This window comes from Collinsella aerofaciens, from assembly GCF_015548375.1.
Taxonomy (GTDB): domain Bacteria; phylum Actinomycetota; class Coriobacteriia; order Coriobacteriales; family Coriobacteriaceae; genus Collinsella; species Collinsella aerofaciens_AB.
In genome coordinates this window covers 57,672-98,366 of record NZ_JADMWW010000007.1, presented here as the reverse complement: position 1 = coordinate 98,366, position 40,695 = coordinate 57,672, and the positions used below count along the sequence as shown (strand labels likewise).

Annotated in this window: 43 protein-coding genes and 2 tRNA genes (1 of these 45 cut by a window edge); 6 read left to right on the top strand and 39 right to left on the bottom strand. The window is 52.6% G+C overall.

Annotated elements, in window-relative coordinates; translation table 11 throughout:
* Positions 1-128: 128 nt before the first annotated feature.
* Together I1969_RS04725 and I1969_RS04720 are read right to left on the bottom strand one after the other, a co-directional pair.
* Positions 129-1,286, bottom strand: a complete 1,158-nt coding sequence (locus tag I1969_RS04725) for a PDDEXK family nuclease (protein ID WP_195233303.1) — start codon at positions 1,284-1,286, stop codon at positions 129-131.
* 445 nt (positions 1,287-1,731) lie between these two features.
* A tRNA-Val gene (locus I1969_RS04720) sits at positions 1,732-1,806 on the bottom strand.
* A gap of 288 nt (positions 1,807-2,094) precedes the next feature.
* Between I1969_RS04720 and I1969_RS04715 the strand changes: the two genes are divergently transcribed.
* Complete coding sequence (locus I1969_RS04715) at positions 2,095-2,742, top strand: hypothetical protein (RefSeq protein ID WP_195233301.1); 648 nt, start codon at positions 2,095-2,097, stop codon at positions 2,740-2,742.
* A 77-nt stretch (positions 2,743-2,819) separates the two neighbouring features.
* Here I1969_RS04715 and I1969_RS11010 read toward each other — a convergent pair whose 3' ends face one another.
* The 12 genes from I1969_RS11010 to I1969_RS04655 all read right to left on the bottom strand — a co-directional run bounded on the left by I1969_RS11010 (position 2,820) and on the right by I1969_RS04655 (position 10,271).
* Positions 2,820-3,002, bottom strand: coding sequence for a hypothetical protein (locus I1969_RS11010; RefSeq protein WP_229028257.1), 183 nt, complete (start codon positions 3,000-3,002; stop codon positions 2,820-2,822).
* 333 nt (positions 3,003-3,335) lie between these two features.
* Entirely contained in the window at positions 3,336-3,614 is a 279-nt protein-coding gene (locus I1969_RS11300; protein WP_195233299.1) for a DUF4160 domain-containing protein, read from the bottom strand.
* Complete coding sequence (locus I1969_RS04700; RefSeq protein WP_195233297.1) at positions 3,614-3,880, bottom strand: hypothetical protein; 267 nt, start codon at positions 3,878-3,880, stop codon at positions 3,614-3,616. The genes I1969_RS11300 and I1969_RS04700 overlap by 1 nt, the downstream gene beginning before the upstream one ends.
* 124 nt (positions 3,881-4,004) lie before the next feature.
* Entirely contained in the window at positions 4,005-4,193 is a 189-nt protein-coding gene (locus tag I1969_RS04695) for a hypothetical protein (RefSeq protein WP_195233295.1), read from the bottom strand.
* Between the two features lie 183 nt (positions 4,194-4,376).
* Complete coding sequence (locus I1969_RS04690) at positions 4,377-4,874, bottom strand: Fic family protein (protein ID WP_195233293.1); 498 nt, start codon at positions 4,872-4,874, stop codon at positions 4,377-4,379.
* Entirely contained in the window at positions 4,874-5,383 is a 510-nt protein-coding gene (locus I1969_RS04685; RefSeq protein ID WP_195233291.1) for a Panacea domain-containing protein, read from the bottom strand. Before I1969_RS04685 ends, I1969_RS04690 begins: the two co-directional genes overlap by 1 nt.
* A 267-nt stretch (positions 5,384-5,650) precedes the next feature.
* Entirely contained in the window at positions 5,651-6,751 is a 1,101-nt protein-coding gene (locus I1969_RS04680) for a hypothetical protein (protein WP_195233289.1), read from the bottom strand.
* A 246-nt stretch (positions 6,752-6,997) separates the two neighbouring features.
* Complete coding sequence (locus tag I1969_RS04675; RefSeq protein WP_195233287.1) at positions 6,998-7,606, bottom strand: hypothetical protein; 609 nt, start codon at positions 7,604-7,606, stop codon at positions 6,998-7,000.
* 554 nt (positions 7,607-8,160) lie between these two features.
* Entirely contained in the window at positions 8,161-8,418 is a 258-nt protein-coding gene (locus tag I1969_RS04670) for a hypothetical protein (RefSeq protein ID WP_055157184.1), read from the bottom strand.
* A gap of 99 nt (positions 8,419-8,517) precedes the next feature.
* Positions 8,518-8,721 carry a helix-turn-helix transcriptional regulator gene (locus tag I1969_RS04665; protein WP_015527881.1) on the bottom strand — a complete coding sequence of 68 codons (204 nt, stop codon included), beginning with the start codon at positions 8,719-8,721 and terminating at the stop codon, positions 8,518-8,520.
* A 3-nt stretch (positions 8,722-8,724) separates the two neighbouring features.
* Positions 8,725-9,366 (bottom strand): DUF3796 domain-containing protein, encoded by a 642-nt coding sequence (locus I1969_RS04660; protein ID WP_015527882.1) that lies wholly within the window; start codon positions 9,364-9,366, stop codon positions 8,725-8,727.
* 269 nt (positions 9,367-9,635) lie between these two features.
* Positions 9,636-10,271: a helix-turn-helix domain-containing protein gene (locus I1969_RS04655; protein ID WP_195233285.1), complete on the bottom strand. Its 636-nt coding sequence runs from the start codon at positions 10,269-10,271 to the stop codon at positions 9,636-9,638.
* A gap of 464 nt (positions 10,272-10,735) precedes the next feature.
* On the opposite strand from I1969_RS04655, the gene I1969_RS04650 reads away from it, so the two are divergent.
* The 3 genes from I1969_RS04650 to I1969_RS04640 all read left to right on the top strand — a co-directional run bounded on the left by I1969_RS04650 (position 10,736) and on the right by I1969_RS04640 (position 13,302).
* On the top strand, positions 10,736-11,827 hold the full coding sequence (locus I1969_RS04650; protein WP_162776433.1) for a replication initiation factor domain-containing protein: 1,092 nt from the start codon (positions 10,736-10,738) through the stop codon (positions 11,825-11,827).
* Entirely contained in the window at positions 11,827-12,030 is a 204-nt protein-coding gene (locus I1969_RS04645) for an excisionase (RefSeq protein WP_002607397.1), read from the top strand. Before I1969_RS04650 ends, I1969_RS04645 begins: the two co-directional genes overlap by 1 nt.
* Positions 12,031-12,108: 78 nt before the next feature.
* Positions 12,109-13,302: a site-specific integrase gene (locus tag I1969_RS04640; protein ID WP_009243728.1), complete on the top strand. Its 1,194-nt coding sequence runs from the start codon at positions 12,109-12,111 to the stop codon at positions 13,300-13,302.
* A 146-nt stretch (positions 13,303-13,448) separates the two neighbouring features.
* Here I1969_RS04640 and I1969_RS11005 read toward each other — a convergent pair whose 3' ends face one another.
* The 25 genes from I1969_RS11005 to I1969_RS04515 all read right to left on the bottom strand — a co-directional run bounded on the left by I1969_RS11005 (position 13,449) and on the right by I1969_RS04515 (position 37,801).
* Positions 13,449-14,126 (bottom strand): hypothetical protein, encoded by a 678-nt coding sequence (locus I1969_RS11005; protein ID WP_229028256.1) that lies wholly within the window; start codon positions 14,124-14,126, stop codon positions 13,449-13,451.
* A gap of 160 nt (positions 14,127-14,286) precedes the next feature.
* Positions 14,287-14,853, bottom strand: coding sequence for a hypothetical protein (locus I1969_RS04630; protein ID WP_195233283.1), 567 nt, complete (start codon positions 14,851-14,853; stop codon positions 14,287-14,289).
* An 11-nt stretch (positions 14,854-14,864) separates the two neighbouring features.
* Positions 14,865-15,650: an exonuclease/endonuclease/phosphatase family protein gene (locus I1969_RS04625; protein WP_195233281.1), complete on the bottom strand. Its 786-nt coding sequence runs from the start codon at positions 15,648-15,650 to the stop codon at positions 14,865-14,867.
* An 18-nt stretch (positions 15,651-15,668) separates the two neighbouring features.
* Positions 15,669-15,899 (bottom strand): hypothetical protein, encoded by a 231-nt coding sequence (locus I1969_RS04620; RefSeq protein ID WP_195233279.1) that lies wholly within the window; start codon positions 15,897-15,899, stop codon positions 15,669-15,671.
* A 71-nt stretch (positions 15,900-15,970) separates the two neighbouring features.
* On the bottom strand, positions 15,971-17,428 hold the full coding sequence (locus tag I1969_RS04615) for a sugar nucleotide-binding protein (RefSeq protein WP_195233277.1): 1,458 nt from the start codon (positions 17,426-17,428) through the stop codon (positions 15,971-15,973).
* A 13-nt stretch (positions 17,429-17,441) separates the two neighbouring features.
* Positions 17,442-18,464: a dTDP-glucose 4,6-dehydratase gene (gene rfbB / locus I1969_RS04610; protein ID WP_195233268.1), complete on the bottom strand. Its 1,023-nt coding sequence runs from the start codon at positions 18,462-18,464 to the stop codon at positions 17,442-17,444.
* 23 nt (positions 18,465-18,487) lie between these two features.
* Positions 18,488-19,387: a glucose-1-phosphate thymidylyltransferase RfbA gene (gene rfbA / locus I1969_RS04605; RefSeq protein WP_195233266.1), complete on the bottom strand. Its 900-nt coding sequence runs from the start codon at positions 19,385-19,387 to the stop codon at positions 18,488-18,490.
* 341 nt (positions 19,388-19,728) lie between these two features.
* A complete protein-coding gene (locus I1969_RS04600; RefSeq protein WP_324248645.1) occupies positions 19,729-20,457 on the bottom strand; it encodes an acyltransferase family protein in 729 nt (242 codons plus the stop codon).
* A gap of 24 nt (positions 20,458-20,481) precedes the next feature.
* On the bottom strand, positions 20,482-20,685 hold the full coding sequence (locus I1969_RS04595; protein ID WP_117797931.1) for a hypothetical protein: 204 nt from the start codon (positions 20,683-20,685) through the stop codon (positions 20,482-20,484).
* Complete coding sequence (locus I1969_RS04590) at positions 20,686-21,903, bottom strand: Coenzyme F420 hydrogenase/dehydrogenase, beta subunit C-terminal domain (RefSeq protein WP_118225747.1); 1,218 nt, start codon at positions 21,901-21,903, stop codon at positions 20,686-20,688. It abuts the gene before it with no gap.
* Positions 21,904-21,911: 8 nt separating this feature from the next.
* On the bottom strand, positions 21,912-23,417 hold the full coding sequence (locus tag I1969_RS04585) for a lipopolysaccharide biosynthesis protein (RefSeq protein ID WP_195233262.1): 1,506 nt from the start codon (positions 23,415-23,417) through the stop codon (positions 21,912-21,914).
* Positions 23,410-24,483: a polysaccharide pyruvyl transferase family protein gene (locus I1969_RS04580; RefSeq protein WP_195233259.1), complete on the bottom strand. Its 1,074-nt coding sequence runs from the start codon at positions 24,481-24,483 to the stop codon at positions 23,410-23,412. The genes I1969_RS04585 and I1969_RS04580 overlap by 8 nt, the downstream gene beginning before the upstream one ends.
* Before the next feature lie 2 nt (positions 24,484-24,485).
* A complete protein-coding gene (locus I1969_RS04575) occupies positions 24,486-25,760 on the bottom strand; it encodes a hypothetical protein (RefSeq protein WP_195233257.1) in 1,275 nt (424 codons plus the stop codon).
* A 94-nt stretch (positions 25,761-25,854) separates the two neighbouring features.
* Positions 25,855-27,132: a glycosyltransferase family protein gene (locus tag I1969_RS04570; protein WP_055287332.1), complete on the bottom strand. Its 1,278-nt coding sequence runs from the start codon at positions 27,130-27,132 to the stop codon at positions 25,855-25,857.
* A gap of 1 nt (position 27,133) precedes the next feature.
* The gene (locus I1969_RS04565; RefSeq protein WP_082421944.1) at positions 27,134-28,072 is read right to left on the bottom strand and encodes a glycosyltransferase; all 939 of its coding nucleotides are present in this window, start codon (positions 28,070-28,072) and stop codon (positions 27,134-27,136) included.
* A gap of 46 nt (positions 28,073-28,118) precedes the next feature.
* The gene (locus I1969_RS04560) at positions 28,119-29,192 is read right to left on the bottom strand and encodes a Coenzyme F420 hydrogenase/dehydrogenase, beta subunit C-terminal domain (protein WP_229028264.1); all 1,074 of its coding nucleotides are present in this window, start codon (positions 29,190-29,192) and stop codon (positions 28,119-28,121) included.
* Positions 29,193-29,250: 58 nt separating this feature from the next.
* Positions 29,251-30,354, bottom strand: a complete 1,104-nt coding sequence (locus I1969_RS04555) for a polysaccharide pyruvyl transferase family protein (protein WP_035138275.1) — start codon at positions 30,352-30,354, stop codon at positions 29,251-29,253.
* A 72-nt stretch (positions 30,355-30,426) separates the two neighbouring features.
* Entirely contained in the window at positions 30,427-31,563 is a 1,137-nt protein-coding gene (locus I1969_RS04550; protein ID WP_195233247.1) for a radical SAM protein, read from the bottom strand.
* A 3-nt stretch (positions 31,564-31,566) separates the two neighbouring features.
* Entirely contained in the window at positions 31,567-32,850 is a 1,284-nt protein-coding gene (locus tag I1969_RS04545) for a glycosyltransferase family 4 protein (RefSeq protein ID WP_195233245.1), read from the bottom strand.
* Positions 32,850-33,953: a glycosyltransferase family 4 protein gene (locus I1969_RS04540; protein WP_195233243.1), complete on the bottom strand. Its 1,104-nt coding sequence runs from the start codon at positions 33,951-33,953 to the stop codon at positions 32,850-32,852. The genes I1969_RS04545 and I1969_RS04540 overlap by 1 nt, the downstream gene beginning before the upstream one ends.
* A 1-nt stretch (position 33,954) precedes the next feature.
* Positions 33,955-34,749, bottom strand: a complete 795-nt coding sequence (locus I1969_RS04535; protein WP_197032255.1) for a sugar transferase — start codon at positions 34,747-34,749, stop codon at positions 33,955-33,957.
* Positions 34,750-34,802: 53 nt separating this feature from the next.
* Positions 34,803-35,354 (bottom strand): antiterminator LoaP, encoded by a 552-nt coding sequence (loaP, locus tag I1969_RS04530; RefSeq protein WP_271747940.1) that lies wholly within the window; start codon positions 35,352-35,354, stop codon positions 34,803-34,805.
* 960 nt (positions 35,355-36,314) lie between these two features.
* Positions 36,315-36,390: transfer RNA gene (locus I1969_RS04525), tRNA-Ala, on the bottom strand.
* A gap of 70 nt (positions 36,391-36,460) precedes the next feature.
* Positions 36,461-37,102, bottom strand: a complete 642-nt coding sequence (locus I1969_RS04520) for a thiamine diphosphokinase (RefSeq protein ID WP_195233239.1) — start codon at positions 37,100-37,102, stop codon at positions 36,461-36,463.
* Positions 37,103-37,111: 9 nt separating this feature from the next.
* Positions 37,112-37,801, bottom strand: a complete 690-nt coding sequence (locus I1969_RS04515) for an HAD family hydrolase (RefSeq protein ID WP_195233237.1) — start codon at positions 37,799-37,801, stop codon at positions 37,112-37,114.
* A 331-nt stretch (positions 37,802-38,132) separates the two neighbouring features.
* On the opposite strand from I1969_RS04515, the gene glgB reads away from it, so the two are divergent.
* Together glgB and I1969_RS04505 are read left to right on the top strand one after the other, a co-directional pair.
* Positions 38,133-40,394, top strand: a complete 2,262-nt coding sequence (glgB, locus tag I1969_RS04510) for a 1,4-alpha-glucan branching protein GlgB (protein WP_195233327.1) — start codon at positions 38,133-38,135, stop codon at positions 40,392-40,394.
* A gap of 92 nt (positions 40,395-40,486) precedes the next feature.
* Positions 40,487-40,695, top strand: the beginning of a protein-coding gene (locus I1969_RS04505; RefSeq protein WP_195233235.1) for a glycogen/starch/alpha-glucan phosphorylase. The gene runs 2,218 nt beyond the window's last position; 209 of the gene's 2,427 nt are visible here — the first part of the coding sequence; its start codon is at positions 40,487-40,489; its stop codon lies beyond the right edge, outside the window.

Genomic DNA, 40,695 nt, shown 5'->3' with positions numbered 1-40,695 from the left:
CTTGCGCATTCCGTGAAATGCAGGGTACGGACGGCCGGCCCGGGTCCGGCCCCGTAATCCGGCATAGTTTTGAAATGAAACTAATTCACTGGCAGGCAAACTAGGTCGTTCTAGCGCCATGTCGCCGGCTAATTTCCAATTTCCAACCAGTTGCACAAAACATTTGCTCGCAGTCGCGTCTCGGCGCACTTCATTGCCTCGGATTTGGCTTTATATCGAATCCCCAAGCGACTGCAGACGCTTTTGACTATGGTGTCTAACTGCTTTTTGTCGTTAAGCATATCGTGGGTTACCAGGAACACGTCAAAACCCATGCTCTGGAGCGCCGTCATGCGCTCCGCATCGTGCTCAAGCACCGCGCCTGATCCATGGATGACTTCACCTTGGATCTCGATAATTACCGCCTTCATTAGGACTGGGTTTACAATCATGATGTCTCCGTAGCAAACCTTTTGACCTGCGATGTTTTGGGCTGCCAAGGATAGAGGGGTTAAATCGTTGAGGTACACGTAGCTGAATCCCGCACCACCTAGACGTCGAGAACGACTTAGAAGCAGGACTCCCGCGACCTCGAGCGGAGACGCAGCAATGCCGATAACCTGCTGGGCGGCATCATAAAACTGCTTTCCCCACATTTGACCTTTGACCTTGTCGGCGAATCGATGCAGGTCGCTCAGTTCGATGAGCGGCTTTCTCATCCAAAGAGAAGTACCTTTGAGTTTCGTAACCTCTCTTCCATCCTTACGCTTGTTCGTTTGGCCTTCGTTATCTGGGACCTTTACCGTTGCGCGGGCATAAACTCGTTTCCAAGGAACATCGTCTTCGCCTTCTCCAAGTTCGAACAGATCCCGCGTGTTGGAATTGCGATTCACCTCTACCGCCATTTTTAACTGCATTTCGACAGCGGGAGTCGGCTCGAAAACAGAAAACCAGCCGCATAGTTCGTACATAGCCAGTACGAGATTTATTTGAGACACAAAACGTGTCATAGTGAATAAGGTGTTAAGCGGATTGGTGACACTAAAGCCTAAATGAGTGTCGATTGTTGTGCCGGCATCCGATGCCCCTTCCCAGCGAATAGTGGAGCGCAATCCCGAGTGGTGATTACAACAACCTGGCGATGCAACGGCGATAATCGGGGTCTTGAGGACGTCGGTTACGAAAGGGGTTTGGGATAGGGCTCGCCAGCCGTCATCGGAACTCGGCAGTCGCGGGTAGAGGTCGCGTACTTGGGGCGGGCATCGCCAGTAGCGAAATGCGGTGTTTGCGCAGACGATCTCGTCCATGTGGGCCTCCCCTGGTTTCGGCCGCGGGCCGTGTGGATTATGGGCGAGCTCGATTATCTATGGGGTCATCATGCGGGTAAGTACCGGAAGCTGACCAAACACTGGCCAGAAGATGGACGGGTTGTGTTGAAAGCTTGTCACGAGGCAAGAATGTGCTGGTACGAGCCGTGGGCCAGTGGTCTCCATTTCCATAATTGCGCGTAGATTACGCAGAGAATTCAGCGAATGAACGCAGACGCATTTTCCAAAACGCTCGATGACGTCACCTATCGTGAGCCGGAACGGATATTTTTATACGTTTGCTGGGATTGTGAAAGCTGTTTCGGATAGCCAAAAGTGCGCCGACTTTTCGATTCGAATCATTATTTGATGTCACTTTTGGTGTCACCCTTGGTGTCATAAAGAAAAAGGTCAGAGGCTTAACACCTCTGACCTGCGCTTTTGATGGTGGGCGATACAAGATTCGAACTTGTGACCCCATCCGTGTGAAGGATATGCTCTACCCCTGAGCCAATCGCCCGTCGCCTTTCGGCAAAAGAGATACTAACATAGCCGCGCGTGGTTTACCAAGAACTTTTTGCCCCCGATTTTAAATTCGCAGGAGCATGCCGTGCGAACGCAACCAAACAAACAGGCAAACTTGCAGCTAAACCACCATTTATCGGTTGATCCACGAGGTCTCGGGGCGGCAGATAAGCCGCGCGTTGTTGTCCGTTCGCTATGCGACAATTTGATATGTAATAAATTTGGACGACCGCAGGTCTTGCCCTGCTGTATCTGCGGAGTCTAATCGAGAAAGGACGCAACCATGAGTTCTGATGAGAAAACGGTCAGCAAGAATGGTCGCAAACGCTATTTTGATAGTCGCAAAGAGGAAATGAAGAAGGTCAAACCCCTGCTCGATCTTGACCTTTGGGCTTGTGAATTTGGAGCAGAGGCGCTAGATGATCTATTAAATAAGCTGACTAAGGAGAGTGAGGAAGACAATGATACCTACAAGCTCGCGGATTGCTTTATTGACTGCATCAAAAATGATGGCATTCCCAAAGACAAATCCGTAATCAAATCCGATAACTATGCCTTCTTCAGGGCTCTTATCGAAGAGCTGGGCATTGAACCACAAGCTGTTAAAGACGTAAAAGATCAATCCTTTGACATTACGTTACCAATGAGCGACGGGCCGTTTACCGTTAGCGTGAAACCATTTGACCCTTATGTGCCAGAGCCGTGGCGGAGCGAAATCGCTAAGAAGGCCGAGGATCTGGAGGACGACGGCAAGAGGGTCGACCCTCGCTGGCACTACTTTGTTTCCTGGGCGAAATACTGGGATGTCATTCTTAATTCCAATAGTGAATACGCAGCGAAGTTAAGAGAGCGCGATCCCAAGCGCGCTAAAAGCAAACGCATCGGGCGTTTTAGCAATCAAGCCATGAAAAAATGGCTCGGAAGATCGTAGCAATGAAGGGCTGGCGAGGTGCGTACCTCGCCAGCCCTGTTCTTTTGAGTCAGCTTCCGCACGTTAATCCTGCCTGTCTACGAGCGGAAGCCAAGGGAAGAGTCGTACTCCAGAGCAATCGGTTGCCAGACGAGGTCTTCGATGGCGCAGCCCAGGGTGTTTGCGAGCGCCAATACCGAGGAAACCGAGGCGCGGCGCAGGTCGAGTTGGTTTTGCTCGTAGAGCTGTATGGCGCGGAGTTTAACTCCCGATAATTTCACGCGCGAACTCGTCGCCCGACATGCCGCAGATGACGCGTGGCATACCGCGCTCAAATTGCCTCATCTCTAGAGAGCTCGAAAGAATCGCCGTCAGTTCTGTCGGATTCAACCCCTGGTCACAGAGGGCGAAATCGACTGCCTCGCCCAGCGTTCTCATAGCGTCCTCGAGATACATCTCACTGTATGCGCGGGCCGGTTGCCTCATTTTGTGAGACATTAGGAGTTCTTCAAAAGCCTCAATGCATTAGGCATGGCTGCAATTGTCGATTGAACGGTCAGGTCAATCGTTGCGATTTCATCGTTGCCACCCAGCAAAACTCATAGGCAGGCAGTTTAGCAATAGAACGTCAGGGAGTCGTTGCCAAAGATTTCACGCCACTTGTCGCAGATGTATCGATGGTTCATGGTAATTAGTTTCGAAAGGTCTCTGAGGTCCTTAGCTGGAATCTTGCTTTCATTGTTGGCAAGTCTGCAGCCACCGTCTTTGGTTAGCCAGAACTTAGTCGAATTGGCAGCGGCTCTTTTTACTCCTACGTGGATGTGAACTGGTTCTCCGTTTTCGGCAATCCAAAAGAAAAGAACAAACTGTCCAAATATAAGAATCCGAGGCATTATGCCACCGCCGGTCCGGCTTTTTGGCGTTCTGCGAGCTCGAAGATAAACGGGGCGTTTGTTCTAACGAACTCAGTCAAGAAATTCAGATCGTCAGCAGAAAACCCTTCGACGTTGAACCATTCAACCGCGGGTAAGAAACATTCTGCGTGGTCAAAGCCAAAGTCGACCGGACGCTCAACAGCTACGCGGACAGTTCCGTCTTCTCTTGTTTCTGAATAGGCAAATTGAGTGCCGTCGTCAAGCTGAACATAGCTCCAAAGCATAGCCGCCTCCTTAATGATTGAATTTGAGTATAAATAACTGCTTAAGCGCAATGTGATGTGAATTGAATTATTCCAATAAGACCTGAACTTCTGGAATGGTTGTTTCATTAGGGATTGAACTATCTCACACTTCAGGAGCTTTTAGAGCCGCATTAATAAGATCAGCGCCGTTGTCGAAGCGACCGGACTTCCCCGTCGCAAGAAACGCATCGCCTTCGCGGATTGCCTCGAGGGTCTCCGGGTTGGGAGCTTTGGTAGGAAACGGCCGCGGGCCGGTGTTCGCAAGCTCCTCGTCCTGCTTACAATGCTTCATGGATACGCACTTTATCTTGCTCGATGCTTTTGCGGAAGGGCGGGTGCATGTGCTCCGGCGGGTTGGTGACGATATCGCTTTCTGATTTTTGCTCGCTACGTGTGAACGATAGTTAATTCAGCCGGTAGCGATGGATCGTGCATCGAAGCGATTTGCGGTACCCAGAATCAAGCCAAGAAGTCTCTAAGGCCTCGTAGGCTTGCTGTTCCTTCGCAGCTCGCCTGCGAGCTCTTCGCGCGTGCGTTTTCCGGAGACAAGGTCCTGAATCCATTCATAGTAGGGGTTATCTTCAGGATTTGGGTTATCGGAAAAGTCCACCGAAACGTTTCTCACTCTAATAATGGCAAAGGCGAAAACTAGGCTAGTCCTCTTGTTTCCATCCTCAAAGATGTGGTCCTTTACCATGTGTTCCGAAATATAGCTAGCCTGGTCGAATATGTCCGAAAATCTATCAATCGGGGACTGCCCAAAGATGGTGCAAAATGCGTTTGATAGAACAGATTCAATTCGACCATGTATAAGGGTGGCCCCGTCGCCCGTCATACAGGTTGTGTAGCATTTTCCAAACGCAAGCAAGCCTTCATGCAGCTGCATTACAGAAGAGGCAAGCGCCTCTATCGCTTCCTCGTCATCAAATACAAGGGGATCGAAAGAAGGCGCTTGCCCCATCGTGGTGGACATTAGGAGTTCTCCAAAAGCCTCAGCGCATTGGGCATGGCTGCAATTGTCGATTGCACGGCCTGATCGATTGTTACGACGTCGTTATTGTCCAAGCCATCATTAGACGCAAGAATTGCATCCGGAGTGATGGGGTTATCCATGTTCGGCGAATATACACTCGCCCATGCCCCATCTGGCTTGTGTGACAAGGTGACCAAATCAAATGCAGAGAGCATGCCAAGTCTATTCATCACAGAATCGATGAGGTTTTTAGACATCTCGTCAAGTATCGCTGAGCCAGCCGATTTGTGAATGCAGTTTCGGCCATACGAGGAGAACGTATGATAGACCACAGGTTCAACTGGACCATACTGCCAAGCCTCGATAATATCATCGAAAAGCGGATGATTGTATTTGCGCAACGATTCGACTTGCGAATAATAGACGAGCTTATTCAGCTTAAGATTTGTGATCTCGAACTTGTCGCTCCAATTATCAATGATGTAGTTTGCAACGTTCAGCGCTTCCATTTTCGCTCTCCTCTCAGTTGGCAAAACTAATCCACTAGACTTTAAATGGGCTGATTATGTACCCAATTTAAATATATGTCGATTTAGCCCTCAGTGAATTCTTTTCTAATTACACGACAAATTGTTTCATAGCGGGCGGACATGAATTCATCATGCGTACTTTAACAAAAGACTGAGAGCAAAAACGGTTTTAGCAGATGCCAACCGATTGCACTGGCTTTAAGAGTCAGCCGAAAGCTCAGATTCAAAACGTTGTCAGCAATAAACTTATTGGACGTTATATCGGAGAATCGCGACGCCTAGGAGCGTTATGCCAAGAAGGAAAAGCGTCATTGACGCTGCGATCAAGCAGTTGTCGCCGGTCTTGGGGAGTGAGGCGGTTGTCGTGGTTGCGGCCTTGGGCTTAGCGTCCTTGGTGACCGAGGTCTTAGTCACCGTGGTGGTCGTTGTTGTCGCAGCTGCGGGCTTGACCTCTGGGCGCGCTGCAGTTCCCGAACCAGACTCCCCCGCAGCATGATCGGTGCCGGAGGCAGGCTCGCCGCCATCGCCCGGCACATCGCGCGCATCGGTCTCCCCCGCCGGCTTCGTAGCCCCCTGGGGCTCGATCACCACATGCGTGGCCACGGTCCCGTCGGCATCCAACACGCCTCTAGCCCCAAAGGTCCCACCGGCGGGCGCCACAAAGCGCGCGGACGTAAGCGACCCGGCCAGGCAGCCAACGCCGCCGTCGGCGCCGGTCGCATCTAGCCACGAGGCGTCGACGGCAAGCGTCCCAAAGGGCACGCCATCGCCGGGGTCCTCGTCTAGCAGATACGCGCCGTAAGCGCGCACGCCCGCTCCGGAGCCCGCGCCCGCGGCAACAACGCGCCCGCCACCGCGAACAACAAGACGACCCGCGACCAGGCCGGCCACGACCTCGTCCTCAATGCCGGCCCCGTCGGCCTGGGCATTGACGGTGCAGCCGTCCACCACCAATGCCTGAAACGCGTGAATCCCGCACTGCGATCCCGTGGCCGTTAGCGATCCGGTGCCGCGGAGCGTCAGGTTGCCCCACACCTCCAGACCGCACTGCGAAATGTCCACGATGGACGATTGCATCTCCTTTACGGAGTTTTGCCCAGTCAGGGTCACCACCAAATCGCCATCGGCGCCGATGGCCTCACCGGAAAAGCCGCTGAGCTCCAGGTGGTCGGCATCGGTCCAGGCCCAACCGGGGCCCGAGACGCCCGGCTCGTAGTATGTCGCGCCGGCAATGATGAGGCTCTCCGCACCCGCGGCATAAGAAGGCCCGCCCAGCAAAACGCATAGGCAGGCCATGGCGGTAAACAGGATGTAGTGACGGCTAGTGTGGAACGCGGCAGCAAACATAACCGCTCCGATCTTCGCAGGAGCCAATAGAAGCTGTACCAGAAAATACCTGGTAGCAGCGCTTATTAGTGTAGCGAGATCGGGCGAGTAGCGAACGAATTGCATGTAAACGAATCCCGAAATTAGGTGTAAATCGTTTTGCCAGTCGGTGAAAGGAAGTAGTCCCGCCACATCAATTGAGGCTATGCCTACAGATTCGATAAAAAGCGACTCGATTTATACGGCAACGATAATCTCACGGTCAAATTATTGTTTCGGTGCCGCGTCGGCATGAGTCTTAGACATTCCTTCGCGTCCCTTTAGACAAATAAATGCTCTTGTGAATACAAAAGTGTTATATAGGAGTGATTTTGTTTCACACACTATTCGAAACGAGAGGGCTAGATACATAAAACAGACAGCTGCTTCAACATAATAGTCACAGCAAATCATCGCTGTCATTTTATAAATCGTAGCCTGGTCGAGTAGAGAGATTAGAAGACTTAACGTAAAAGCGACTGCAAATAAAACAAGTGCATTCTCGTAGTAGCGAAGGTAATTCAATAGTGGGTTGCCTCCTTGTGAAGCTAACCCACGAACATGCTTACCATCAAGCAAGCTGAAAAAGATCGCAAAAATAGAGAGCGCTACTCCGAATAAACCCAAGAACACATCCTTTAACGTCGTGGATAAGTTCACTATTAACTCAACGGTATTCGAAGCATTAAGCATGTTTAACGAAAGAACCAGGGAGATAGCTGAAACTCCAATGGAGATTGGTAGGTTTCCTTTTACGGGCTTTAACTCGCGAAGTGCGTCACTGATTAGTTCGCCAGAGCTTCTAACTACGGCAATTTGGGAAAGACCGTCAGGCATTAAGAAACCCTTCTAAATTTTATTAACAAGCAATTCGAGGATATTGAGTGCTTTGCCATATAGAGCTGTATTATCCTCACTTGCTTCAGGTAAATAATTGCGACTCTTGCAGTAATTTGCAATTCTTTCGTCATCGTCAGCACTTAAATTTCCAGCACTTGGAATCTGAAGTTCAGAACCAAGTTGGTTGTCAGTGATTTTTACTTTTGTGCCATCTTGCTTTTCACCAGTTACCGTTGCTGATGCAACGCCAGAAGCGATGCTATCTTGAAAAAGATCAGAGATTCCGTTAGCTGATTTAGGAGAAATTTTATATCTAATTTGCGATTATCCGCATAAACACTATACTTTCAAGCACTTTGAAGTATAGAAAATTATTTAATTTACCACGAATTTACCACAATTGAATGAGCCTTGATATGACAATAAAATAGCACTAAAAAGACACCCTTTACACCTGAGTGGTGTCTTTTGTTAAAAAGCAGTCAATCCTAAGACTAACTGCTTTGTGTGTATGGATATAAAGTTGTCAAACTGGGATTGTATGTTGGAAATTATTCTACATCAATCACATCATCTTCACCTATTTCTATGAAAGTGGTGCTACTATCTGTTGAAACGTTTTTAGATACTGACATATTAAATATTATCAAGAGGATATTCAATAGCACAATTACTAGGAATATAACCCCAGCAATTTTCCAAATTTTTTTGCTACGCCTATTCTTAATTGCCATCTGTTCACTGATTTTTGCAAGTTGTTCTGCGATGACATCATTATCATCTTCATCAGGTATTGTTCCTCCAAGCAATACAAATTAACATTATAGTTGCATTACTCTTATATTGATGTAAAACTTAATATTCTATTGTTCCCAATATCACATAGAACCGAATTTACTACCACTATCTTATTTAAAAATGAAAATATCTTCTATCGGTGCATTGAGAACCCGTGAAATATCAATCGCCAGTTTTAGAGATGGATTGTATTGTGCTTTTTCCAACCTCATAATTGTTTCTCTACGAACCCCGACTTTTTCTGCCAGTTGTTCTTGTGTTAAACCTTGTGCTACACGATATACCTTTAAGTTGCACATGAAATCTTCTACCATGACTTATTCTCCTTTTTCGTAGCGGTATAATAAATAGTTGCTAAGAAAAATGACTAAAGCATAGATAAGTGAAACAGAAATGAGCATAAAAATTGCACACCATTCCACATTACGAGAAAACATTCCTATTGCCATAAGCCAAATGACTATAAAGAGAAGTTTAAATCCTACTTTATAGGCGTTTATTTCTGCTTTTCTTTTATTTTCTAAAAAAAGTTCATCTTCTAAAGTGTGAGAAAGTTTTCCTTCAAAGAAAAAGCCGAAAAAGCCAAAAAATATAAAGAATACAAAAGGATATATTTTCCCATATTCAAAATAAGTCCAAAAACCGCTAAAACCTAGAAATCCAAATATTCCACACAGTCCCCAATATGAAGATACTGTTCTTGAATAGTTTTTGTCTTTAAAATTTTTAGAAAAGGCGTTTTTAAAGAAGATAACTGTTACATATAAGACATAAATAGCTATCAAAGCACCGACTATCAACATTGGTATATCCTTTATGGAAAATACATAATTAGACATATCCATGTTTTTAACCCAGCGTGCGTCGTTAAATAATAAAGAGTAAATTATCCCTGCAATCAGTAATATTACACACCCTACTCCCATAAAGATAACTTGTTTCATTTGTTTTTTTGTCATAATCATCCCTCTTTTCAATGTGATGTTTTTGTATCTTTATAAGACAAATATATCACTTAATATAAATGGTGTCAACAAGAAAATGATACAAATACATCTCATATCGTTTTTATATAATTTACTACAAATCAGATTTTGTCCCTTTCTTCCTCTTGTCTGCCACAAACAGTAAAGGAAAAGCCCTGTCAAGAGCCTTGCCACCATTGGTGGTGCTTTGCACTCTTTACTGGGCTTTTTGTTTGCTGTATCTTCTACAAAGAGGAAAAGGGTTACTCGTCCTCATCATCAAAATCGTTATTTTTCAATACTTCCCGTAATAATTCCATATCTTCTTTTGAATTGGGGTTTATCATTTTTACGACTTGATAAGGTGTCCTATATTTATGTCCCTCTATGCTTTCACCGAACATATCTATGCTGTATAAATCATCATAGTGGTCTAACAGTTTTTGAAACTTCAAATGCTGGATAAATTCTTTGATTGGATAAAGGTCGGACGCTACAATGCTTTTTCCGTTGATGTAGTCGGTAATATATTCCCGTAACTTTTTCAACTCATATTCCAGCCATTCTTCTTCGCTGTCAAAGAAGTTGTCATAATGCCCATGTTTTAATTCTGCATTTAGTCGTTCTTCAATTCTTAAAAACTGGCAGACTTCCTTTTCGGCTTGATTAACATACTTCCATTCTCCCGACAGTAATTCATTTGGGGTTACACCCAGCACGTCCATTATCTTTTCTAATGTATCAAAGGTAGGATAATTCACACCACGTTCAATCTTGGAAAGGCTCTGCATATTGATACCGATTTTGTCCGCAAGTTCCTGTTGTTTCATTCCTCTGTATTTTCTTATGGTTTGTATGTTCTCTCCTAAGAAACTGATTTTCTTTTCATAATGCTCCATAACTTAGTATAACCGCTCCTTTCGTTGCTTTTTTTGACGTTTATAAGCATATCATACTTAATCTATATCCAAAAGTCAACAAAAACTTCTTGACAAGTAATTCTAATGGCGTTATTATCGTGTTAGATAGAGCGATTAAGCACGCTAGGGTCAATCACACGCTTGAGTAAGCATATAGAATAGATATTTTCACTTTGATAGCATGAATAGGCATGGACTATCAGACTGAAAATCGGATTTCTGACTGGGCTGTTCCGTTTAGCCACGAGCCTTACAAGGCTCGTGAGCGTTAAGAACGGGGCAGACACAGGAAGAAAGGGAACGCCTTTAGGCGTTCGTAAAGGGCGTATATGTAACACCGCCCTGCGCATACATGTCATAGTACCTAGAAACTGTGATAAATAAAGGAAAAAACACAATTTTTACCCCGCAAAAAACGGGACATACGAAAGGAGTAATGCACTATAACTACACACAAAAATTTATCCGTTAAGATTGATTACATCAGCATTGTATTTGAAACGGCAACTGCTGAAGATGTCATCATGCACATTTTAGGTTTACCGACTGACATTTTCAATGTCTATCCGGCAAGCATTAAATACAAAACCTATCAAGCACGCTGGCAGATTGGAGATATTTATGTATCGGGCGACGCAAGAAAAACAGAGGATAACCCACAAGGGTTAGGCTGTTATCTTGTTATGACCGGCAGAGGGTGTGATGATATTTTCCGTATTCTCGACAGTAGGAATTGTACTTTTGGGGATATGTTCAAACATTGTGAGCGAAGATACGGACAGGATAACTTCCACTTCACAAGGCTTGATATTGCCATTGATGATAAAAACGAAAAGCCATTTTTTACCATAGAGCAGATAAAGAAGAAATGCGAAAAAGAGGAATTTATCTCGAATAGTGAGGGCTACCACTTTGACGAAAGCAAGTTTGATGATTTCGACACCGCAAAGACTGTTTATATCGGTGCTGGTAAATCGGGATTGTCCTACCGCTTTTATGATAAGGATAAGGAAGTCTGTTCAAAACATAATAAGACGCTTGAGGAAGTCGGCAGTTGGAAACGGACAGAAATGCAACTGCGTGATGATAAGGCTCATGCTTTTGCCATGACATTCAAGGAAAGACCGCTGGAACTTGGAGAACTGGCTTTCGGTCTATTGGCAAACAACCTACGCTTTGTCGTACCAAACAGAAACGAAAGTAATAAGAGCAGATGGAAAACTTGTCGGTTTTGGGAACGCTTTTTAGGGGCTGTGGAAGTCTTAAAACTGCAAGTACCAAAACAGCAAAATTCCCTTGAAGAAACACAGCAATGGCTCACAGAGGGTGGCGTGATTTCCGCTGTCAAAAGTTTTTACTTCTTGGAAGAACATGACGCATTAGGCGGACTGGAAAAAGTGGGAACTATGCTTGATAAGGCAAGATACAGCAATTCCCTTTCCAGTAAATTAACCGCCCATTTACAGAGGATAAACCGCACCGACCTTATCCCCTATATCCAGTATGACACGAAACATGGGAAAGGGGGTATCTGATGAATAACAACGATATTCCCGTATGGGAAAAATACACCCTTACCATTGAAGAAGCGTCAAAGTATTTCCGTATCGGAGAAAACAAGTTAAGACGCTTAGCAGAGGAAAACAAGGACGCTGGCTGGCTCATTATGAATGGCAACCGCATACAGATTAAACGCCGACAGTTTGAACAGGTTATTGACAAATTGGACGCAATCTAATGCAAATGAGCCTTGTATGTGTTATGATGAACACAAGTCATATCAAGGCTCTTTCCAACAAGGAAAGGAGCAGACACCATGAAAGAAAAAAGACGGGATAACAAAGGTCGTATCCTGCATACTGGAGAGAGCCAACGAACAGACGGGAAATACTTATATAAATATGTAGACGCATTTGGAAACACAAAATATGTGTATGCTTGGAGATTGACACCCACAGACCCGACACCAAAGGGAAAACGGGAAAAACCCTCACTTCGTGAACTGGAACAGCAGATAAGACGGGATATTGAGGACGGTATCGACAGCACAGGCAAGAAAATGACGCTTTGCCAACTCTATGCCAAACAGAACGCACAGAGGGCAAATGTGAAGAAAAGCACAATAAAACAACGGGAACAACTCATGCGGTTATTGAAAGAGGATAAGTTAGGTGCTAGGAGCATTGATACGATAAAACCCTCTGACGCTAAAGAATGGGCGTTACGCATGAAAGACAAAGGCTTTTCCTACAATACCATTAACAACCATAAACGCTCGTTAAAAGCGTCATTCTATATCGCCATACAAGACGATTGCGTAAGGAAAAATCCCTTTGATTTCAAGTTAAGTGAAGTCCTAGAAAATGATACCAAAGAGAAAGTTGCATTGACAGAGGAACAGGAACAAGCCTTACTCTCATTCATCAAGACGGACAATGTGTATCACAAGTATTATGATGATGTGCTGATACTGTTAAAAACAGGACTTCGTATCTCGGAACTGTGCGGACTGACAGTAGCCGATATTGATTTCAAGAATGAAGTTGTGATTATCGACCACCAGTTACTAAAGAGCAAGGAACAAGGCTATTATATTGAAACGCCTAAGACGAAAAGCGGAATAAGGCAAGTACCATTAAGCAGAGAAACGATACAGGCATTTCAACGGGTTATGAAGAAACGCCCAAAGGCAGAACCATTTGTGATAGACGGACGGGGCAATTTCCTATTTGTCAATCATAAGGACAAGCCAAAAGTTGCGATTGATTACAACGCCTTATTTGTCCGTATGGTAAAGAAATACAACAAGCACCACAAGGACAATCCCTTGCCACATATCACACCGCATACGCTACGCCATACGTTCTGCACAAGGCTGGCAAGCAAGAACATGAACCCAAAAGATTTACAGTATATCATGGGGCATTCAAACATTAGTATCACAATGAATTGGTACGCTCATGCGTCCATAGATACCGCAAAATCAGAGGTTCAGCGTCTAATTGCATAGAAGTATTTACCACGATTTTAACCACGCTTGATAGCGAAAATATAAGAAGATAGACCTAGATATGTGAGGTTTACCACAAAAGCAAAATGCCCGTAGAGCCGATAAAATAAGGCTTTGCGGACATTTAAGAAGATATAAAAAGATAGTCAAAAAGACATATATAATTTTTGATAATTGAAAGTCAAGTTTCCCGTTTTTGAGTCAACCGAATCCATTGTTGAACGTACATAAGCCAGCAGCGGCGCCGGATCAATATCATTGTTTAAAGGGAAAAAGCGAAGATTAATTGACTTAATTTTCGCAAATTCCTTGATAGTTTCATCAATGCTATCAGGAAGGGGCATGTTAACGATATTAATTACGGCATTCGGCAAGAGGGGCAAGTCCGCCTTATCCCTTTCTCGGTTGGCCTCGCGAGTGTAACGATCGACAACTTTCCTCAAAACGGCTTGAAAACTCTTGAGATTGGGGCTTTGGCCCTCATTCTTGACGAGGATCATTCTATGGCTCTTGAGATAGATAATAAATCGAGAGTATGGGGCAGTTGGAACGGAGCTTGGAGAGGGAACAAGCTCATTATCGACAACGATAGTTCGCACCCTATAATGAGTTTCACGGATCAGGTTTCCCGTGAGAACGTATTCCGAGTTTATTAGCTTCAATTCAACATCAGAGAAATAGCTGACATTTTTGGAGGTACGAACTTTCTGTTCGTTGCAGAACGCTGGGTACAAAATGTCTTGGAAGTGGGTCAACATGGGATCATTATCTGGTCCATATGTAATGTTGAAATTTGCGATACTTAGCTTTTTCACTTCGTCCATTTGCATCCCTTAAATAACAAATATTGCGCAGGAGCTATTGTTTCCCGCGCAATATTTTAGTTCATATAGGCCTAAGGTCCGCACTATGACATACGGTTCATATTACGGATGTTTGTCAAATAATGCATTCGAATATGCAACTCAAAGAAAGGTAAAAGCGCTAAGCCATCTCATCGGTCTCGTTCATCAGCCGGTTGCAGATGTAGATCAGCTTTTCGCTCTTTAGAAGTTGATTGAACACACTGTCGAGATCTTCATCGTCTTGTATCGTGATATTGCACGAATCGGCCTCTTCGAACTTATAACGGTCGTATATCGTTGCAAGATCGTTGCACACGCCTCGGTCGACAGTCATGATGGCAGGATACGATGGATTAAATTCGATGGTGAATAGCCTGAATCGGTATCTATTCGAACGAATCTCAAAACAATAGTCATTTTTCTTATAAAGGTCATTTGCATTCAAAAGGTCGACTTTTGGAGTGAGATCCGCCACGCTTGCGGAGGCTGCATGCTGAATTATCTTTGACATGGAGCTGATGGTTTCTAATGCTGGAGATAACGTTCTGTTTACGTCAAAAGTCGGAGAAAACACCCCCTTGACCCTACCGTTAGAAGCCCCAGACAACATTTTCGCCTGTTCAGTAAAAAATGGGATGATTCCGTCTGTTCTCTTTTGTTGAGGCTGAGTGAACACCTCTGCCCATGGATTTTCACTAGAAGTCATGACCGGCTCACCTAACTCAAATCGATATCAACTAACAGCGGCAAATGGTCGCTTATCTTGCTGTTGGGACGAACTTTTGCAATCAAGTCCCTATTCCCTATCCTCTTTAGATAGCTATAGGAATTAATGGAGTCCATCAATTCTGGGCTTACCAGGGCTTGGTCATAACAGTTCCAAATAGGGTTGGCGCAATCCCCGGAATAGTAAAAGGATCCGTAGTTCTCCAGCTCCTCCGATAACCAATGAATTGTTGGATTATACAGAAAGGGGTATTCGTCACCGCACCATGTTCTTCCGGTTTTATTTCTAACTAACCCTTTAAATAGCATCGCGTTAAATGCATTGGGGAGAAGCAGCTCCTTATCATATGGATTTGCGTTTAAGTCGCCCATAACGATCGTCTTTTTAATTGATAGCTCGTTTTCATACCCGTGAATCACATCCATCATCTTACGGATATCCACTAGCCTTGGTTCCGGATCGGCTGAAGACATACGGTCAACAAGATGCGCAGCGGCAATAATGAAACAGATCTTGCCTATTTTCATCGGCAGCACGGTAAACCGAGATTCCTCAAAGCAATCGATAACTTCAATGGACTCCTGGGCAATTATTTTGACTTTGTCACACCCACCGTAACCCATTGGGCGATATCCAGAGCTCTTTAAGAGCTTATCTGAGAATTCAGTTCCAGAAAACTCACCAAAAGCAGCAATGCCGACCTCTTCCTCTCGCATACAGGCGAGGACAAGGTCGGCATTGTCTTTTTTATTTAAGTTCCAAAAGAGCAGCTTCATATATCAGTTCATAGTTAACTACTGTACGAGCATGTCAACGATTCGCACGCTCGCGCACCCATCACCATAGGGATTCGAGTCGTGGCTCATGGCCGCAAACTCAGACTGAACGGAGAACAGGTCGCGGTCGTGCGCGACACCGAAGACGCGCAGCACCTTGTCGAGCACCTCGCGGTGCTGGCCGGTCATGGCCACCGCGTTCTCAAGCTCATGCAAGCGCGCCTTCAGTTCGTAGACGAGGTGGCACATCTCGATAGCACCTGGCGGGTGCAGAAGACGAGCATTGCTTTTTCTTAGCTCAAATCACTTTCCAAAAATATTTAAAGAAGCCCAGTGAGGTACTCCCCCAGCTCTTCCTGCCAGTCGGGCATATGGAAGCCGGTCGACTCGAGTTTGGACAGGTCGAGCGCGGAATGGACCGGGCGCGGCGCGATGGGGCCCTCGGCGCCGGCGTAGTAGTCGGCGGTACTGACCGGGACCACATTCTCCCCGTTGCCGTTGGCGGCCTCGAAGACGGCGCGGGCGATATCGGCCCAAGACTTGACCGCGCCGGAGCCGGTGCAGTTGTAGGTGCCGTAGGGGGCCTGCGTCCCCAGCACGTGGAAGATGGCCTGGGCCATGTCGCGCGTGAAGGTCAGGCGGCCCAGCTGGTCGTCCACGACCGTGACCCGCTCGAGCCCGTCCTCCGGGTCGGCGACGCGGTCGGAGAGTCCCTTCATCGTCTTGACGAAGTTGTGCCCCTCGCCGATGACCCAGCTGGAGCGCATGATGTAGTGGCGCGGGCACCCCGCCACGGCGATGTCGCCGGCGGCCTTGGTCTGGCCGTAGACGGACAGCGGGCTGAGGGGCTCGTCCTCTGTGTGGACCTCGGCCGTGCCGTCGAAGACGTAGTCGGAGGACACGTGGACCAGGGTGATACCGTGCTCGGCGCAGGCGCGTGCGAGCAGGGCCGGGCCGGTGGCGTTGGCCTTCCATGCGGTCGCGCGGCCCTCGGGAGTCTCGGCCCGGTCGACCGCCGTGTAGGCGCCGCAGTTAATCACGGTGCCGTAGAGCGACCAGTCGTACTGTGCGTAGGCGTCCGGGTCGGACATGTCGAAGGTGTCGATGTCGCAGAAGTCGAAGTCCTTCGCCACGCCGCGCTCCTCAGCGAGCGCGCGCACCGCGCGGCCCAGCTGGCCGTCGCAGCCGGTGACGAGGGTGCGCTTCGGCGCCATGGGGACGACGTCGGCGAGCATCGGGTGGTTGAGGTCGGCCTCGGAGACAGTGGCCTGGTCCAGCGGGATCGGCCACTCGATTGCGAGCTCGGGGTCGGCGAGGTTCACGAACGTGTAGGTCCTCTTGAGCTCGGCCGACCAGTGGGCGTCCACCAGGTAGGTGTAGGCGGTGCCGTCCTCGAGCGCCTGGAAGGAGTTGCCCACGCCGCGCGGGACGTAGATGGCCTTGGAGGGGTCCAGCGTGCAGGTGTAGACCCTGCCGTAGGTGGCGCTGCCCTCGCGCAGGTCCACCCAGGCGCCGAAGACCGAGCCGCGCGCCACGGAGATGAACTTGTCCCAGGGCTCGGCGTGGATGCCGCGGGTGACGCCCTTCCTGTCGTTGTAGGAGATGTTGTTCTGGACGATGCGGAGGTCGGGGATGCCCAGCGCGCACATCTTGGCGCGCTGCCAGTTCTCCTTGAACCAGCCGCGATTGTCGCCGTGGACGGCCAGGTCGACTACCTTGAGGCCCTCGATGCCCGTCTCGGTGACGGAGAGGTCCTTCTCGAATGCGATGTCTGCCATGTCTCTCCTCTCCCTACTGCCCCTGCGCGCGGTAGCGGGCCTCGGTGGCCTCCTTGGCCGGGCGCCACCAGGCCTCGTTGGCGACGTACCAGTCGATGGTGGCCCTGAGGCCCTCGGCGAAGTCGGTGTGCGCCGGCCTCCAGCCGAGCTCGCGCTGGAGCTTGGTGGAGTCGATGGCGTAGCGGCGGTCGTGGCCGGGGCGGTCGGCGACCCAATCGAAGTCCTCGGGGTCGCGGCCCATGGCCGCAAGGATCATGCGCAGGACCGTGATGTTGTTCTTCTCGCCATTTGCGCCGATGAGGTAGGTCTCCCCCATGCGGCCCTTGGTCAGGATGTCCCAGACGGCCGAGGAGTGGTCCTCGGTGTGGATCCAGTCGCGCACGTTCTCGCCCTTCCCGTAGAGCTTGGGGCGGACGCCGTCGACGATGTTCGTGATCTGCCTGGGGATGAACTTCTCCACGTGCTGGTAGGGTCCGTAGTTGTTGGAGCAGTTGGAGATCGTGGTGCGCAGGCCGTAGGTGCGGGTCCAGGCGCGCACGAGCATGTCGGAGGACGCCTTGGTGGAGCTGTACGGCGAGGACGGGCGGTACGGCGTCTCCTCGGTGAACTTGGCCGGGTCGTCGAGCGCCAGGTCTCCGTAGACCTCGTCGGTGGAGACGTGGTGGTAGCGGACGCCGTATTTGCGCACGGCCTCCAGCAGGCGGAAGGTGCCCTCCACGTTGGTGCGCAGGAAGGGCTCCGGGTCGGCGATGGAGTTGTCGTTGTGGCTCTCGGCGGCGTAGTGCACGATGGCGTCGTGGCCCGGGACGATGCGGTCCAGCAGCCCGGCGTCGCAGATGTCGCCCACGACGAGCTCCACGCGGTCGGAGGGCAGCCCCGCGATGTTCTCGGGGTTGCCGGCGTAGGTCAGCTTGTCCAGGACGGTGACGTGCACCCCGGGGTGGTTGTCGACCACGTAATGCACGAAGTTGCTGCCGATGAAGCCGCAGCCGCCCGTGACGATGATGTTCCTGGGCTCGAAGAGCTCTTCAGACATATCTGTATCTCCCATTGAATCGTTTAGTACTCGCGCGGGCTGTTGACGATCTCGCCGGCGGCGACCTTCTTCAGGTGCTGGCCGTAGACCGACTTGCCGTAGGCCGCGGCCGCCTCCTCCAGCCGCGCCGTGTCGATCCAGCCGTTCTCCCAGGCGATCTCCTCGGGCACCGAGACCGGTAGGACCTGGGAGTGCTCGACGGCGCGGACGAACTCCGCCGCCTCGTGGAGCGACTCCATGGTGCCGGTGTCCAGCCACGCGTAGCCGCGGCCGAGGGTCACCACGGAGAGCGTCCCCTCCTCCAGATACATCTGGTTGAGCGTGGTGATCTCCAGCTCGCCGCGTGCGGAGGGCTTCACCTCGGCGGCGCGGGAGGACACGTCGCCCGGGTAGAAGTACAGGCCGGTGACGGCGTAGGAGCTCTTGGGCTCGGCGGGCTTCTCCTCGATGGAGACGGCCCTCCCCTCGCCGTCGAACTCCACGACGCCGAAGCGCTCGGGGTCGTCCACGTGGTAGCCGAAGACCGTGGCGCGGCCCGACTCGGCGTTCTGGACGGCGCGCGTCAGGTGGCGCGACAGGCCGTTGCCGTAGAAGATGTTGTCGCCCAGCACGAGCGCGCAGGGCTCGCCGCCGATGAACTCCTCGCCGATGGTGAAGGCCTGCGCCAGGCCGTCCGGCGAGGGCTGCTCGGCGTAGGAGAGGTTCACGCCGAAGCGCGAGCCGTCGCCCAGCAGGCGCTGGAAGTTGGGCAGGTCGGTCGGCGTGGAGATGACCAGGATGTCCTTGATGCCCGCCAGCATGAGCGTGGACAGCGGGTGGTAGATCATGGGCTTGTCGTAGACCGGCAGCAGCTGCTTGGAGGTCACGAGAGTGAGCGGGTACAGTCGCGTGCCGGACCCGCCCGCGAGGATGATGCCTTTCATTTAATCTGTCCCCTACAATCGAAATGCGCTTTAGATCGAGTGATAAATAAGACTTGGGTATCCTATTTTGCTAAACCCCCTCATTCTTAACGAAATAGGCAAGGTAATGACTGCGGAATATGGCTACCTGAATTGCCCCTTCCATTTTTCAATGCTCGACCAAGGGAGATTGATTCCGGTTATTTCAGGTTGGTTAATCCAATCAGCCATTTTGAGTAAAAAGCCATCTTCTCGTTCGAAAACAGGAAGTCCGGTATCTTCACCGATGATCGCGTGCCAAATGTTGGTAATGGACTCACTTTGCTTCAACGCTATGAAAAGCGCCAGTATCGAAAATCAATTTATAATCCCACAATGATGTGAATTCGTTCGGGCAAATAACGACCGCAAAGTGATACAAGCGAATAAGATCCGGCAAGAGTTAGCGCCCAAACAGCAAATGTCGAAACACCAAGTGGAATGACGAATAATCCAAGCAGTTTCCAAACGGCCTTGAGAACAAGTATATGGCAGAGGTAGATTCCAAAAGAGGCGTTCCCAAGGTCAACAAGCAAAGTAGAAGATAATCGCGACTTGAATGATCCCGGAACCGCCATAAGAAGCGCGATCACAGCTAAAGAGGTCGCGGCAGAACCGAGCTTAAGCTGAGTTGTGGCCATATTGAAATCGCCATTCAAATACCACCAGAAGCCTGCGACCTCCTGAATTATTAAAAATATAAAGAGCACTGCAACAAGCTGAGTGGTTCGTCCTTCAATGAGCGCAGCCCAACGCCTCCAGTCGAGACCGAAAACATAAAAGATGAGCCACATGGGGCAGAAAACCTGTATTAGAGGCAATGCGATACCGGCAACGGCAGCGAGCTCCCTTAGAAGCAAGCAAGCCGGTGTCACAGAATAGACAAAGAACCTATACCGTGAAAGGAGCCTGAACAGTACCGGAGTAAGCAGCACAAGCTGTGAATAGACCAATAGATAGTACATCTGAGCCGATACGGAGCCCACGGCGAACGCCAGAAACCCAGACGCCCATGAAGGGCGGGAAACGCCGCAAGATAGATAACGCTCCAGAACGCATAAGGTCCGACAACCTTGCTAATGCGGCGTCGAAGACCCCCCCCCCGCATTAAATTTGCGCTCGTCGGTAAGAACACCGGATAAAAACAAGAACAACGCAACAGAAAAGTTGAGGAATGGGCGAATGGCGACCGACGCGGCACATTGAGGAAGACAGTGGATAAGCACCACTGCGGAAATCGCAAGCCCACGAAGAGCTTGAAGGTAGCGATCCTTGGCCATCTAGGCTCTCCTTCCAACGAGTCTCTTTAGTCGTCGTTTAATACCACCAAGCTTGCCGCGGACACGCTGCCAGAGAGTGGGACGGAAATCCCACTTGTCCATGAGATCTGGGATGGAAAGCCCGGCAGACACGTCGTTCAAGAACTCGTCGCGCTTTGGATAAGGCGTGACAGAATGGACGAGGCTAGGGTTGCCCGCGATTACCCCATCAAGCGTCGCCGGACCGTTTGCAGTAAGCCCAGAAATAGCCTCGAATGCCCGCACGCCCTTCTCGGTATTGCATAGGACGGCAGATACGCCCTTGGAGTTGTCAACCTCGGGATGGGTATTCTGGAACCCCCAGAAATCACCGAGCGTGATATCGGCGCCGCTGGAGCGCTTTGCTGGACATGCCAGACAGGACGAACGAAGGCTCGCATTGGCCAGAAACGCTTTCATGTACCAGTCTTTGCCGAATATCTGGGACTCGGTGTCCCCGGTGTTGTCTTTCTCCGCTATGTGCTTGTACATAGCGGAGAAAGACAACCATCCGGTTGTCTTACTCCGCATATTGACGTCGCAGACGTCCGACCCGAAGGCCTCACCACGGTAGTCGACCCAGCGCGACCAGAGCTCTGGAGACGGAACACCGTGGCAGATGACGTCGACGCCGAGGAAGAGGTCAGAGTCGGCGAGTTTCCCCAGGTATGAGCGCATGCCAGCCACCTGGCATGCAGTACCGGCAAAGAGCGCCGGCCTGCCTTCACGCAGGGCAGCGCGGACGCCCTCGAAGACGCCGCGGCCAACCGCGCTCTGAACGTATTTCGAGCGCATAACGGCGCCGAGCGCCGGCCTGTCCTCCACGAGCACGTGACGAAGCTCGCGGCAACCGTCCGTCCACGCGGCGCCCGCCACAACACCGCCGCGCGAGAGAGCGTCACCGGCGAGTAGACCGAACACGCCGCCCGACGACGATCTATCGAGCAAGCCGACGTCATGAGCCTTCGCCCAGAGGGCGAACTCGCACCCGTCCTCCCCAGGGGCGTTGAGCGCCGGGCATACGGCGTCGCACGCCCCGCAGCCTACGCACCCGGAGGCGTCGACGGTGGGGTGTAGGAAGCCACAATCATCGGGTTCCATGGAGATGCATGACTTGGGGCAGCGGGCAGCGCACGCGCCGCAGCCGCAGCAACGGTCGCCAAGCGAGACGACCCTCGGGGATTTCTCGGAATCATTCATGATGGACCCTATCTAAGGAACGGGAGACGAGAGACGACCGCGATACGTTCGTCCTTCGTTAGGACGGCGAGCCAAAGGGCTATGGCGAAAAGCGCGCTGTAAACGGCGCCCCACTCGAGGAACGCGGGCCATCCGTTGACGGGCAGGACCGCCCTGCCAGCGAGGCAGGCGACGGTGACGGCAGCCCAGGCGAGCAGCACCGGCAGGTTCCGCTTCCAGAAAAAGAGCATGTCGAGACCGACCCGCTTCTGGTAGTACCAGTTCATCCGCAGTCCGTTGCCGAGCACGATGCTGACGACATAGGCGATCGCGGGGGCCCACGGCCCCAGCGCCGGGGCGGCCGCGGCGGTGAAGGCAACGTTCCCGACCGCCATCGCAAGGTAGACGAGACTCCTGGCGTGGTGCATGTTCTTGGCCCTCTGGGTCTCGATGCCGACGTTCTGACAGAGGGGCACCATGACGGGTAGCGTCATGGCGAGCACGAGCCAGTAGGCCTCGGCGAAGCCCGGGCCCGCCCACCTCGTCACGAAAAACTTCCCGAGAATAGCGAAACCTCCGTACACCCAGCAAAACAGTACCATCTGGTAGCGGCCCACGCGCGTCATAAGGCGAGTGAGCTCGGCGTTGTCGTCCGAGGTGGCGACGATGCGGTTGACCTTCGGAATGAAGACGTTCGACATCGTGGTGGAGAGCGAGTAGAAGACCTGGCGGATGTTCACGGCCACCGCGAACAGAGATACCGCAGTCGCGGCCGAGATGGCCCCCAGCATGATGTTGGGCACGCTCTGATTGACCATCTCGCAGACCTGGTTACCGAAGATCCAGGCACTGAAGGCGGCGATGCCGCGCATGACGCCCCAGTCGGCACCCCTGAGCTCGAAGCGCATGCCCAGCACGACGATGGCGTAGCGCGCGTTGAGGGCGAGCAGGACGAGGTTCAGCGCGAGCTGTGCTAGAGCAACGCCCACGGGCCCCATACCGGCGGCCAGCAGGGCCCAGGCGCACAGCGGCGTCGCAAGCGTGGTGACGAGCTGCCTGGTCTGCTGGTAGACGAAGCGCTCGTGCGCCGTGATGTAGGAATTGAACACGACGGTGAACAACGTCGAGGCGACGTTGAGCGTCATGATGGCGAGCAGCTCCCGGGCGAGCGAGACCTGCGCCTCGGTGAACCCGGCCGAGAACACCGCGCCCGCGTTTGCGGAGAAGCCCATGCCGAGGGCGACCGCCGCGGCTGTGACGGCGACGTAAAGCGTGAGGTACATGCCGTTCAGGTGCCGGATGTCGCGCTCGCCGCCGTGCGCCACCGTCTGCGTGTAGAAGCGCACGTAGGCCTCGGAGAAGCCGAAGGACAGGAGCGTCAGCGAGAAGACAAAGGAGTTCGAACTCTGGAAGACGCCGTAGTCCGCCTGCCCCACGTAGGACAGTAGCATCGGCGTGTAGACGAGGTTGACGAGGTTCTTTGCGAGGATGTTGGCGTAGCCGAGGAGGGCGCCCGCCTTACGCTGGCTAGCCACGGGCGGCCTCCGAGGGAATGCTCAATCCACATCTATCGAGGAATTCAACAACGATCTTCCTCTGAGCTGCCAACCTGTCATACGCCTTTGAATAGTCACTCTCGAGCAGTTCCGAATTACATACGGAAAGAATTGACCGCTCAACGAAAGAAACACCCAGCTCGCTGGCTAGCGTGTCGAATCGGCTGCTTATGTCTGGACCAGTGGACTCACGAGGGCAATAAATCAGCGGCTTCCCGAACAAGATCGAGAAAATTGATCCGTGATATGAATCTGTCGCTACAAGCTTTGCGTGACGGACGGCATAGAGGAACTCTGAAGGCCCGAGGGCGTAGTAGCGCGCATCCCCTAGTAAATCGACCCTCTTGCAGCTAAGTGAATCACAGATTTCGGCAACCCTCTCTTCGTAAGCTGCACTCCCGAGGAAGTACGTCAATACATAATCATTTGGAAGCCCGCAGTGCGGCTCTTTTTCATACCTTTCCCACCAGGAGCCGTCAAACATCAGTGTTGGGTCAATCAACACCTCGGCCTTTAAGCCGTACAGACTGTTTATAAGCTCGGCGCTCTTCTGCTCACGAACGGACAGCCTATCAAACCCGTCGAAATAGCCGTGGAACAGCTCACGCTTCTCCTCGGGAATCGTCGGAGCTGCCAAGCTTGGCGAAAAAGCAATGCGCTTTTCTCTTGGCGAAAACGTGAGAAACATAGTGGAGTTAGCGTCAGGGGAATACGGAGACCAAACTTGGTCGCTCCCAGCAACGAAAAAGTCATAGGATTTAATGTCACGTGGAGGGTTGGAATCAGATATAACCTCCCGGCTAAAGGAAATGTTACGGGAATTGAAATCCTCAAACGAACGATGCCTCTGGATGTGGGCAACGGCAAGCCCCTTTGGAATGAGCGAAGCCAAAGACTTGAGCTTGTATTTGGCAGATCTCGAGTCCTTCTGTCTGAACGTAAGGACATCTGCACCCGAGAGTTTGAGAGTTTCTTGGACAGCAAGGTTCTGGAGCCTCTGCCCATAGTTGTCCCCATGCGTAAATGTGGAAATGCCTATTTTCATGTTCAAACCTGTTCTTCGTCTCTATCAATAATCAAATAGTCTGCAGCCGAGGAATTCCACGACCAAGCCAGCGCTCCACAGAGCAGCAGTAGGCACAAGCAGCAGTTCACCCTTGTAAAGCACTGCGTATACAGAAAGGTAATAAGAATTGTTAGCAAAAGGAGCAAACGAACAATCCGGCCATTAGATCCTTTTTCCTGCTCCATAAACTCACTAACCACGGAGTGGAAAAACGCTACATACGCTGCCGTCTCCCAAACCCCCATGAGAATCAAGAAAGACCCCATATCCGCTTGACCAAAGTGGTTAAACGACATGAACCCGGACGCGTAGAAGCTTGAGGCTCCAAGACCCTCTCCGAGACTCCATGTAGCCGGTCTCAAGAGAGCGAAGCCGATGATAGCAATCCTCTCGTTACTGCCGTCGGCAGCAGTACCGACGGAAGCTGAACTGCCAACCATATCGAACAGACCAAACACTTGCGTATCCACGAGGATCTGGAACGCAGGCACCAAGGCGTATGCAATTGTCAGGATAAAATACAAGGCGACAAGCCAAAAGAAGGGACCCGAAACATCCGCTTCTCCTCTCATGACTGAAATAAGCCAGAACATCACTAAAACGAGAGGAAGGATTATGAAGAGCGCCTTATTATCGTTGAGTGTCGCAAGATAGAAGGACAGGACGATAAGGCAGACGTTGTAAGCGATGGCAAGGGATGGCCAGAGAGGACCCCGAAGCCTCCTAATCCAGACGAAGTTGTAGAGCACGACGAATGAAGTGTAAAGGGCCACCGCATGGACGGACGCATAAGAGAACAGGCCGGAGATATTGTCCTCGAAGTAACCGATGTCGTTCGTTGTCGCAGCGATCATCCCATGGGTAGAGTACTGGATAAACATGATCGCCATATTGAGAAGCAATATGGCGTTGAAGACCGGAAAACCTGCATCAAAGAGTCCAAGAAGAAAATCCCTCTTGTTAGTGACCAAAAGAAAGAAGTAAAGCGTATAGACAAACGGGTAGAGGAGCAGCAAAATATTCGCCCTAAACGTTTCCATATTGCCACCCAAGAGGGCACCAGACAGCCACCCTGCAACGGTAATCAGCCCAAGTAGTAGCGCTCTACCGCTATATTTCCATCCGGAGAAGAGCGCCCTCACGCAAATCATGCCGGTAATTACCCAGTTGAGGTATCGCCCCAGACCATAGTACTCAAGGAAGAAAACCTGCGCCAAGATACCTATAACGATCGTCGCATCCGCCAGGTCACCCATGCAAACGGTTAGAACGCCTTGCTTATTAGGGAGATACCAACGACCTCTTCGACCAGCCCGCTCCTCCGCTTTATTTATAACGAGCCTCGCATGCCTATGATCTTGCATTGAGTACCTCCAGCAGCACACGTTCAATCAGCCTCGTGTGCATGTGAACTCCCGTGTTGAGACCTACCGAGGAGCATGGAAGCAGGTCTACGATCTCATCTGAATCGACAAGATCGAGCGGACCAGGCTTTCCGCTCCTGAAACGATTGACCTCCCTGATAAGCCGGCTCTTATCCCTAAACAGCCCGATTAGCTCCTCCTCGTTATTCAGCACCAAACCGGACCCATGCTCAACGACAAAGTCGGCGACATTGCCTGCACATGCACTCGAAATCGTATAAGCGTTTGCGGAGTAAGATTCCATACAGGTGTAGCTATAGGTCTCTGGACAAGATGGCCACATGACAACGATGGCAATCTCGCACTCCCTGAGAGAGTCGGTCATGGCATTTGGGTGCTTCTCATCAAATTCGACAAACCGCTTGTTCATCCCTGGATACATATCGTTCGAGCTGTTGAAGACGAAGAACTCGTACTCTTGTTCATCGACCGCAGATACGAGGCGAAGCCAGGTCTCCCAGCCCTTTGTCTTCCTCGGCATCCCCAGAAAGGCAACCCTGATGCGCTCCCCTGCGTTCAGAGGACGTCTGTTGCCCAGATACTCTCCAAGCAGCTTTTGGTGCGGTATTACATCAACAAGGCCCTCGTATTGGGGCCTGAATGAGAGAAACCGATTCTTCGTATAGGTCGAAGGTGCAACAAAACGGAGATTTTTGATGGAGTCAAACAGCCCTTGGATCTTCGACTCCACACGAAGGCTGTTACTGAAGTGGGGGCATTTCTCGCAGGGAGCGTCGCCGAGCCTTGAGCTGTCACAAAAGCCGCTCCTATTTTGGAGGTTATAGCTTGTACAACACAGGTAATAGTCGTGGAGAAAGGCCCTGACCGGTGTTTTGCCTGTAACTTTTAGCAGTTCGGAGACTTTCTCAAGGCTCACGTACAGAAGGTGGTGGATATGAAGCTCAAGAAGGCTGAAGCCGCTTTTTTGCCAGCTGCAAAGGGCCTCGCACACCTGGGCAATACTGAAAACACCAGCCTCCACCCCGTCGACCGTAACCCCGAATTCGCAAAATAGCATCTGGTCGTCCCTGAACAGGGTCTTCTTAACCGAGTGGAGATAGACGTAACTTATGCCGTGCGACGCCATGGCCTGCTGACTCGCCATAATAGCCTTTGGGGTGCCGGTCTTGTCCTTGAGATAGTCGCAAAAGGCAAGCGCTAGGACGTACCCACTATTGTGCGGTTTGGGGATGCTTTTACTCATATCATCGCTTCCCAAACAAGAGGAGAGATCTATTGAAAAGGCCCTCTTGTAGACTGCCGAAATTCAGCCTCGAAGAGAAAGAAACCCTGCACCTAGCCATGAAAGAAGCGTCCATTTTCGATACCAACTCTCCAAGAGCACGCTCTGGAGGAAGAATGCAGTCGGAATAAGTTGAAAGAAGTCCAGTAACTTGCTTTGCAAGAGTAATCTCTCGCGGATGACAAAAACTATTGATTTTCTCAATCACTTTAGATGGTAAATCAGTACTCACACCGACCACATTACGACCATGCTGGCGATATCCCATATGAGGAGAAGCATCGAAAACAATCCGATAACCCAGCAGCACGCATAGATTAGCTATCAGCTTATCATGCATGATGACGGGATGGGGCAGCTCATGCAAGCAAACAACTTCCCAAATACGCCTATCAAATACTTGCGTACATCCCATAGGTGACCCAATGCAAAGCTGGTTGAGAGGGTCGTTATCTCGATAAGATATGCACCTTTGTTGCCCATAGGTTAACCGGCCCATCTCATTACCAGCTGAATCTACAAGTCTTGAATTGCAATGATAAAGAGCCAAATTCTCCTGCTTCTTAAGCTGTTTAATCGCAGTTATCAGTTTATCGCTATCCCAAATATCATCTTGGTCGGAAAACGCATAGTAATCAGCTTCGGGAGCATTCCGCAACAACGTCAAAAACCCTAAAGCAGGTCCTAGGTTTTCTCCTGTTAACAAAGTCAGACTGCCCTCATCTGCATAGCGCTGCAGAAGATCACGAGTACCATCAGATGACCCGTCATCACGGACAAAAAGACGTACGTCAACTTCAGCCTGCGAGAGAATGCTGTCAATTTGTTCTGAAATAAATGGGATGCCGTTGTATGACGCCATTAATACGACGCACTTTGGCACCTTGGAATTACTCAACATATGGATTACCTTATCATTAATGCCTAAAGCAAACGCTCTCGATGTGTTAACCCCTGAGCAAACCCAGTGCAAGCAGTATATCCTTGACCAAGTACTTGGCGCAGTCTTTTGGCCTCGCCCTGAGAACGAGTCGGTTAACCCGTACCCCGTTACGAAAGCCGTCCATAAAGGTATTTCTTTCTATAGGCTTCGTCGAAGGACGTTGAAGCTGTTCATTGTTGGCCACAGCTAGACCAGGATCAACCGGCAAAAGCTCAAGGTCCGTCATTTCTAACAGTTCTCGACCCTTGTCTGTCTGCACAAGTGCGAGGGATATCCCGTTCGCGACCTCATCAGAAAGCTCGCTACCCCATGAATCGCCAAGCGTAATATCGGAGACACGATCACCCTTGGCGTAGCGGCAGGAGTAGCAGCCTTCCGTATACGGTAAACCCGAGAGGAAAGCAATCGAGTAGCGATCGCGGACACCCGTCCTACCCACAGTTTCAGCTCCGCGATAGCGGAGCTGATACTGGACTTTCTTTCGAAAGTCCAGTATCAGCTCATTAGACAGGTTGTTACCTGTCTCTTCCAAGAATCGGCTCAGGACCTTGGGGGACGGTGAACCATGACAGATAAGGTCGATGGTGTAAAGGGAATCGGCTAAACGGCTTCCAACGAAGTTACGCATCGCAGCAACCTGACAAGGAAGACCGATAAAGAGAACCCTTTGACCACCTTGCAGGGCCTCCCTAACCTCGCGGTACGCACCAAGCGGATTGCTTTTGACGTATTTGGAGCCTTGGGCCCTCCTCAAGTAATCCGCATCAGAAGTGAGGTGGAACCGGAACTCACCGCCCTCCTGTGCACATGAACACACTAATCCATTTGACGCCACAAACGCCTCCGAGATGGCCGTAGCCAGACCCCCGGACGAAGATGACATTCTGAGCGATGTATCTTTCGCCCACCCCTGTAGCCACTCGAGAGGACGCAACGAAGATGGGGATACCATCTGGGGACACGTTTTCTCGCACAGTCCACATCCCACGCACCTTGTAGGATCAATACGGGCGTTATACGCCTCAATCGTATCCTCAATGGCAATCGCTCCATGTCGGCATGAATCGACGCAGGCCATACAGCCAGCGCACATATCCTTCTTGCATACCGTCCTAGTGCCAACGTTTGACAATGCCCTACTCCTCAATCATGCTCTTGAGCTGCGCTAGGGACTTCTCCCTCTCCGCACCCATCACGTCGTTGACCCGACCAAAGTCAATCTGCTTGGATGCTAACTCGACATCATCTAGATTCTGAAGCACTCTGTCCGTGAGGTCCGTGAGTCGCAGAATACTCACGTTCCTGCTCGAGGTTCCGTTCTTGGGCAGCACTTCTACCAGCGGCGTATTGAGATTTATGGCAAAAGCCGTACCGTGGAACGAGTCCGTGACTAGGCATGCTGCGTTGTCGACATACGAGAGAAACTCAGCAAGCGTCGGCAGCCACTTGAACTTGCCCTCGCGTGAGGCCTGGTGCAGGCTTGCTGAGATCCGTATCAGGGGCAAGCCAAGCTTTTTGGCAACCTTCACGGCGTACTGCCCCACCGTCGGGTCGCTGTGAATCTGGTAGACGAGGATGTATTCGCCCTTCGGGGCAGGTGCCGCCATCCTTCTCCACGCCTCGCCATCAAGCAGCAGCGTGGGATCGACAACCTGTCCGGCCTCTATGCCCCACGAGGCAAGCTGCTCGCGCGCGGCATCCTCGCGTACGAACACGGCCTCATATGCTCGAAGGTCCTCGAGAAACCTGGGGCGCACGCTATCCGGGATATTCTTCTTACCAAAGCTTGCCGCATATGAGATGCGCCTTGCGCCCTCGGGAGCAAACTCAAGCGCGTATGACAGGTCGTATGCGCCCGAGCTGATGGGACCCCACACCTGATCGCTTCCAGTCATATAGACATCGGCCTTGGGCGGATTAGCCTTCAGCTCCTCCAGGGATGCATAGTGAGGGCTCATCTTAAGCAGCTGGGAACGCTCACGCGCAAACCGCTTGCCCGCCACCCTTGTCTCAGGCTCCATCAGAAGTCTGTAGACAGACTTCTTCAACGGGTTCCCGTTCCAGGACGGCTTTGTCGAAAGAAGCGTCCTCACCTGCTGGGATACGTCCTCACAAGCAGGTACATAGTCCATAATCTCGAACTCATGCCCCAAGCTCTCTACCGCTCGTTGTGTCGCATATGCCTGGAGCAGGGAGCCATAATTAGAGATTGCGTGCCTGGTTATGCAGGATACTTTCACGTGTTTCCTCCGATTGATATCGAGCAACCGCTATTTCTGAATTTTTGCATTCGATTTTTCCACCCGGCTGCACTACAGCGCCTCCTCAGTCTCGTACACGTGCGCGTCGGCTCGGCTTGCGTCGGAAAGGCCGTCGTTGATCGCGGCGTGCATGTCACAGGTGGAAAGAGCGTCCAGCTCCTCCTTCGTCACCTTGCCCGACTCGTAGTCGCGCACGATGGGGAGCTCGTGCATGTCGAACTTCTTGCCGGGCTTGAGCTTGTGCGCCAGCACCCACGACGCGGGTTTCCAGATGTACTTGTGCATGGCAGGAGACACGGAGCCGATCATCCAGCAGTTGCGGTCGCAGTGGCGCACGCAGCCGCGCACTTTCTCGGCCTGGGCGCTCTCCCACAGCTCATCCCAAGACTCGTCGTTAAGGTTGCCCATAACGAGCTTCTCCTTGGTGCCGTTGCAGGGCATGACGTCGCCGTAGGGGTCGATGAAGAACGTGTCGAACGCCATATCGCACGGGAGCAGGCGCTTCTGCCCATAGATGTAGTTGATGAGGCCCATGTTGAAGTACGCGCGGAACCACTTCTTGGGCTCGTTGGACTTGAGGAGCTCGTTTACCAGGTCCTCGAAGTTCTGGGCCACCATGGGACGGTCCTTGATGATGTTCTTCGCCTCGACAAAGTAGAAGCTGTTGTGCAGGCTGGCGGTGGCGAACTCCATGCCGAGCTCGTCGGAAAGCTTGTACAGCGGCACCAAGTCCGCAGCGTTGCGATCCTGCACCGTCATGCCAAAGCCCACGTCCGGGTGCTTCATTTCCACGAGCTTCTTGAGCGTCTCGTAGCCGCGGTTGAAGCCGTTCTGGAGACCGCGGATCTCATCGTTGGTCTGCTGCAGACCCTCGATGGAGATGCGGATTCCCACCTGGGGGAATTCCTCGGCAAGGGAGATGATGCGGTCGGTGAAGAAGCCGTTGGTGGAGATGACGATGCGGTCGGACTTCTTGTACAGCTCGCGCACGATATCCGCAAGGTCGGTCCTGATGAAGGGCTCGCCACCGGTGATGTTGGTGAAGTACATGCGCGGGAGCTTCTTGATCACGTCGAGGGAGAGCTCCTCCTCCGGACGGCTGGGAGCCTTGTAGCGGTTGCACATGGTGCAGCGCGCGTTGCAGCGGTACGTTACGATTACGGTTCCGTTGAGTTTCTTCTCGGCCATGGGTTAGGCCACCACCTTCCGGTCTATTAGTTCTTGATACAGGGAGACGAGATTCCGGATGTATTTCTCTTGATTACAGTTCTCTGCCACGAATGAACGGCAATGCGCGCTCATCGCGGCGTAAGCCGCAGGATCGGCGGCCACCGCCGCACCCCTACGGATTGCATCTGCGAGTCCTGCCTCATCGTGGGCTTCAGCCAGGAAGCCCGTTTCACCCTCACGTACCAGCTCGGGTATTCCGCCCATGTTCGTACCGATAACGGGCTTGCCCGCGGCGAGTGCCTCGAGAACCGCATATGGCGCGTTCTCGAGGCACTCTGACGGCGCAGCCGCCAGAGTGGCTCGATTCACAAGTCCGCGCAGGGCGTCACCGGTTTTATATCCAACCAGCTCAATCCTCGAGCTTATTTCGTTTGGCATTGCGGAAACTTTGACCTTCACAGCATCACATTCAGGGCCATCGCCTGCAATAACAAGACGCCAATCAGGGATCACCGGTGCCGCCTTCTCAAAAGCATGCACGAGCGTTAACACGCCTTTCTCGCGAGAAAGGCGTCCCAGATACAGCATGTAGGGATCTTCATTATTTTGGTTGGCAACTTCCCGTGACATCGAATCGGGATTCAGGAAATTCCGCATGAGGACAAGCTGACGCTCGGGAAGCCCCGCTTCAATAAACTTGTTCCGCATGAACTCACTCGGGCAGATGATGCGATCGAGACGTGAATAGGTTTTGTGCCGTTTAAGCCACTCCGCCTCAGCCACCGCTAACGCGCTTTTTGCGATCGAACCCTTTACGCACTTCTTCTTAAGGCAATTGCCAAAATGACCCCCGAGACACGAATCGCAAACGTTGCCCTCGGAATCAAGCATAAGATAGCTCGGGCAAGCAAGAATCAAGTCGTGCGAGGTATACACAACCGGCGTTGGATGCTGCTTTAGCCAAGGAGCGTCCAAGATGGAAAACGTAATCTGCCTATGAGTGAGATTGAGATGGATTACATCGGGCTGGAATTCACGGCACAGCGCATCGAACTTCTCGCGCGCCTCTTTGGAATACACAAGTGCCTGCGCGGCCTTCGCCTTATCGACAATAGAGCTCGGTCCGTTATAGTCGCGATTCGTTACAAAGTAACGCGACCACTCAGTCGGCTCATTACGCTCATCCTCCATGCTGAAGAAGGCAACTTCATGCCCAAGAGCGCGAAGACCATCGGCAAGAGCAAAGTAGTACGTCTCGCTTCCACCCTTGCGCCAATGAAACTTATTTACAAGAAGGATCTTCATTACGCAACATCCTCATACAAAGCAAGCGTCCTTTGGACGACGCTGTTCCAGTCATAGCCATTAATCGCGCGGTCACGTGCCATGGCGCCCAGCCTCTCCGCTTGGGCAGAATCCGCTATCAGGCCTTCAAGCACGTCGCGCAGCGCCCCCGCGTCTCCGTGTGGGAACGTGAGCCCACAACCCTGCAGAACATCCGCGCACTCGGGAATATCCGAGGTAACGCATGCCGCACCGTGAGACATGGCCTCCAGCAAGCTCATGGGCAGGCCCTCAACGTCGGAGGGGAGCGCGTAGCAATACGCGTTGGAGTACAGCTCGGAGAGCAGGTTGCCCTCAACGTGGCCGGTAAAGAGCGCGCGGGGGTCGGACGCGGCAGCCTCTTTGAGCGCCACGGCGTAGTCGTCCGTATCGGAGGAGTCGCCCGCGATAACCAGGCGCTTATCCGTCTTTACCTGCTTGTACGCCTCCACCAACAGTTCCGGTCGCTTCTCGGGCACAATGCGACCGAGGTAGAGGACATAGGAGCCCTGGGTGAGCCCCAAGCGCTCGGAGATCTCCTTCGCGGGAAGATCCGCCTCGGGAGTGATGCCGTTGGGAATGAGCGTAGCCTCGCGGCCGTAAGCCTCCTTGAAGTACTCCTGATTGCCCCGGGAAAGCACGATGAGCGCATCCGCGCACTTGGCCGCCGTCGCCTCGCCGAACTTGATGTACTTGGAAGCCAAGCCGCCCCATTTTGCACGCTGCCAGTCCAGGCCGTGGATCGTTGCCACGGTCCTGATGTCCGCGGAACGCGCAAAACGAAGGGGGACGCACGGCCCCTCTGCGTGATAGTGAATTACGTCTGCCCCGTCTTTGATGGCGGCCCTTGTTGCGGCAAAGCTGCTCGTGAGCGCAGAGAGCCCCTTGATGTCCAGAGCCTTTACGGGAACGATGCGGTAGCCATCCTTCTCGTAGGGCTCGGAAGGAGCTCCTTCGCCCATACGGTCGTAGCAGGTTACTTGGTGACCAAGGTCTGCCATACGGCGAGCAAGCTCGCCTACCACCACTTCTACGCCGCCCTCGCGCGAACCCGTTCTCTTTTGGCCTATCATGGCGATGCGCATGCTACACGGCACCTTCCCCAGAGAACATCGTCTTCAGCGTGCCGAATATCAACCGCAGGTCCTGGCGCAGGCTGCGATTCTCTATATAGTGAAGATCCAGCTCAACCATTTCGTTGAAGCCCAGGTAGCTGCGGCCCATTACCTGCCAAGGACCGCTGCAGCCGGGTTTTACCGCCAGGCGCTTCATGTCGTGCTCGCTGTACAGGGCAACCTCGCGCGGCAGGCCGGGGCGCGGGCCAATGAGGTTCATTTGGCCCAAGAACACGTTGATGAGCTGGGGCAGCTCGTCGATGCTGTGCTTGCGAATGAAGTTACCCACACCGGGAATAATGCGCGGGTCGTGCTTCATTTTAAACATGGGGCCAGTGGCCTCGTTTTGGGCCTGCAAGTCCTTGAGCATTTGGTCTGCGTTGGGAACCATGCTGCGGAACTTGTAGATCTTAAACAGGTAGAACGTGCCGTCTTTGCGCACGCGGCCCACGCGCCACTGTGAATATAGGGGGCTGGCGCCCGGGCTCTTTATGCAAATGACCACGCTCAGAATTACCCCGGGAATAAAGAGCAACACCAGGGCTCCGCCGGCGGCGACAATGTCCACCGTACGCTTAACAACGCGGTAGAGCCTGTGCCCAAGCTCGGGCTTCACGCCGGAGTTGGCACCGCGCAGCATCTTGTACGCTTCTTCGTTTGTAAGGTAATCCCCCGCAGCACCGGCTGCGGCAGTGACGGAATTCGCCGTGGCGGCCGTGCGCGTCTCCCGCGCGCCCTGTGCCATGGTCATCATCGTAGGCTCCAAGAGCCCCTCCCCCGATACTTTTTGCCTTCGGTCGTCCGCTTGCGAGCTTGCAGCTAGGCGATCGCTCTTCTGTGATTGCGCATAACGCGCTGCTCTTTTGAAAGCACCGCAAGGCCAACGCGGGTGGTTACGCGTCGGCCGCACAAGTCGAGCTCCAAAAAGGCAGTGCTCTTGCGTCTGTTAATGGTTTTGATAAGGGCCTCGTGCCCCAGCAGCGGGCCTGCCGTTACTACGACCTGGTCTCCATCCTTTAGAGCCTCGCTCATGGGCACCACGCGGTCTCCCCTATTGGTAAAGCTGCCAATGAGCTGGGTCTCTTCTTTTGCCAGCGGCACAAACCGACCGTCCTGGGAAAGCACCCGGGCAAAGTCGTCCATGCGCAGCAAATACTGTTGCACGGTGCGCGGATTCGCCGTATCGCAAATGAGATAACCGGGAAAGAGCGGCTTGGTCGTGCTGACCCATTCGCGGTGTAGCTTGATCTCGGTTTGATATTGGGGATAAAAGAGCTCCTGCATGACGCCAGCCGGCACCATGCGCTCGATGCGCTCGCGCATAACGTCTTCGCGACCGTTAGTGACTTGGATCACATACCACACGAGCACCACCCCCTTGCTGTCTTACGTATGGCTCACGGGGTTTGGGTATGGCTACGCCAGGGCGCTTGTGCGCGAAGGCGCTCCATATTCAAACCCTGAGCCCAGTTAGACAAGCACGTGGCTCTGCCCCACCGTGAACGGTATGTATAGGCGCAGCCCATATGTGGCTAATCGTCTTAACGACGAAAGCACATGCAGTTGGCTGCGTGCGAGTCAGTCTGGGGATGATTCACAACTGACTGACTCGCACGCAAACAGCTGAAGTGCTTGCTGCGTTTTGCCATGCAAAAAAATGCCTAGAATATCTTGCGGAAATATAAATTACCGCCAATCAATTCAAAACATCGCTGCATGACCACTGTATTGGAGCTCGTGGTTTTTCTAACACCGCCGTTACGGCCGGATGCCGATCGATCCTGCGCTATGTGACTTGATGGAGCCTGAGCACAGTTGAACCCATGTAACGTTAGGTATCCTAGCACAAGCTATGAGCGAGACCGATTTGGGTTGTGTTGAACAACATATGCAACAAATCCGAGCTTGAGGGGGTTGTTTGCATAAGTTGTTCACGTTGACGCAGGTTAATGGAGCGCTTGCACCGGAAGTCAATGAAAATGCAGGCGAGCTTATGCATTAAAGCGCCAAAGGAATTACGCGGTGCTTACAAATAATGTACAGAACTGGGAAATAAATTGCACAACATTTTCTGGGTGTGTGGGTGTGGGCGCCGAATTGCGAAAATGCTCATCACGCAATAGGCACGCCTGACTATAGAGTCAACGCATTTTGAGGCGATTTGTTGGATAACTTTTAGGGTGCAGTTGTCGCAAATTTTGCGACAACTGCTGCAGACGGCAAACTTGAACAGGAAAGCAATCTGCAAATTTTGCAAAAATGCAGTTAAGGCCGTTAAAAACCATATGCAAATAAAAAAGGACACTCAATTGAGTGGCCTTGCATTCACGATGGTGGAGACGAGGGGGATCGAACCCCTGACCTCTTGACTGCCAGTCAAGCGCTCTCCCAGCTGAGCTACGCCCCCGTGACGAGGAGATACTATAGGGGAAGATTTTCATTGATGCAAGGACTTTTTTGGGTCAGATTCTAAATGCCTATTGATATAGATAAGCTATGGCGGTGCCGGTGTGGACTTGGATCTTGGCTGTTGACCTGACGACGTTGCTGATGCCCGTGTCGGCCAACAAGCCCAGCGGGGCGCAATCTAGCTCCCACTCTAGGCCGTGCTCGCTTGCCACCGTCCCAGGCGCTATGGCGATGATGGAAAACGTCTTGCCTTCGGCGCCTTCAATGGTCCACGATTCGCCTCCGCGCAGGATGCGGGTCGTGGTCTCATCTTCAGCAATCCAGACTGGGGCATCCTCGTAGCCCGCGAGCAGCCCCAGCACGCTCAGCGCCATATCAGGACGGCCGCCGGTGGCGCAGGTCGCAACCAGTTCGGCACCCGGCCAGCGACGGCGGACGGAATCGAGCGCCAGCGCCAGATCGGTATAGTCCTTGTACGAGTCATGGCGCTCAACTTCAAAGCCGGTGGCGGCATCGACCAGCGAGCGACCTGCATCGCTCACCGTGTCGGCATCCCCCACATACACGTCGCAGCCCAGTCCCGCGCCCAGCAGCGCGTCGAGTCCGCGGTCCACGGCGACAACGTGATCGCACTCCCCCGCTAGCCTATGCAACAGATCCGCGCTCGCCACCACGGGCGAGCCGCAGACCACTAATACCTTGCAAGCCACAGCCCTCGCCTATCCCTCAAACGAAAGCACGCGGGACAGATCCAGCTCCTCGTAGCTGTCGATAAAGATATCGCAATTGGCGCGCACGTCGTCGCGCTTCATGCGGCCGTGCGGGTCATAAATACCTACACGCATAAAGCCGGCGGTCCCAGAGCTCTTAAGGCCAAAGACCGCGTCCTCAAACACCCAAGCACGCTCAAACTTGTGCCCGTGGCGCTCCTCCAAGCGACGCAGAGCCAGCTCGTACACATCGGGGAACTGCTTGGAGCGTCCTGCCTCGCCCGTCGTGGTAACAAACTCCATGTAAGCATCGAGCCCGGCACCAGCGAGCGCGGACTGTACCAGCTCGGCCGGCGTGGACGTGGCCACGCACATGGCAATGCCCGCCGCCTTGGCCTGCTCCAAAAATGCCAGAAGCCCCTCGCGCGGCGGCACCTTGGAGTAGCCATCGATCAAAATCTCGCCCAGCTCGCGATACAGCTCCTCGCCATTCGCGCCAATGCCCCACGTGTCGTGGTAGGCCTGGCACTCATCCTCCAGCGAAAGGTGCTCAAATTGGGCAAAGTCATCCACGGTCACGTCAATCCCGTGGCGGCGCAATAACTCGGGCTGGGCATAGCCCCAAACGGGGGTGCTATTAACCAAGGTGCCATCGCAGTCGAAAATAAAAGCAACCTTGGGAGCGGCGGTATGGGACATAAACGAACCTTTCGATATCAAATGGTAAACATCCTGCTAAAAACGTTTTACCCAACGTCAACCAAACAATTTTGAAACCCAAATTGGTAAAACTGTCAAGAGTTTTACCACGGCAATTCTGCCAGTGGTCTAAACATGTCGCTTACCGATTAAACGTCCCCGCAAATCCGCTTTCGTTCATAAAACTAACGTACAGGTGTTATCGTAGTTTTTGCCGAAAGTTCCACCGAGCACGCGAGGTGGAACGAATCACAGAAACTTCGCCGTCCCTTCGATTCGTGCAGCCTTGGACCTTTCGCATCTAGTCACCAAGGCAACACGCTGCCGCGTCATGATGGGATCAAACGTGAGCGATACAAAGCTAAAGCCAGCAACTAAAAAGCCCGCTACCCGTAAAGCCGCCCCGCACGCACCGGAGCTCACCAAGGACGATGTCTATCTGTTTGGAATCGGTACGTGGGAGCGCAGCTGGGAAAAGATGGGCGCGCATCCCGACACGCAGCAGCGCACGCGCGGCTGGCGTTTTTGCGTTTGGGCGCCCGATGTTAAAAGCGTTCACGTCATTGGCGAATTTAACGACTGGGATGAACAAGCCAACCCGCTGGTGCCCATGCATACGAGCGCTATTTGGGAAGGCTTTATTCCTGGCGCCGAGCAGGGTCAGCTCTATAAGTACCTTATCGAGACCAACGAGGGCGAAAAGCTCTACAAGGCCGATCCGTATGCCTTTAAGGCCGAGTGCCCTCCGGGTACCGCCAGTGTGCTGTGGACCCTCGATAGCTACAAGTGGAACGACGCCGCGTGGCTCAAGCGCCGCGCCGGCCACAACCACATGTCGCAGCCGCTCAACATCTACGAGGTGCATATTGGCTCGTGGAAGCGCCACGGCGACGCACCGCAGGGCGAGCCGGACGAGTACGGCAACTACCCCGGTCCCATGGACCCCTTCCCCGCGCAGCGCGGCGAGTTCTATACCTACGACGACCTGTCGGTGGAGCTCGTGGACTACGTGCGCGACATGGGTTACACGCATATTGAGGTCATGCCGCTTATGGAGCATCCCTTCGATGGCTCCTGGGGCTACCAGACGACCGGCTACTTTGCCGCAACGTCGCGCTACGGCAACCCGCAGCAGCTCATGCACTTTATCGATGCGTGCCACGAGGCGGGAATCGGCGTGATCATAGACTGGGTGCCCGGCGGTTTTTGCGCCGACTCCCACGGCCTTGCCACCTTTAACGGCCACATGCTGTTTGAGCACGAGATTCACCCTAACTGGGGCACGCACAAGTTTGACTTCGCCCGCGGCGAGGTCCGCTCCTTCCTGGTCTCCAACGTGCTGTATTGGCTCGAGAACTTCCACGTTGACGGCATTCGCATGGACGGCGTGTCCAGCATGCTGTACCTCAACTTTGGCATCGACGATCCCGGCCAAAAGAAGTTCAACAAGTATGGAACCGAGGAGGACCTGGACGCCAGCGCGTTTATCCGCCAGGTCAACTGCGCCGTGGAGGCCCACTTCCCCGACGTGATGATGATGGCCGAGGAGTCCACCGCGTGGCCGCTCGTGACCTATCCGCCACAGGACGGCGGCCTGGGCTTCCACTACAAGTGGGACATGGGCTGGATGAACGACACCCTGCACTACATGCAGACCGATTTTCCGTGGCGCCCCGGCAACCACGGGCTGCTGACGTTCTCCATCATGTACGCCTTTACCGAGAACTTTATCTGCCCGCTGAGCCACGACGAGGTCGTGCACGGCAAGTGCTCGCTGATCGGCCGCATGCCGGGCGACTGGTGGCGCCAGTTTGCCGGCCTGCGCACGCTGGCTTTCTACCAAATGACGCACCCCGGTGCCAAGCTCAACTTTATGGGCAACGAGATCGGCCAGTTTATTGAGTGGCGCTACTACGAGTCCATCCAGTGGTTCCTGACCGAGGAGTACGAGACCCACCGTCATCATCAGGCGTTCATTAAGGCGCTCAACCACCTATACACCGCCGAGCCCGCCCTATACGAGCGCGGCTACACCGACGACGGCTTTACCTGGATCGACGCGGACAACTCCAAGCAGTCCATCGTGAGCTTTGTGCGTCAGGGCGAGAACGTCGATGACGACCTGGTGATCCTGATCAACTTTGACCCGGCGAGCTACGAGAACTTCCGTGTGGGCGTGCCGCGCGAGGGTGACTGGGAGGTCATCTTTGACTCCGACCGTCCCGAGTTCGGTGGCAGCGGATACGCCGGTGAGGAGCCCTACACCTGCTCTAGCGAACCCTATCCCTGGAACGGGCAGATGGACTCCATCGAGATAAAGGTGCCCGGCCTGGCAGGCGTGGTGCTTAAGCGCCGCGGTCCCAGCAGCTATAAGCCGCCCGTGGTCGAGAAGCCCAAGAAGGCGACGCGCAAGCGCACGTCCTCGGTGAAGCCCAAGGCCGCCGCTGCAAAGAAGGCTCCGGCCAAGGCGAAGGCTACGACGGCGACCAAGGCCAAGGCTGCTGCGAAGCCCGCCGCCAAGAAGCCGGCTGCCAAGAAGGCAACTACCAAGGCCAAGTCAGCTTCTGTTAAGTCGACCGCTAAGGACGCGTAACAAAGCCGTTACCACTGTAATTACCCGCCCCTCTGGGGCGTAGGATGTAAGTCATAACCGTTCCGGGAGATATCCCCGGGGGAAAGGAACGTATGAATAAGATCTTCGACAACAAGCAGGAGTTTACCGAGCTCTATCGCGATGCCGTCATGAGCATTAGCGGCAAGAGCATCGAGGCCGCCAGCGACCTCGACCGCTTTAACGCCCTGGCCAAGCTCGTGGCCGAGAAGGCCCGCACCGTTGCCACCAAGAGCGACGCCCGCGCGGCGTCCGAGGGCAAGAAGCGCGTGTACTACTTCTC

Bases quoted from the DNA above. Each gene is read 5' to 3' on its own strand.
- I1969_RS04725 (WP_195233303.1), bottom strand. From the start codon at position 1,286: ATGGACGAGATCGTCTGCGCAAACACCGCATTTCGCTACTGGCGATGC.
- I1969_RS04590 (WP_118225747.1), bottom strand. From the start codon at position 21,903: ATGAATGATTCCGAGAAATCCCCGAGGGTCGTCTCGCTTGGCGACCGT.
- I1969_RS04545 (WP_195233245.1), bottom strand. From the start codon at position 32,850: ATGAAGATCCTTCTTGTAAATAAGTTTCATTGGCGCAAGGGTGGAAGC.
- I1969_RS04700 (WP_195233297.1), bottom strand. From the start codon at position 3,880: ATGCTTTGGAGCTATGTTCAGCTTGACGACGGCACTCAATTTGCCTAT.
- I1969_RS04680 (WP_195233289.1), bottom strand. From the start codon at position 6,751: ATGTTTGCTGCCGCGTTCCACACTAGCCGTCACTACATCCTGTTTACC.
- I1969_RS04665 (WP_015527881.1), bottom strand. From the start codon at position 8,721: ATGGTAGAAGATTTCATGTGCAACTTAAAGGTATATCGTGTAGCACAA.
- I1969_RS04560 (WP_229028264.1), bottom strand. From the start codon at position 29,192: ATGGCCTGCGTCGATTCATGCCGACATGGAGCGATTGCCATTGAGGAT.
- I1969_RS04595 (WP_117797931.1), bottom strand. From the start codon at position 20,685: ATGGCCAAGGATCGCTACCTTCAAGCTCTTCGTGGGCTTGCGATTTCC.
- I1969_RS04515 (WP_195233237.1), bottom strand. From the start codon at position 37,801: ATGTCCCATACCGCCGCTCCCAAGGTTGCTTTTATTTTCGACTGCGAT.
- glgB (WP_195233327.1), top strand. From the start codon at position 38,133: ATGATGGGATCAAACGTGAGCGATACAAAGCTAAAGCCAGCAACTAAA.
- I1969_RS04645 (WP_002607397.1), top strand. From the start codon at position 11,827: ATGAATAACAACGATATTCCCGTATGGGAAAAATACACCCTTACCATT.
- I1969_RS04550 (WP_195233247.1), bottom strand. From the start codon at position 31,563: ATGGCCGAGAAGAAACTCAACGGAACCGTAATCGTAACGTACCGCTGC.
- I1969_RS04615 (WP_195233277.1), bottom strand. From the start codon at position 17,428: ATGGCAGACATCGCATTCGAGAAGGACCTCTCCGTCACCGAGACGGGC.
- I1969_RS11300 (WP_195233299.1), bottom strand. From the start codon at position 3,614: ATGCCTCGGATTCTTATATTTGGACAGTTTGTTCTTTTCTTTTGGATT.
- I1969_RS04540 (WP_195233243.1), bottom strand. From the start codon at position 33,953: ATGCGCATCGCCATGATAGGCCAAAAGAGAACGGGTTCGCGCGAGGGC.
- I1969_RS04620 (WP_195233279.1), bottom strand. From the start codon at position 15,899: ATGTGCCACCTCGTCTACGAACTGAAGGCGCGCTTGCATGAGCTTGAG.
- I1969_RS04690 (WP_195233293.1), bottom strand. From the start codon at position 4,874: ATGTCCACCACGATGGGGCAAGCGCCTTCTTTCGATCCCCTTGTATTT.
- I1969_RS11005 (WP_229028256.1), bottom strand. From the start codon at position 14,126: ATGGACGAAGTGAAAAAGCTAAGTATCGCAAATTTCAACATTACATAT.
- I1969_RS04575 (WP_195233257.1), bottom strand. From the start codon at position 25,760: ATGGGTGACCTGGCGGATGCGACGATCGTTATAGGTATCTTGGCGCAG.
- I1969_RS04580 (WP_195233259.1), bottom strand. From the start codon at position 24,483: ATGAAAATAGGCATTTCCACATTTACGCATGGGGACAACTATGGGCAG.
- I1969_RS04715 (WP_195233301.1), top strand. From the start codon at position 2,095: ATGAGTTCTGATGAGAAAACGGTCAGCAAGAATGGTCGCAAACGCTAT.
- rfbA (WP_195233266.1), bottom strand. From the start codon at position 19,387: ATGAAAGGCATCATCCTCGCGGGCGGGTCCGGCACGCGACTGTACCCG.
- rfbB (WP_195233268.1), bottom strand. From the start codon at position 18,464: ATGTCTGAAGAGCTCTTCGAGCCCAGGAACATCATCGTCACGGGCGGC.
- I1969_RS04685 (WP_195233291.1), bottom strand. From the start codon at position 5,383: ATGGAAGCGCTGAACGTTGCAAACTACATCATTGATAATTGGAGCGAC.
- I1969_RS04675 (WP_195233287.1), bottom strand. From the start codon at position 7,606: ATGCCTGACGGTCTTTCCCAAATTGCCGTAGTTAGAAGCTCTGGCGAA.
- I1969_RS04695 (WP_195233295.1), bottom strand. From the start codon at position 4,193: ATGAAGCATTGTAAGCAGGACGAGGAGCTTGCGAACACCGGCCCGCGG.
- I1969_RS04655 (WP_195233285.1), bottom strand. From the start codon at position 10,271: ATGGAGCATTATGAAAAGAAAATCAGTTTCTTAGGAGAGAACATACAA.
- I1969_RS04640 (WP_009243728.1), top strand. From the start codon at position 12,109: ATGAAAGAAAAAAGACGGGATAACAAAGGTCGTATCCTGCATACTGGA.
- I1969_RS04630 (WP_195233283.1), bottom strand. From the start codon at position 14,853: ATGACTTCTAGTGAAAATCCATGGGCAGAGGTGTTCACTCAGCCTCAA.
- I1969_RS04625 (WP_195233281.1), bottom strand. From the start codon at position 15,650: ATGAAGCTGCTCTTTTGGAACTTAAATAAAAAAGACAATGCCGACCTT.
- I1969_RS04570 (WP_055287332.1), bottom strand. From the start codon at position 27,132: ATGAGTAAAAGCATCCCCAAACCGCACAATAGTGGGTACGTCCTAGCG.
- I1969_RS04565 (WP_082421944.1), bottom strand. From the start codon at position 28,072: ATGTTGAGTAATTCCAAGGTGCCAAAGTGCGTCGTATTAATGGCGTCA.
- I1969_RS04660 (WP_015527882.1), bottom strand. From the start codon at position 9,366: ATGACAAAAAAACAAATGAAACAAGTTATCTTTATGGGAGTAGGGTGT.